The following is a 57671-nucleotide window of genomic DNA, read 5'->3' as shown; positions in this document are numbered from 1 at the left end:
TACGACAGCATCCGCGGCAGCCTTCACTTCGTCTTGCGCGTTGCCCATCGCTACGCCTAAACCAGCTTCACGAATAACAGCTATGTCATTCAAGCTGTCGCCGACTGCTACAACGGACGACATCGAGATGCCTAACATATCGCATACCATCCCTACACCTGTTGCCTTGTTAATTCCAAGAGGGTTTATTTCGATATTATGCAGCGAGGAGTTGGTCAATTCCAATCCGCCTAACGCCTGAAGCTCTTTCAGAATCTTTCCTCGAATATCGTCATCTTCAGTTGTATATCCGAACTTAAGCCAGTCCTCTTTATCGATATCCGCGCTCCATTTAGTTCGATTATACAATTCCTTAGTGGAATATGCCCAGAACCAGCAATCATATTGTTCAGCCAATTCATGCATCTTGCGCACTTTGTCACGATCTAACAAAAAGCGAGCGTGAAGCTCGTTCAGATTACTCCATATCTCGCCGCCATTAACGGTAACGAACGGTCCCTCTAAGCCCAGCTCCTTCGCATAAGGAACCGCATCTACATAATTTCGACCTGTCGATAAGATGACCGTTATTCCTGCTTGTCTCGCCTCATGAATCGCGAGCGCTGTCTCTTTGCTGATCCGATGATCGTCAGTAAGCAGCGTCCCGTCCATATCGAGAGCCAATAATGCATATTTACCCAATGTCAGTTCACTCCCGTCCAGCGGTGTCGTTTGTATGCGTCTATTGTCTCAAGAGATCATATGCTAGGGATACAAACGTCCTGCTGTCTATTTGCATAACGACATTGTATCACATCGTCATGCCGTGACCAACATGGCCTATCATAAGAACAGCACGGTGATGACCAATCGTTTCAAGGCAGCGTTCCATTTCATCGTCTTGATCATGTTCTTCTTCATCGCAAAGACACGCTCCCGTTCACTGAGAATTGTAAAGTCTTGCTTCACGAATCGACATCAATCATCGTATCACGAGCTAAGTTTATCGCATTGCAATAAAGTTTCACAGATGCAACTTTTACCGTAAAAAAAGACTTTGCAGCATCTTATGCAGTTAGTCCCTCTATCGTGACTATCCGCTCTGATGTGCAAAGTCCTAAGAAGCAGCTATTTATTACCGAACCGCCCCTGGCTTCGGTTCCGATTCGACTTGGGTGACTGGCTTGCGCGGTGTCCCTGTCAAACCATATACTTCGTCATAGGCATCGAAGATTTGACGAGCTATCGGCGCCGCACCGTAAGAGCCGTATCCGCCTTCCGGCACAACGACAGCTACAGCAAGCTTTGGCTTCTCCGCTGGCGCATATGCGATAAACACAGCATTCTCTAGAACCTGCCCGCCTACGCTCTGCTGGGATGTCCCGGTCTTGCGATAGAAGTTGTACGGGAAGCCATCGAAGCCTTGAACTCCAACCTTCAGCATCGCTTTCTCAACCACTTCCCAATACTCTTCTTCAAACTTCGTTTCGTTAAGAACTTCGCGCTCAAATTTCTTTAGGACATGCCCGCTGCCATCCTCAATCCGGCTGACTAGCTGCGGCTTCACACGTACGCCGTGATTAGCCAGGGTAGCCGCGTATTGCGCTAATTGAAGCGCCGTATACTTGCCCTGCTGACCGAACGAAGCGTAAACCAATGCGGATTGCGCATTGTTGTTCTCTGCTTCAGTCATATAGTCCTTTAAGCCGGCGGCTTCACGAGGCAGACCGCTTCCTGTCACGACACCGAGACCGAACGCATCCAGATACTCGTCCCAGATCTGCAAGCCGTCCTTGCCATCCTTCTTCGGCATGCTGTACAGCTTCTTGCCAATCATATCAACCATGAAGGCATTCGATGATTTCTCTAACGCTGTGGCTGGATTTATGCGACCCCAGGCACGATTGCTTGCATTCCATACCTTTGTCTCATATCCGCTGCGTCCGAACTCTGCATATCCTCTATCTGAGTATGTCGTGTAGGGGGTAAACAAGCCCTCCTGCAATCCGATCAACACAGACAACGGCTTCATCGTAGAGCCTAGGTATACAAGCGAACTTGCGCGCTTATTGCGGATCTCCTTATCCTCGAACGGTGCGGGATTATCTCGAATAGCGCCATTATTCATATAGAAGCTATATTTCTCGTAATTTTCAGGGGAGATGGAACCATTCTTCCATACATTCGTATCATAGTCCGGCATGCTGGCGATGCTGACTACATTGCCAGTATCTACTTCCATAGCAACGGCAAATCCAGTATAGGCGTTTGGAGCAACCTCGTTCTTATTCGTCGAATGGCGTAGCTTCTCCAGATGTTTCATAATCGCATTTTCTGTTCGGAGCTGTATTTCTTTATGTATCGTCAAATGAAGGTCGTTTCCGCGCTCAGGCTTCGTCACCCGCATGGGTCCGATGATGTTGCCTGCCACGTTAACAGGGAAGTCCTTCACGCCATTTAAGCCGCGAAGCTCATTCTGATACATGAACTCGATGCCGTCCATACCTACATCCTCGAACTCCAAGTACTGTTCCTGCGTCGGCAGCCGATCATTTTCCTCCGAGATCTTCTGATAGAATGGGACAACATTGCGTACGCCCTTGAATTTCTTCAAGTAGCCGACCGTTTGTACCGCTACCGTATCCTTATCATAGTTGCGCACACTGTCATCGATAATCTCAATACCGTTGAATTCCGGCTTATGCTCCAGGAAGTATGCCACTTCCTCCTGCGTCAGTCCTGTCTTAATCAGCCTCGGCACCCAGACAAAGTCCATTTTACCTGATAGATCCATAAGGTCATTATATATCTTCTCAGCTGCAATCGGCTTGGCGTTCGGATCCCCCTTCTCTTCGAACACCGCTGCTAGTCGTTTCGCCAGATCCAATGCTTCCTCACGGTTCTTCTCCTGCGCCTTGGACAGCTTATTCTTCGGATCGCCATACGGCTTCTCAATATTAAAGTAAAGCGACTGCGTTGCAGTTGAGTAAGCAAGCTTCTGCCCGGAAGCATCGTATATCGTTCCTCGAAGCGGTGAGATCGGAGAATTTCTCGACTTCAGCTGATCCAGCTCCTGCTTATAATTGGGTCCCTCCACGAACTGTACAATCGCTAGCTGCACAATAATAATCGTGAATAATAGAAATGTAACAAAGAAGAACATATTCATACGCATGGACATCCGGCGTCTATTTAGAATCTCACGTTTCTGCGGATCATCATGATGTGGATGGCTCAATCGCGCATCACCCTTTCACCAATTCCATATTATTCAATATTCTAGCACATATTGTACAAAACAACTAAGACATATTGATGATTTTTCTTCGTTTACATACGTCAAGATATGCAAAAGAGCCTGCTAAGCGTCGTCAACATCGACAACACTTAACAAGCTCTATATCGCATACCTATTCTTCAACAGTTGGCTTTGCCGCAGGCTTGCGAGGCGTACCGGTTAAACCGTAAACCTCATCGTAGGCGTCAAACATAGCTCGTGCGATCGGCGCCGCACTATAGGAGCCATAGCCGCCTTCCGGTACAACGACCGCAACCGCAAGCTTTGGTTTATCAGCCGGAGCATAAGCGATGAACACACCATTCTCCACCATCTTGCCCGCTACTTGTTGCTGAGAAGTACCTGTCTTCCGATAGAAATCATAAGGGAAGCCTTCGAAGCCATGAACATTAACATTGCTCATGCCTTTCTCCACCATATCCCAATTCTCTTCATCAATCTTTACTTCATTCAGTACCTCTGGCTCGAATTCCTCCACGACCTTGCCGTCACCATCCGTGATCTTGCTGACGAACTGCGGCTTCATCCGCTTGCCGTGGCTAGCCAGTGTAGCTGCATACTGCGCCAGCTGCAGCGTCGTATATTTACCCTGCTGTCCGAACGACGCATACGCCAACGCCGATTGAGCGTTGTTCGTTTCAGCCTCTGTCATATAATCCTTCAAGCCCGCTGATTCATACGGCAATCCGCTGCCTGTCTTAACACCGAGACCGAACATTTCCATATACTTATCCCAAGTTTCCAGCCCGTTTATATTCGTGCTCGAATACAGCGGTTTACCGATCATGTCAACCATGAAGGCATTAGATGACACTTCCAATGCGCGAGCGGCATCCATGTAGCCGAATGATTTATGGTTCGAGTTCCATACCTTCGTCTCGTAGCCCTTGCGGCCAAACTCAGCATATCCTTGGTCAAAGTACGTATCGTTCAAGTCGAACAGATTCTCCTGCAAGCCGATCAGAACAGAGAGCGGCTTCATCGTTGAACCGAGATACACGAGCGAGGTCGGATGCTTCGCCCGCTCCTTATCATCATTATAAGGCGCGTATACCTCGCGAATCGTTCCGTTGCCCATATAGAACTTATACTTGTCATAGTCATCGCCGCTAATCTGACCGTTGCGCCATACATTCGGATCATAGTCTGGGTAGCTGGCCATCGATATAATATTACCCGTGTCTACTTCCATAGCGACAGCGTAGCCCGTAGTTGCATTCTCGGCGCGTTCCAGCGAATTTGACGAGGTGCGAATCTGCTTCAGCGTATCTTCAATCGCCTTCTCCGTCTCCAATTGAACATGTCGGTCAATCGTGAGATGCAGATTGTTCCCGCGTTCCGGCTTCGTCACTTCCATTTCTCCAATGACTCTGCCCGCGACGTTAACCGGGAACTTCTTCAAGCCGTTCTTCCCGCGCAATTCTTCTTGGTACATATACTCCAGACCATCCACACCGACATCCTCATGATCGAGGTAGCGAAGTTCTTCTGGTCGATCAGCACGATTCACATATATATCCTGATAATAATCATATGATTCACGAACGCCTTTGAATTTCTTGAGGTACCCGGTAAGCTGTACGGCTACGCCTTCCTTATCATAATTGCGCACACTGTCTTCTAGTATTTCCAGCCCTGGGAATTCAGGCTTATGCTCCAGGAAGTATGCAACTTCTTCTTTCGTCAGATTTGTCTTAATTAATCGTGGTACGAAAGGATAATTCATCTTGCCTGTGAGGTCCATGCTCTTCAATATCTCTTCTTTAGTCGGCTGTACCTCATTCTTATCGCCGAGTTCCTTGAATATCTGCTCCAGCTGTGCAGCCAAGGCCTCTGCTTCGGCTACGTTTTCTTCCTTGGTATAATTCTTCTCAATATTAAAGTACAAGGACTGAGTAGAAGTCGAGTAAGCGATCGGTTGGCCAGATGCATCAAATATGGTGCCTCTAAGAGGAGGAATAGCTGTTGTCTTGTAACCTAGCTCTGTCTCCTTCTCTTTCAATCCTGGACCTTCTACGAACTGCAATATCGCCAGCTGAACAATCAGCACGGAGAACGCTGCAAAAGTAACAAAGAAAAAAATATTTAAGCGAAATGAAAACTGACGGCGATTCGTCAGCTCGCGCTTCTGCGCATCGTCCGACTTTGGATGACTCAATTCATCATCCTCCTAGCTGTAATTTCTCCGGACAAGTTGTCCATTTGTATAGTTTATCACATTCGACATTAGCACTCAAAGCCTAGTAGATCGTGTCAAATATTGTCATAGATTCATATCAGGCACATGCGACGCATCAAAATTAGGCGGATTGAACCAATCTCCTGAACTCGCCCAGGTTGTGTCGAGCGGAATCCATTCATTCGGTCCGATCTTCACTGTGTTCCAAGCATGCGGCCCGTACCCGCCCTTGCCGACATATCCTGTCCCTGTCACTACCTTCACTTCCAAGCCTACCGAGCGCCCCATCATAGCATATAAGCGGGCATAATCGATGCATACCCCAGTCCGTGATTGAAAAGTATCCTGCGGCGTCTGTTCTTTCCATTCCCCTTTTTCGATGTAGGTGTTCGCTTTATCCCAATCGTATCTCACCCTGCTGCCTACCCAGTCATACAGCATGCGCGCCTTTTCTTCATCCGTCTTCGCATCTTTTGTCACTGCCAATGCAGCTTGTTCAATATCAGCAGGCACAAGGTGGTCAATCACTTCATACTTGCGCTGCATCAGCTCACTAAGCTGCTTCTCAACAGAGGCTGTGAAGATCGGCACTTGTTCCGTGACCCACTCGCCCATCAGCGGCTCTACCAATTGCGCAACTGCATATTGATAGGCATTAGAGGCCTGTACTTCTTGACTGATCTTGCCGTCCGGCTGCAAGGTAACAAATATAAATAGCAGCGCCACTACGAAGACAGCTCGCACCATGCCTGTGACCAGACCGATTATGCCACCGACAAGGCGGCTGAATACGAGCCTGAACCGCTTGCTTACCGCTTCACCTGATATGGTGTTCATGTCGCGCGCTCCGGTTATGCCTGTCCACATATAGATATAGCTTGCGATCCAACCGCTCAAGATACGAATGGGCACATAGCTCACCAGCATCAATGTTGCGAATCGCATTAACGACATGTCACGCAAACTGGTGATGAAGGTATAGTACATATTTTCCCACCAAGCGAGCTCGCGATTCGGAATCGTGATATCAAGCTTATGGAGCCAGTCCGCAAGCGAAGAAGACAGCCCCAGTGCGACCTTAGAGGCAATATACAGGGATAGAATCGTCAAGCCTGCTTCGGCTACAATAAACAAGAGGTGGCGCATTGACCCCGAAGCGCCTCTGCCCACCCCTTGCCACAAGCTGTACAGTACGATCAACGCCAACACAATCGTTACGATGTTCCACTGCACAAACGTTGTCAACGAATCCATCATTGACTCTTGGCCTCGTTAACAAACTTCTTAATCGTATCGTCCATTTCCCACTCGCCTAACGGCACCCCGTGGAAAGAAATGTTTACCTTCGTGCTGTTCTTGGAGCCCTTCACCTCAAGATTAGGCGATTTAATCGTATACGAACCGTCAGACTCCGCTTCGTACGTCGCTTTCTTAGCCTCGCTAATCATGGCGTCCATCGCTTGATCCTTCAACTGTTGTACAGTTTCATCCTTAACCGTGGTAACAGCTTGATCAATATCCGACCACGTAATTCCGCTGTACACCGCTACCGCCGCGACAATCACGATAACGAATGCCCACTTAACCATAGTCTTCACGAAGCTGACAATGATGAACAACACGATGAGTGCGATCAGGAAGACGAGCCAATTCTGCTTAATAAACTCAAACAAAACATCCATATCCATTATTTTCATCACCCTTTCCAAATTGTATTATACAGCATTGACGGATCGGTAGTAAGATCATACATCTTCTCTAAACAGGTCATAAGTTTGTCCGTTATGACGTACAAGTAATAACATAGCAACTAGTGGAGGTGGAGTCATTTGCGTTCGGTCGTGTGGCTGTATTTATTTTTGTTTGTCGCATTTTTCGATTTGCATGCCCAATATCCTATCCTGACCCCGTATGCTGTCTCATTGGGCGCTGCTCCTTCATTTATTGGACTGATGATGGGCATGTACTCCTTCACTCATCTGCCTGGAAATTTGTTGGCAGGCTATGGCGTGGATCGCTTCGGCAGCCGCATCTTCATCGTCCTCAGCTTGATCGGTGCTGGTATTCTGCTCGTGCTGCAAGCCCATGTATCCGATCCGTGGGAACTGTTAATGGTCCGTTCCATCAGCGGCTTCGTGCTTGCATTCCTGTCCCCTGCCTGTCTGGCGCTGCTTGCCCGCTTCGCGCAGAATCATGTACAGCAAGGCAAGCTGATGGCAGGCAATGGACTTGTCCATACGCTCGCATCTGTCGTCTCACCGGCAGCAGGCGCCTTTCTTGTCGCCAAGCTGGGATTCTCAGCTTCCTTTCAGGCGCTTGGCATTGGTCTCATTGCAATTGGCATGCTGTCTGTATTTTTCATCCGTTCTCCCCAACATACCGAGCAGCTGCCGGAAAGCGAGCAGCATTCTATGTCTGTCGGTGTACAAGCAGATAAGCCGCAACGAGTACCTTGGACATTCTATATTCTACCGTTTGCTATCGCTTGCTCGCAAGGCATCCTATTCTTTGAGCTGCCGTTCGTAGGCAACGCCCTGCAATCCATCATGCATTCCGGCATCCTGTTTACTGCCGTCAGCTTAGGCGCTTTAACCACATTGAGCATGTTGTTCCTTCATTACTACCCTGCTAAGACCCGCACTTGGTCAGGCACGATAGCGCTGGCTCTGTTGTTCTTCATTCTATCGGTGAAATGGCCGATTCCGATGCTCGTCGTTCTCTTCGGCATCGGCATGACGAAAGGAATCGTGCTTCCCGCCATGTCCACTCACCTGCTGCAGCTTAGCGGCGGTGTGCGATTTGGGCGCATATTCTCTTACCTATCGATCGCATCCTCGATCGGCTCCTTTATCGGACCGCTGATTGCGGGTCAACTGCGCGATTATATATCGCCGTTCTTTATCGCGTTTATTGTGCTCATGGGCGCAGTTATGCTAATTCCGATGAGCAAACCGCTGATTACGGCTCCACCCCAAAAGCAAACGTTCCATAGAACCGCAGGGTAGCTTCAAAAGGCACATACCTATATTTTAGACGCACTGGGTATTCGCACAGTACACGACCACCCTAAAGACATAGTATACATTGTGTCTTCTGACTTGACATCAGAAAGAGGGGTGAATCGAATGTCACATTGCGTAGAACCTTGTGGCGGCCTTGTGAGTCCTGGCTTTGGCGGTGCCTGTGGCCCCGGGTCTTCTTTAGGAACGATCCTCGTTCTATTTATCCTGTTAGTCATTATCCTGCGTGTATGTATTTTCTAGTAATGTGTCTCGCTCTCTCCTCATGCGGCTTGCTAAGACAGCAAGCCGTTCGTTTCTGACCTCGCATGGACAACCCTGCGCTTCTGTAGTTGTTGAACGAGAACATAATATCCCTCCCGATTGTGGTACACTAAATGAACGATAATATCTATTAAATGACCGCATCAGAGGAGGATGCCACATGGAGCTCGCCATTATTGTTGAAGGCAAAAATGACAAAAGCCGCTTACGCCGCCTGCTCACAGATGATGTTATGCTGTTATGCACTTACGGCACCTTGAATACGAATCGAATGGAAGCTTTGCGCAAGCAAGCCGGTGATCGGCCGGTCTATTTATTTATGGATAATGATGCTTCAGGTAAGAAAATTCGCGGCATACTGCGAGATGTATTTCCTGATGCGGAGCATATATATACACGGCGCGGGTATGCGGGCGTGGAAGGAACTCCAGAAGAATACCTCATCCAGCAGATGGAAAAAGCGGGGCTGGAGGAGTACATCCTGTACCCGGATCCAGCCCCGTTCATGGGGTAGTTATTTTATTAGCGATATGACGTCCTTGGCGATAACTTCTGCAGTGATGTCTAGATCATTCGCATTGTAGAACTTCCGTATCTTGCCTTCTTGGTCAACCAGGATAACCAGATTCGAGTGCGAGAAATTGCCGTCCTTATCCTTGATGACAATGGATTGGAACTGCTTCATCAGCTCTGCGGTACCCGCTTCGTCACCGCGAAGGAAGTACCAGCCGCTCAAGTCAGCCTTGTTCTTAACCGTTGCCCAATTCATCAGCACCTCACGCGTATCCCGCTCCGGATCGAAGCTGATGGACATCAAGTTGGCGTCGGTCCCGAATACTCCCTCGTCCTTCAACAGATCCTGTACTTCATTCAGCATATAAGTCGTCGGCGGACATACATCCGGACAGCTTGCGAAGAAGAAGTATACCAATCTAACCTTGCCATTCGTACCGGACATGCTGACCGTTGACCCGTCCACATTTTCAAGCGTGAAGTCTGGAGCTTGACCTTCAATCGGAAGCTGTTCTCCCTTAGGCCAGTATATCCACGCTGCCGCAATAGCAAATATAAATACGAGTACAAATAAGAAGATTTGAAGTGAATAACGCTTCATCGTTTGAGCCATCGCCAAGCTCCCCCAGTTCTGTTAATCGCAATTAGATACTTCCAACCGTGTCCAAGATCAGTACAATCATATGCAGCATAAGGGCGTTGACCGAAAGAACAAAGCTCTTCTTCGCCCACTTCTCGTCATCCTTGGCCTTGAAGCCAGTTAGATTGATATAGAGCCATGCCAGGTTTACAAGTGTACCTAATACAACATATACGATTCCCGTGTAACCGAAATGGTAAAAGAGATAAGGCAATGGCAGCATTAGCAGCACGTAAGGGATCATCTGCCACTTGGTGCGCTCAATACCTTTCACTACCGGAAGCAGCGGATAGCCCGCTGCGCGATATTCCTCCACACGACGTATGCCGAGCGCCCAGAAATGAGGCGGCTGCCACAGGAACAGAAGCGCAAACATGAGGATAGCTCCCATGTCAAACGTATTCGTAACCGCGACATAGCCGATTACCGGCGGCATTGCGCCAGATATCGCTCCAACCGAAGTGCTCCAAGTCGAAGTGCGCTTTAACCATAACGTATAAATTACCGCATAAATGAACATACCAATGATTCCGAACAACACAGCCAGATTATTTACGAATAAAAACAACGTAGCTAGTCCTGCAACTCCGAGAACGATGGCATACCCCAGAACGAAGCTAGGCTTCAGCCTTCCTGTTGGCAGCGCGCGATTGCGTGTGCGATCCATCTTCATATCGAAGTCACGATCAAAGTAATTGTTGAATACGCAGGAAGATGCCATGACAAGCGCAGTGCCCAAGAGTGTCCACATAAGCGTTAGCCAAGGGATATCCCACTTCGCCGCTACCCAGAAACCAGCAAGTGCCGCCATTAAATTAGAACGGATAATCCCCGGTTTAATTAATAGATATAACTCCTTCCATATTCCAGCCCGCATCGGCTCGGGCGAAAGCACGACTGGTTCGGAAGAAGCGTTATAAGTCATTATTTTTTCCACGCGCGATCCTCCTTGTTGATTCCAACCAAGCAGATATACATATATCGTGCTGTAATTTTTATCATAGCAAAAATGCCCATACCACACAATGTATCCACAAATCGTTCATCAATTTGACATTAGATTGATCGGTATTTTTTACAAACTTTATTTCTTTTGTATAAACTCCCATATATGAAGCTTGCCGCGTCCGCCAATAATACAGTCTGTGACCCCATCCCATTCACTCTGTCCCTCTAACCGCAATTGCTTCATCTGAGCGTACTGCTCTGGCGTTGTATGATGGTACTGTTCAACGAAAACGTTCGGTTGATCTGAGCCTTCATAGAGGATGCAGTCTCGTTGATTCTTTAATAATTGATCCATTAATTTCATATATTGTTCCCGCTTATCCGGGTCGATTCGATATTCCACAAATATGATTCGTTCCACCAACATCCCCCTTTTTCCATAAAGAACCATAAATTCTATTGTGCAACAACATGCACCACAATACAATACCGTTTATTAACCGAATTAGTAACTTCTAGAATCATACCTTCCCGAAGTTCAAACAATTATGATACATTGTACATACAAGAAATAAGCCGCCCCGCGCGCAGGGCAGCTTATCATGTTACGGAATGAGCATGTAATGCCAAGTCAATGATGTTGATTGGTTATTGGCTTCTTCCGCCCAACGATTGTTCAGCCATCTGGACCAGACGCTTCGTCATAAATCCACCGATGGAGCCAGTATCGCGGGAAGTGTAGTTGCCGTAGTAACCATCTTGCGGGATTGGGATACCCAATTCACTCGCAATTTCTAACTTCATTTGTTGCAATGCAGCAGTTGCCTGAGGAACGACCAAGTTGTTTGTTCGAGATTGATTCGACATAATAAAATCTCCTTTCACAATGGCATGTTCTTATGATGCAAGCTTGCAAGCTTATTGTAACCGCTAGAGCAAATGTTATTCCGGACAGCATCAATATTTCGAAAATAGTGTCGTGTTCAGCAGCACAGATGAGTTCTTTCGTAAGATGTCGTTCAAAATGTTGAATAGGAGTGACAGCTATGAATAAAGGTCTCGCTCTCTGGTTCGCATGCTCATCCGTTGCCCTCCTGATGGCTACTGCAATAGCTATCACCAGCAGCGCATGGCTCGCTATCCTGTTCGGTGTGTTATCCGTCCTCAATATGGGACTTGGATTTATCGTGAAGGCTAGATTGCGGCGTCGTGAGGAATCAACGTCTTCCTCTTAAATGCAAACGGGGCTGTCCTCATGTACGAGGACAAGCCCCGTTTTTTTCGGCGTGCCGAGGCCGCGGGGACGGCTGTGACGTCGTTTTTCTGCATCTCAGCCCTCGCGAGAGCTGATTTTGGAGCTGAGATGCAGTTTTTCGACGTCTCAGCCTTGTTTTTCGGCTTGCCGAGGCCGTCGGGATAGCTGAGACGTCATTTTTCTGCATCTCAGCCCTCGCGAGAGCTTATTTTGGGGCTGAGATGCATTTTTTCGACGTCTCAGACATATTTTCGGCTGCCGAGGCCGTCGGGATGGCTGAGACGTCATTTTTCTGCATCTCAGCCCTTGCGGGAGCTTATTTTGGAGCTGAGATGCAGTTTTTCGACGTCTCAGCCTTGTTTTTCGGCTTGCCGATAAGGTCGGGACTGCTGAGACGCAAAGAAGGGGTTGCCTCATAAGTCATGAAAAAAATGACTTATGGGACAACCCCTTTATTCACGCTTACAGCTTAGCTCATTATCTCGGCATTACGAAGCCCATGCGGCGCTTAACCTCATCCAGCGTCTTCTCCGCCGCTTCGTGTGCGCGTTCAGCACCTTGCTTCAGCACATCTTGCAGCTCGCCGGACTGACGAACTTCACGGTAGCGCTGTTGCAGCGGCTCGATGAACGCGGCTACCTGCTCAGCCAAGTCCTTCTTGAATGGACCGTACATTAGCCCCTCATACTTCGCTTCAATCTCAGCAATGCTAAGCCCAGCCGTATGAGAGTAGATACTCATCAGGTTGCTGATCTCCGGCTTGTTCACCGGATCATACTTCACAAGCGCTTCCGAGTCTGTCTTCGCGCGGCTGATCTTCTTGCGAATGACAGCCGGATCGTCAAGCAGTGCTATCAAGCTGCCTGGATTCGGACTGGACTTGCTCATCTTCTTCGACGCATCGTCGAGAGACATGATCCGCGCGCCAACCTCAGGAATATACGGTTCCGGAATTTGGAACGTATCGCCGAAACGAGAGTTGAAGCGATTCGCCAGATCGCGCGTAAGCTCCAGATGCTGCTTCTGATCGTCGCCCACCGGCACGAGATCCGATTGGTACAGCAGAATATCCGCCGCCATCAGCGTAGGGTAGACGAACAATCCCGTACCAATTGATTCTTTGCCTTCCGATTTGTCCTTGAACTGTGTCATACGCTCCAGCTCACCCATATAGCTGATCGTCGTTAACAACCATCCCAGCTCGGCATGCTGCGGCACATGTGATTGCATGAAAATATTTGCTTTATTAGGATCAATTCCTGCAGCCAGGTACAGAGCAGCTACCATCTCTGATTGCTCATGAAGTGCCGCAGGCTCTTGCGGTACGGTGATTGCATGCAGATCCACAACCATGAAGAAGCATTCATGTTCATGCTGCAGCTTGACGAAATTTTGCATCGCCCCAATGTAGTTTCCGATGGTCAGCTGACCGCTCGGCTGAATTCCTGATAATACGCGTTTCATAGTATCGATCTCCTTATATCTGAATTGACGTTTCGTTTTCATGTAAAATAAACAACAAAAAAGGCCTTTCATCTCCCCGTAAGGGACGAAAGACCGTGGTACCACCCTAATTCATTCAGATATGCCCGCAGGCCATCCGAACCTCTACTCCATAACGCTGAGCTGCGGCTTAGCATAATACGATCCTTTCCGCGGTAAACGATCGGTTGCTCCAAGCACTCCAAGGTCCATTCGGCTTATGCTGCGGCACCGGTTCACACCATCCACCGGCTCTCTGCTGACGCGCGCGTAAACTTACTTGTCCTCGTCATCGTGTTCTTACCATATATTATCCACTAGAATAATCAATCTAAACCGGTTTGTCAATGAGCAGTCCAGTAGTGAGCAGGGTATGACTTTATAAGACTGATTTGTTATGATGATTCTCGGACAGGTACTCCCCACATGCTGCGGACTACAGGATAAAGGAGAGATTACTGATGCATCACATTACGACAGGGCAATGGAACAGATATGAAACACTCATTCTGCATAGCGATGAGCTGGAAGCAACATTTCTACCCGGTCTAGGCGGTAATGTCATCCGCTTATGGGATAAGGTCGCAGCTCGCGACGTACTTCGTACCCCACAGGAGAGCGAACTCGACTACTATATGACGAAGCCGTACCATTTCGGCGCGCCAATGCTTATGCCTCCAGGCCGCATTCGCCGTGGACGCTTCTCCTACGCTGGTGTCGACTATCAATTCGATCAGAACACGGCTAATAACAACCATATTCATGGACTTCACCGCACGCAAGCTTGGACCGTTACGGAACATAGCAGCACCGAAGACAACTGCTCCGTAACCGTAGTATTCCGTTCCGTAGACGACCCGAATTGGATTCGTCAATATCCGACCCCGCTTGAATTCAGCATGAAGCTCATATTGACCGGCGGCAAGCTGACGCAGAAGCTGTCGATCACGAACGTCGGCGAACAGGCCGCGCCATTCGGCTTCGGAACACATACTTGGTTCCTCATCGACCAGGAACCAGAGCGCTGGACGCTTAAAGTGCCTGTCAGCGGCGTATATGAGCTGGACTCAGAGCTTATCATGACAGGCCGTACGCTGCCTCTCGGCGATTTCGCAGCGTTAAACGATGGATTGAACGTTAGAGGTACGAACTTCGATACGGTATTCAGCATTGGCGAGCATCGTCCTGAAGCTTGGCTGACTCGCGATGACGGATACGGAATCCGTTATTCCTGCAACGAGCCTTACTTCAAGCATTGGGTGCTCTACACACGAGGCGAGGCTGATGAGATTGTTTGCATCGAGCCTTATACTTGGCTTCCAGACGCGCCTAATCTCCCATTTGATCAGGATACGACTGGGTTGATTGACCTGCAGCCGCAGACACCCGTCGAGCTTGTGCTCGATCTGGACATTACTCGCGCTTAGAGTCCTACAGAGTCCTACATCTTTATAACCAATAATCAGATGCCAGGCGTTCATACGCCTGGCATTATTTACATGAAAGCCTTTTTATCTTCCTCGCATAATTCTATCTATTCATCCCATACTAATCCCACAAGGAGGTGATCAACATGGCGCAACAAGGAAGCCGCTCCAACAATCTAGTAGTACCACAAGCTACAGCAGCTTTGACTCAAATGAAGGCCGAAATCGCTAGTGAGCTTGGTATCCCGCTTTCCCCAGACGGTTACTATGGTAACTATACATCCCGTGATATGGGTTCTATCGGTGGATACATCACAAAACGTCTTGTTCAGATGGCTGAGCAGCAATTGGCAGGCCGTTCCACTCGCTAGGTTATTGAAGAAGATTAATCAATTTATACTTACTGAAATAACGGTGAGAAGGCTTTCAGCTGCAAAGTTGGAAGCCTTAATTGCGTTTCATATCTAACTTTATGTGCCTGATTAACCGATATAATGATAAATAACAATTATCGTACTTATCACCTTTTTGTATATATTTGCATAGACCACTATGTGGCTCAATGCTATAATATATCAATATTGTGAAAAATTTTACTGACGATGATTAAAGGGGCGAGGAAATGGTTTGGTTTAATTCGCTGAATTTCAGACAGAAGTTATTGATCGGGTGTTATGGGATTGTGGGACTGTTTACGCTCTCTACCATTGTTCTTCTGATTACAGGCGCCAATTTACTGTTTGGTCTCATCACTTTATTGGTACTGATCGGCATCAGCTATCCCGTTATTACATTGTTAGAACGATCATTAAGTGACCCTATTAAAGAAATATCCTACGCTGCGATCAAGGTTGCCAAAGGTGATTTCTCCGCTAACGTGCCCGTCCAAACAAAGGACGCGTTGGGTGATCTTGGCGAAGCTTTCAACCGTATGCTGGAGACGCTTCGCGATATCCTGAAGCAGACCTCTGAGCTTTCTAGTCATGTATCAGATGCCGGTCGCGACATGGAGCAGAAGAGTCAGGACATGAAGCTGGTTATGGAGCAGGTTGCCGCTTCATCCAATGAGCTAGCGATTGGCGCTTCCGAGATATCCGAAGATATAGGCGAGATGTCGGATTCTGTTCGTCAGATCGAGCAGAAGATCGTAGCATATGCCCAGTCCACCAAGGAGATGAATACACACTCCTCGATGACTATTGAACTGATCGATAAGGGCCGCGGTGCCGTCGACACTCAGACCGTTGGAATGCAGCGCAATATCGAAGCTACAGAACAATTAGCCAAGACGATTGATCAATTAGCACGTCAGACTGAAGGCATCTCCAAGATGACACGCACGATCTCTGAGATTGCGGAGCAGACGAATCTGTTGTCGCTTAACGCCTCCATAGAAGCAGCTCGAGCAGGTGAACATGGACTTGGCTTCGCCGTCGTCGCTCAAGAAGTTCGCAAGCTTGCTGAAGAATCCTCTACTTCAACGAAAGAGGTATTTGCCCTCGTTAAAGGCATCGAGCAAGCCATCAAGGAAGCTGCCGTGAATATGAAAGCAAACGAAGATATCGTTCGCACGCAGACCGAGATGATTCAAGAAACACAAACTGTATTTCAAGATATTATATCCAGTACCCAATACATAGCAGAAGCTATCTCTACATTTGCTCGTGAGAGCGACGTCATGCTTGAGGGAGCGCAGACCATTTCAACCGCCATTGAAAATATTTCAGCGATCACTCAGCAATCCGCTGCAGGTACAGAGCAGGTATCCGCTTCTATGAATGAACAGATCCACTCAGTTCAAGCAATGGCTGAGTCTACTGCCCAGATGCAGCAGAAAGTAGGTCAATTGCAGCGAACCATTCATGTATTTAAAATGTAGCAAGCAAAAGGCATAACGCAGCGCCGTTCAAGGCTATACGAGGGGTTGTCCTAAAAGTCATGTTTCTTATGTCTTTTAGGGCAACCCTTCTTTTTTTTTACACCAATATGAATCCGCTTAGCTAGTCGATGAAGCTGGATCAGCGGTTTTTTTGTCCGATAGCAAATACGATGGCAGCAAAGCCGTATGACCCACGCTTGAACGGACACAGGCGCCGCTATTTCATGGTTTCGAGGTGTTTTTTGAGATCTTACGGACTCAGATGACGCTATTTGCTCCAAAACTAGCACTAAACTGCTTATTCGGGTCAAATAACAGCTCTACGGTCCGCCAGTATGGTGAATCAGTGGTGTTTGTTGCAAATAGCGGCTCGTGTGTCCGCTCCCAGCCCTTGCAGATAGCAAAGGGCTTTCCCATGTACTTATGGGAAAGCCCCTTCCTCTTCACAATTCGATTAATTGGCCTTGCTATACTCCTGTACAGCAGCCGCACTCCCCGCGCGTCTATTCCATAGAAAGAATCCAATCGCCGCTATTAACGAACAGACTACACCAAATAAATACATGGTCTTGTTGCCATAATTTTCTTGGAGCAGCCCGCCTAATGAACCGCCAATTAGTCCACCTAGACCGATAAAGATCATGTTAAGCAGCGCTTGGCCGGTAGCCAACATCTGCTTAGGCAGTGCACGCGTAACATAATCAATGGATAAGATCCATACTGCCGCGAACGTAAAGGCATGAGATGCTTGCAGTACAACAATAACACTCGGAACAGTCACATATGCATACAGCAGCCAGCGGATAGCATACAACAGCGATGCCGTCGCTAATAACGACAGCAGTTTTTTCTGCTGAACAAATCTGGCGATGAAGATGAAGCCTATAACCTCGCCTGCTCCAGCTGCTGCCCACGCGTATGATATTTGTGCTGCTGATGCGTTCAGATCCTGCAGATGGAGCGACAACATGCCGTCATTCATCCGATGAGGAATGCCAAGCAGCAATATAAGTCCGAAGAACAATAGCAGCGCCGGGCTTGCCAATGTCTTGCGCATCATGGCCATATCCATCTTGGATTCGGCTTTCGCCTGTGGTTCTTCCACAGTCGGTTCTCGCAACAGAAGAAAGATAATGAACACACCAATCCAGATCGGTGCAAACATAATGAGCAATGAATCCAATCCGCCCCATGCTTCAAAACGCTGTCCTATAATCAGGAGCGCCACCATAAACCCGACCGAGCCCCATAAACGTAAAGAACTATACGAGACATTTAACGATCTCGCGCCCTTTATCAATAACGTATCCAACAGGGAAACGGCAGGCTGCATAAATATATAAAATGCCAACAAACTAACAGCAATTACAGCGCGTTGATCAGTCATGAATAAAAACACAGAACTAAGTCCTACCCCTACCCATAGCACAAGCAACAGCGGTTTGGTCGCTCTTAATTTATCACTGATGACGCCGACCAGCGGCTGTAAGAACATGGCCAGAAAGGGTCCCAGCATAATCAAGGTTCCTGTTTCTGCAGGGCTAAAGCCGCGTTTTTGTAAATACAAGGAGAGATATGGAATCAATATCGCATTCGTTGCATAAAACATCATTTGCACAGATCTTAACAGCAGTTTCAAGCTAAGTACTCACCTTTCTAATTGCACCATAATGCCTACTATTATTATTTTGTCATTTCCAAAAATTGTTGGACGTCCTGCAAAGTAACATCGATCGCACTCTGCCAGAAGTCTGGCTTCGTCAAGTCAACTCCTAAGTGCTTCTGCGCCAAGTCCTCAACCGTCATACTGCCTGTATCGCGCAGCAGCGCGTCGTACTTCTCAGCAAAGGCCTCGCCTTCTTGAAGCGCACGAGCGTACAGCCCCGTACTGAACAGGTAACCGAAAGTGTAAGGGTAATTATAGAATGGTACACCTGTCAGATAGAAGTGCAGCTTCGACGCCCAGAAGTGCGGATGATAGGAAGCTAATGAGTCGTTAAATGCTTCCTTCTGAGCTTCCACCATAAGCGTGCATATCTCATCTGCAGATAATAAACCCTGCTTGCGCTTCTCGTAGAAACGAGTCTCAAATAAGAATCGCGCATGGATGTTCATATAGAACGAAATCGACCGTTTGATCTTCTCCTCCAGCAAAGCAAGCTTCTCCTGCTCATCCTGCGCTTGCTTCACAGCACAATCCGCAACGATCATCTCTGCAAAGGTTGAGGCGGTTTCAGCAACGTTCATCGCATACTGCTGAGCCATTCCTGGCAGCCCATCCATCACATGCTGGTGATAGGCGTGACCTAGCTCATGGGCGAGTGTAGAAACATTCGATGGTGTTCCCGCATAGGTCATAAAGATCCGAGTCTGATGGGTTACTGGAAGCGAGGTACAGAACCCCCCGGGGCGCTTGCCCGCGCGGTCTTCCGCTTCAATCCAGTTGTTCTCGAAGGCATGAACTGCAAAGTCAGACATCTTCCGACTGAACTTGCCGAACTGCTCCACTATGGTTGCTGCCCCTTCATCATACGAGGTAATGGATTGCGTACTCGATAGAGGCGCTTCCACGTCACACCATGTAAGCTTATCTACGCCAAGCAGCTTCGCCTTGCGTTCAAAATAAGCGACAAATGCAGGCTTATTCAGCACAATTGTATTCCACATCGCATCAAGTGTAGCTTGAGTCATGCGATTGATCTTTAACGGTTCTTTCAGCACATGATCCCAGCCGCGATGCTCATACAATTTCAAACGGAAGCCTGCAATATGATTCAGTGTATCCGCGCAGAAATCCGCCTTTTCCGCCCAAGCGTCCTCCCATAATTGGAACATATCCTCGCGAACGCCGCGGTCGGGATGAGACAGCTTGTTATAAGCTTGACCTGCGGATAATTGCTGTACCTTACCGTTATCTACAGTATCGATACGGATATGCTTAACGATCGTATTGTAATGCTCTGCCCAGCCGTGGTAGCCATCAGAGGACAGATCCCCGATTAAGGCTTCCTGCTCAGGAGGCAGCTTCTCACGCGCCCATTGGCGACGCTCATTCAATCCGAATGCAATAGCAGCCATATCGGATTGTGCTGTGTACTGCTCCCACAGATCGTCTGCCATCGTGCTTAATTTTTCATCGAATAACGTATTGATCGTTACATATTGTGCAAGAAGCTCTGTCAATCGACCATTCAGCTGTACTGCTTTCTTGTCATTAATGTCCTGAGCCGTCAAGCAGCTTATATAGGCGGCCACTTGGCGAAGCCGCATGGTAGCATCCTCGAGCTCCTTCGTCTTCACAACGAGCTGGTCAATGCCAGCTTCATCAGCCGGTACAGGCAGCGACTTCAACTCTGTATTCAATCGCTGTAAATCATTCTGTAAAGTATGTAAGTAAGTTTGCAGCGCTTCGGATTCCGAACCGCCTGGAAAGATGACATCTAAATCCCAAGTTAATTGCAGGGGTTGCTTCATTCGTAACACACCTCTCACATCTAGAATTGATTGTCATTACTCACTTATGATCAAACTTAATTAGGTCGAACGTGATTTGTCATTTCCGTTCTGACCGTGTATAACTAAACTATATCTCATCATACACTGGCTACGCAGGAGGTTCAATCATGAAACCACTACCAATATCCGCAGACACAGCTGTTAAGCTTTCCAAAGCACTAGGTGTCCCGGTCGAACATTTAATGCATATGCCGCAGCATATCTTACTTAAGAAATTAGCTGAATTAGCTGAACAAGATAAACCCCAATTGGAGGAGTCGGGCGATTCGGAGGCTAAGCAATGATTCCGTTAGAGAATACGATACCTTATGACGAAATGATGGGGGACTTATTCGTTGAAGCCTGTCCCTTCTGCTCAAAGAACCATGTTCTGCTGCCGATTAAGCCTGCGGAGCTGCCGCTAATACGCGATGGAAAGAAGCGGCTGCTCGTCTTTCCATGCTGCCATCATCGAGTTACGATTATTAATGCCGATCAAGACTACCTGCTTGCAGACCGCAGCATGCGTTAGTTATGAATCGGATTAAGTAAGCTTTACTTTGCCATCGTTAAATAACTGATCTGGAGTTTCGAGCTGCTGAGCCTTCATCTCTTCACGCATGATCGTCCATTGTTCACGAGCGGCGCGTATCATCGCAGCATCCATAATCCGCTGATCATGTATGATGTGCGCGAAATTCTTAGCCGCTTCCGAGAACTCACCTAAGCGGCGATGCAGGTCTCCTGTAATGAAGATGAGCCGCGCGTCGTTAAGATCTTGAGACTCCCGTTCATATACGGATAGATAGGCATTCAGCGCGAATCGCAAGTATTTCTGCTCTTGAGCTTCATCTCCTTGGTAGCGGTACAGCCAAGCGATATGATGCAATAGTCCAGCAATCACGCGCTGGCTTTCATTGATCGTCTGCGCGGTAAGCAAGGCCAACTGATACGTCTCCAATGCAACCTTCCAGCTTCGTTCCCCGGCATAGGAACGAGGCTGCCATTGCGAAGATACACGCACGCTGAATTCTTCGTGCTGCCTTTCGCTCCATTGCTTAAGAGCATGCTCTGTTGTTCCGCAGCCGCAGTGCTCGCATATCTGAACGACATAGTAATCCGGGTTCAGGCTGGGGTCTGCGTAGTGAGGACAGAAGTCAGAATCCATACGGATTGCTTTCTTATAACGCGGACGAATCCGCGAAGTTCGAAAGTCCCGTTCACAAGCAGGACAGGTAGCTGTAAGATCGTATAATGGTTCTACGTCACTATTATTAGTTTGCATATGCCGACCTCCTTAGATTAAGTCCAAGTTCAATTGTGTAATGGAGTATGCTTACCATATTCAGTAGTTCAAGATTGATTTACAAAGTGATGTGCTGGTCCTGACAAGCGGTTCATAACCATTTCACGCAGCTCAGGCGGCATCCCAATGTCGACAAGCGCGGCATCCATGCAGCTTAACCAGGCGCGTGCGCGTTCAATGGTTATCGGAAATGGCAGATGGCGCGCTCTCATCATCGGATGTCCATTCTGCTCCGTGTACAGCATCGGCCCTCCGAAGAATTGTGTTAAAAATAAAAACTGCTTCTCCAATACAGGCGTTATATCTTCAGGAAATAACGGGGCTAGCAACGGTTCCTGCTGGACTCTTGGATAGAATGCCTCTACCATGCGTCGAACGGTTTGCTCCCCGCCAATCATGTCATATAAGGTTTCGTTATATTTATTCATAACGCTCTCCTATCTATCGGTAATATTACACATGGACATTATAGCACACAAAAAAGACGCTAAACTCTGTTTAGCGCCGAACCTGGAATATTATGTTTCCCAATCTTCTGGTGGACCCATCAACGACTCTCGAATAACGTAAACGAAAGCGCAAACTAAGAGGCCTGCTATTATACTCATCCGAATCACCCCTAATTATCGGATACCGTTTCATCCTTCTATATAACTATCTTATCATAAGGATTCACGCGATGATACGAAAAAATGCAAACGGTTTCTTTACATTTTGATTACAGTTGAGAATGAGTTGTGATAGGGATATCCCCACTCGTCTCTCATAGTGAGAATGTTCCTCTTCTCCCGCTCATATGATGGTGTTGGACCCTTGTCCAACGCTTCGCAGCTGTCTCCCACTCGGCTGGGCGGACAATCGAGGAGGGAGATTACGATGTATCGGTGGCAACGGCTCAATCTCATATTACTGGCAGCCATCTTCTCTATCAGCCTGCTCCTAATGCTTATCTATCCACAGTCACTGCTAACAGCGGCTGAAAGAGGGTTGACCATATGGTGGGACGTACTATTTCCATCCCTCCTGCCATTCTTCATTATTTCTGAAATGCTCCTTGGCTTCGGCATTGTTCATTTTATTGGAACACTGCTTGATCCGATCATGCGTCCACTGTTTCGCGTACCCGGTGTGGGAGGCTTCGTCATGGCGATGGGGTATGCATCCGGCTATCCAGTCGGCGCAAAGCTTACAACGCGCTTACGGGCACAAAGCTTAATAACGCGCGAGGAAGGAGAACGCCTAGTCGCCTTTACGACGACGTCCGATCCTATATTTCTGATCGGCGCGGTATCTGTCGGTTTCTTCGGCCATGCCAGCCTTGCCCTGACTCTGATTGCCGCGCATTATGGATCTGGCTTGCTCCTAGGCTTACTCATGCGCTTCTACGCTCCGCATGCTGCGCCTACTCCATTGCAGAAAGACCAGATGCAGCCGAAACGGACTGCCATGAGGCATATATTCGTGCAAGCGTTCAACGCTATGCATCAGGCGAGAATCAGCGACGGCCGCTCGATCGGCACCATGCTGCGCGAAGCAGTAGAATCATCCTTGAAGCTGATGATTGTCGTTGGCGGTCTTGTTGTATTCTTTTCAGTCGTCATGGAGCTGCTCACCGCCTCTTCCGTTATGCTTATATGGGATTCCTTCCTCAGTGCGGCCCTCGGTTTGTTCGGCCTTCCAGACATACTCGCTCAAGCTTTCTCCAGCGGCTTATTCGAGGTCACACTCGGCGCTAAGAGCGCAGGTGCCGCAACCCAAGCAGGCACCCACCTGCAGCTCGTCGCAGCAGCATGGGTACTCTCATGGGCTGGTCTATCGGTTCACGCCCAGATTGCCAGCATTCTGAATCAAACGGATTTGCGATATACGCCGTTTGTCATTTCGCGCTTGATTCACAGTTTTCTAGCTGCTATCGCAGCTTATTGGCTATACCCTTGGTTGAAGACAGATACGCTCCATGTCCCGACATGGATGTCAACGGCACTAACGCAAGAATGGAAGGGTTGGCCTGACACGATTCCTTTTATTTCATGGGGAATGGCGGTATTCATTGGCATAACGTCGATAATGGCGGTATTAGGGGTGCTCCTTCGCCTTTTGCGCTCAAATCGATAGGAGATAATGATTGTTTTCCAGTAGCGGAACGATTAATATGAATATGTCATGACTTGCCAATAAAGGAGCCGCTATCTTGAAATACGCCATATTGTCGCGCGGCGATGAACTATCGAATCGGTTAGCCGATCGATTTCAACAGCTTGCATCCGACCATCAACTAACGCATGATTCCATATACCCTGAGATTGTCATTTCCATCGGTGGCGATGGAACGATGCTGCAGGCCTTTCATCGTTATATCAACCAACTGGATTCTCTTGCCTTTGTGGGTATACATACAGGACATTTAGGTTTTTATGCCGATTGGCAAGCTGATGAGATCCAGACACTCGTCGAGCTTATGTCCGACCACGCTTCACTGGAAGATATCGCACCTCGCAAGGTTAAGTACCCGTTGATCGAGCTGACGATCAAGCGCGATGACGGTGGAGTGCAGCAATATATTGCACTTAATGAATTCACGCTCAAAGGTGTCGACGGCACCGTAGTCGCTCAGATTGACATTAATAAACAGCGGTTTGAGATGTTTAGAGGAGATGGCATCTGCATCTCCACACCGTCCGGCAGCACAGCATATAACAAGAGCTTAGGCGGAGCCATGGTGCATCCTTCTATTGAATCTATACAGATGGCAGAGATCGCATCAATCAACAATCGAGTATTCCGTACACTTGGAGCTTCCATTGTCCTGCCGAAGCATCACCATATCGATATTTATTCCCGCAAGCATCAGCGCCTATTATTAACGATCGATCATGTGAACGTACCGCTGGACAACCTAAGCTCAGTAAGCTGTCGAGTGGCAGATCAGAAGGTTACTTTTGTCCGTTATCGCCCATATCCATTTTGGAATCGTGTCCGAGAAGCCTTTATCGGTCAAGACGACTCTCGTTAAATACTTGCTGCAGGCTATCCCTTTATTGATTAATCAACATAGGGATAGCCTGTTGTCGTTTCAACGAGCAATTAAAAAAGGTTGTCTCAACCTTCCCTAATAGGAATGTTGAGACAACCCGATAATTGCTTTAGCCGATGAATTCTTGAACCCATTCGCCGTTGTAATAAGCTACGCCAATCTTCGTGTAGCTGCTATTCAAAATATTTTGACGGTGACCTGTGCTATTCATCCATGCGTCCATTACTTCCTGCGGTGAACGCTGACCCTTAGCAATGTTCTCGCCTGCTGTTCTGTACGTAATTCCATTTGCTTGCATCATATCAAATGGAGAACCATACGTAGGCGATTGATGATCAAAGTAGTTATTGTCATACATGTCCTTGGCTTTAAGCATCGCTACATCAGACAGCTTGCTATCGACTGTCAAAGGAGACAAGCCTGCTGCTGCACGCTCTTGGTTAACAAGCTCTACCACTTGTGCTGCATACTCTGATAGATTGGCTTGACCCTGATCTTCGTTAGCTTGTGAGTTATCGTTTTGACCTTGGTTCTGATCCTGGTTCTGACCTTGGTCCTGACCTTGGTTCTGACCTTGTCCATTATTCGGGTTATGACCTTGGCCTGGTGTTTGATAGATTGGTTTCCAATTTGCCAACCAATTTTGCAATGCCGCATTCCAATTAGACGAGTTAAAGCTATATTGAACGTTAACTGCATCACAGTTCGGCGCTTGTGCTGGCGCTGCTGCAGCGGATCCTGCCGCTAAAAATGGACTGCACGCAAGTACACCTGCTACTGCCAATGTAATCATATGTTTCTTCATCATCAATTCTCTCCCTTTGTAGCCTACGAGGTTAGCTGTCGGGTTCGAGTGAAAGAGTCTCCTCGATCGCATACGCGATTTCACCCCATATGTGGTTCCCCCGCGCTCATGTGAGCTTCAGCTTTGTTTTTGAATTTCTTACAGAATTGTAACATGTATGGCAGCAGCATTCATTTCAAATTTATTGTAATTTAATACATATTATTACACCCGACCCATATCAAAGGAATGCAAAAAAGACCAACCGCATATGTTCACGGTTGGTCACACGATTGGTCTTTCTCTTATTAGGAGTGTACGCCTTCTGGAGCTCGCTGCATCTCATTGTCACGGCCGCTGCCAGCTTGCGGTTTACCGCCTGATTGCTGCCCGCCTTGCTTGCCAGGCTTGAATCGGCTGCGCTGTTGACGGCTCGACTTATTGCGATCTCCACGTTCTGAGCGTTCAGCACGGTCATTACGTTCCGAGCGTTCCGGTCTCTCGCCTCGATCAGCTCGCGGTCCACGATCCTGCTCCCCGCGAGCTTGTCTGTCCTGCCGAGCCGGACGCCCATTACGCTCCTGCTTATCGCTGCGATCTGTGCGGAATTGACGCTCTGCACGTCTATAGCGTTCCGCACGCGAGATTGGTTCGTCTGAGCCCGCTTCTGAAGCATCCTGCTTATCGTCAGTCACTGCATTGCCCGGTGTTAACGATATGCCCTGCTGCATATCTGCGCCGTCTGACATATCCTCAGCTGCAGCTGCACCTTCCATCTCCGCATCAGACTCCCAAGATTCTATCGTTCGTCCGCGTCCGTCCTTAGAAGGCTTTTTCTCCAAGATGAAATATGCACAGCCGAAATTGCAATATTCATTAATATAGTCCATGACCCCGCACATCGTAGTTTCCTTCGTGTTCTTGGGATGATTGTCCTTGAAGAAGCCCTTCAATCGCAATTGATTGTATCCCCAGTCTCCAACAATGTAATCGTACCGATCCAGCACTTCACTATAACGGTCACGAAACATTTCCGGATTCCAGGCGGTCCGATGCTCTTTCACGATCTCATACGTTCTACCACCGATATGAATCACTGTCCTATTCCCTCCTTCCCGTCTCTTCCGCCCCCAACGGACCAACCTACTTCGCCTATCCGCAGCTTTGCGTGTTCACGCCTAACTGATGGCAGTTAATCTAAACTTGAGCAGCCTTGTTCTCATGCGCTGATTTTACTTGTTCATGTGCATGATACGAGCTGCGAACCAACGGACCCGATTCCACATGGCTAAATCCGCGCTTAAGTCCTTCTTCCTTCAGCTTCTCGAATTGTTCCGGGGTATAATATTGCTCCACGTTTAAGTGCTTGGACGTAGGCTGCAGGTACTGTCCGATCGTCAATATATCAACATCAACCGCACGCAAATCGTCCATTGTTCTTAGTATTTCCTCCCATTCCTCGCCAACGCCCAGCATAATGCTTGACTTGGTAGGGATGTTAGGCTTCATAAGCTTAGCTTGACGCAGCAGTTCTAACGTACGCTCATACTTCGCCTTAGCTCGCACTCGGTCTGACAGGCGCTCTACCGTCTCGACATTATGGTTCAAGATGTCTGGTTTAGCGTCCATTACAAGCTTAAGCGCGTCCCAATTGCCCATAAAGTCGGGAATCAGTACTTCTACAGAGCAGAACGGCAATCGACGGCGAATCGCTGCAATCGTTTCAGCAAAGATAGTAGCTCCGCCATCCTTCAAATCATCTCGAGCAACAGAGGTTACGACGCAATGACGCAATCCCATGCGTTCCGCAGCTTCAGCTACACGTTCTGGTTCCTGCAGATCGAGCTCAGTCGGCATTCCAGTGTTAACTGCGCAGAAACGGCACGCCCGTGTACAAATGTCCCCCAAAATCATAAATGTCGCTGTACGATTAGCCCAGCATTCATATATATTCGGACAACGCGCTTCTTCACAGACCGTATGAAGCGTTTTAGAGCGCATCATATCCTTTATCTCGGAGTAATTCTCTCCTGTTGTCAGTTTAATGCGAATCCAGTCGGGTTTTTGCAATTTTGTTTTCATTAGCGGGCAACCTACCTTCTTATATCACTTAACCTCGACCCTTGCTGATATCGTCTTCGTCTCTCGCACAATATTACTTGGATACACAGCAAGAGCTCTTACGAAGTAACTTAAACTATGATTGAGCTTAGCATATTTTAATTATTCAATCAATTTATTGTCCAATTTTTACAGACTATTCAATAGGCATAATACCCTTATATGAAGACAGGCTCTTTGGTGATCAGCGACTATGCGATCTGTGTGCCGACTTTGGATAAGTTCGTTATATCCGTACATCCTAAGCATAACTATTCTGTCACTTGTGAAGGAAGGTAAGAACATGAGACGATTCGTGATCCACTTGACGATATGCAGTGTCATCTGGGGAACCATCAACCTTTCCGCAACTAATGCGTATGCAGATCCCGCCCCTGCGGCATCCGAGTCAGCAGAGCATAAACTGCCAGAAGCAGCATCTGGCGATAATCCATATAAACAGCGGAGAGATATTTATGATAAGCTCAGCGCTCTGACAGGCATCCCCTGGTATCGGCTCGCTGCTGTGGATCAATATGAGCGCACCTTAACGAAGGCCAATGCGAAGAAGCGAGAGCATCCCGATCGTGTAATTGGCGTATTCGTTGAGCAGCCCAAATGGACCGGAATGCTTAACCCTGATCCGGAAGATCAGAATCCAAAGTCCATCTCGATGTTCCACGGATTAGGCAAGGATGGTTCAGGAGATTCTCTTGCTGATCGCAACAATGATATTGATCTGCTGTACAGCGTTTCAGCATTTATCGGATCGTATGGAATTCATGAGGATGACTTCGCTGTTGGCTTGTGGAATTATTACAAAAATAGTCGTGCGGTTCAACGAGTGCTCCAGTTCTCACGATTATATGAGCATTTTGACCGCATACAATTGCATGGCAGTGCTTTTCCGCTTCCCGTCAATGCTACTTACTCTTACCGGAGCACCTGGGGGATGGGTCGACATTACGGCGGATTCCGCATTCACGAAGGAACTGACATCTTTGCGCCGCACGGCGTGCCTGTTAGAAGCACCTGCTTCGGCATCGTTGAGGTGAAGGGCTGGAATCGATATGGCGGTTGGCGAATCGGCATTCGAGATATAAACAATCTGTACCATTATTACGCTCATCTATCGGGGTATAATAAAACTCTAAACCAAGGCGATATCGTCACCCCTGGACAAGTTATCGGATGGGTAGGCAGCTCGGGATATGGTAAGCCTGGAACCTCCGGCAAGTTTCCACCTCATCTCCATTACGGTGTGTATCGCGATCGCGGATTAGTGGAATATGCATTTGACCCCTACCCATTGTTGAAGAAATGGGAAAATGACGAGAAGCGCACTTTGCGTGCTGCACAGCAGAAAAAGTCCAATTGATCCTAAACAAATAATAGCGGAGGGATACAAACGTTAATATCGTTTATACCACTCCGCTATATTGCTGTCTGTTGATAACTTAAGGACTATGCTCTTGCTCTGGTTCATTCTCTCCGGTTTGATTGGACTCGCTCTCCGCACCCTCAGGCTTAATGACAGGCGATTCTTCTTGAGGATCAACACTTATTCCAGGATTAGTTCGTGTTGTCCCCTTGTCTTTCGATAATGGAGGCAGCGAAATCGCAGGCGCCTGATCGCGGTTCGTTCCCACAGGATTGCCCTCTCCATCGTAGTAGTACATTGGCACATCGCCAACAACAAGCAGGTACGAGATCGGAATCTCGGTTTCAACTATTTCAGGCTCAGAGTCAAACGGACTGACGATAGCTACTTCCTCCACCACTTTAACATAGACTTCTACCAGCACCATGTTAATGGCTACATCTCGTGCTCTCGTACTCAGTTCAACCTTGACCGCTCCCTGAGGCTCCATCTTTATCGGAATCCGCGGACCGAAAGAAGCGATAAGCGCACTTCCCAATACCTGCCCCAGCGGGATATGATCCTTGAATTCTTCCATCGCATGAAGCGCGTCTTGTACGACCGTAACGGTCTCAGACGTAATTCGCATATGCTCATTCGAATTGAGAATAAAGCTGGATACTTTCCCTTGATTATCTGTATTCCATTGAACTAGCTGATCCAGCGACCTGTCATTCGTAATCTGTTCACTGATCGCTTTATTAATCGCTTGAGTCGCCATCTGCTTCATTCTAATCTTGGCTAAGTGCATAAGCGGTTCGCGGAGATGCCTATCCACATATATAAACATCTGCACCGACAACAATATAAAGATCAGCAGCGTAATCAGCCACAGCCTTCGTTTACGCTTCGGCTTAGGTACCTGCTGCTTCCAACTCGCATAATTGCGGCTTCCAGACGCTGAACTCGCGCTTGAACCTGTCGGTCGCGAAGCAGATGCTGAATGCCACTTCACCCGCTTCACGTGGGGCGCGCGTCCCCACGCGGGCATACGAAAGCTGCTGCCGCTTCCCCAACGCCGCGGCCTTCTTACACCGGTAAAGGCTTGCATAAGCCGTCTGAGCAAGGAATCATTCCCCCATCGCACACGCTCACCTCCTTTACTTATCACATCAACCTCAATCAGCCTGTACTTTGTATATGTATGCACAAGTGGACAGGAACAGTATGACCTAAGTACAACTATCGCTAAATGAGTAGACAACATAAAACACCCCGCTGAACTGCTTCAGCGGGGTGTTCTCTCATTCGTACAATATATTAACGGAATCCAAGCATGTCAACGAAAGCTTGCTCCAGTCCCGGTGTTCCGTCCTTCTGCCGGAAAGACTCCACCGAACCTTCATTGACAATACGTCCTTCTCTTAAAAATACAACTCGGTCTGCAGCTGCTTCCACAATCTGAAGCTGATGCGTCGAGAATATGATGGCATGACCTTCACTCTTGGCAGCACGCACCAGATTAACAAAGGAATTCATCCAATACGGGTCCAAGCCGTTTGTCGGCTCATCCAGAACGAGCAGCGGAGGCTTGGCAAGCAAGGCTTGAGCAAACAGCAGACGCTGCCTCATTCCTTTGGAGAATGAGGACACCGGCTTGGACTTGACCTCACTCAGACCAACCACCTGCAGCACTTCTTGTACTCGTTCCGCAGGTACTTTCCTTAAGCTGGCCCAGAAGCTCAGTGTCTCTCTCGCGCTTAACCCTTGACCAAACAGATACTCATCCGGCATATACCCGATCTGCTCGGCGTATGGCTTGCGATTTCCCTTCCAACGCAGTCCATTAACCGTAATCTCTCCTAGTGTCGGCTGAAGAATGCCGGTAATCATACGCAGAATGGTACTCTTGCCCGCTCCATTGCCCCCGCACAACGCTACGACTTCTCCTTCGTTAATATGCATGTCCACATCATGAATGATAGGCGTTTTTCGAATCTGCTTGCTGACATGTTCAAGCTTAAGCACGGCTTCAGCCACGAGCACGGCCCCTCTCCCAGAAGAAATACGCAGCACTTACTGCAATCGCAACCCATAAGAAGCTGATCACGATAAAGTAGAACGTGCCGTCAGGAACGTAGATCCATTGTACCCATTTATAATATTCGGGACCCAATATCGAACCGCCGCCTAATTTTACAACGACAAATATGCGAACCAGCTCCGCTGGATTCAAGAACGTAAGCGCAATGAGAACAGGTTTAATCCATAGATAAGGTATGATTCCTAGAATAGCGATTAGCAGTGTCGGCCACCCGATGACGGTGAAGAACCAGACTGCTACGCCAATCGTCAGCGCTTGCCAGCGATTAGCCGCTAATGTTCCAATTCCTAAAGCTATTGCAAGATACAGTACGACAAGGCCTGCAGAGAATACAGCAAACTGCGCAAATGCAACCGTGTCAAAGCCGTTGCCAAAGAGAAACCCCACCATGCCTGTTAAACCGTAGCCAAATGCGATAATCGTCAACAGCACTACAAGCAGTCCCGCGTATTTGCCGAGGATGAACGACAAGGTGCTGATCGGATAGGTTGACAGCAGCTGCCAGCTTCCTTCCTCCTTCTCTGCTGTTAACGAGAATGAGCCAATCAGCAGTGTCATTAACGGCAATAGGTATAGGATAAAGTTAAGCATCGTGCCTGTTATGTTGGAGTATCCCTCAATCGTTTGCTGTGCGTTGATGAATAGTAAGGACAGACTGAATAGGCTGAAGAGCACCATGAACGAGTACGACCATGGATTGCGGAATCCGATTTTTATTTCCCGGTTCGCCACATATAGAGCATCCATCTTATTTCTTGTCCTTATCGTCGCCGTGCATATCGTCGCTCTTTTCAGATTTATCGTGCTTATCATCCTCATGACCGGATTCCTTGCCTTTGTGGTGCATCATCGTGTCCTTATTGCGTTCCCAGCTGTGAGAGTTAAGCTCCTCTGCCTTCATCAATTTGCCGACCTTGTGCTCGTCCACATAAGCTTGGGCAGAAGCCTCATCCTTGAAAGAATAGATACCATATGCCATTGGTGTTTTAAAGGATGCGTCGTATACATACGAAGCATTTGCGAATGGTACCCAATCCTTGCTGTTATAATCACGAACATACTCAGCGCCGATGGCTGCATCTCCGTGCTCCTGCGTCCATTTATGCATACAGCCGATATCATCGAACTTCATCGTCTTGCCATCTGTCGTTGTAAGCTGTACAGCGAAGGCATCATCCTTCACCTGCATACTGCATACGGTACATTTGTCTGTATCTTCATGTATGGCTACTGCTGCATACTTGTCTTTTCCACAACCATTCATTACCCCGATAATGATTATGACCATAGCTAATACAAATAATTTCTTCTTCATTAACGCTTCCTCCTCGATATGAACATGATCATCATTGAACTTATTAGCAGACTTAGACTGATGTAAGCCAGTATCGTATTACTACTCGACCCTCCGCTTGCAGGATCAACGGTCTGTCCTGTTTGATCGGCAGGCTTCATTAGCGGCGCCTTATCACTAGTCCAGTTATCTTGATCTGCTGTGAACATACTCTCTAAAAATTGCATGCCTAGTGATTGAAAGAACAATTGATAGGCAGGCTGAGCCGCGGTTAATCGACTGAAGAACGGGTTAATCACATATGCTGTGTTGCTATATCCGTCGCCATCGGTGTCAATGCCGCGGAATGCATCCCAGTAGTTGCCCGACAGTTCATTCTGATCACTGTCCATCGCTTCCGCATCAATCACATTCGCAACAAATTGATTGGCATGCAGGCGGTTGTCAGCAGATGAAATAAGCTGGATCCCTACAAAGTTCTTGTGCACTTCATTGCTGGATAACTCGTTCATCTTCGACTGCTCCATGTAGATGCCGATTCGATTGCCCTCTATGCGGTTGTCATGGATCTTACTGCTCTTCACTTCAAACAGCAATATCCCCTGTGACATGACGCTCTCGTTCTGCTTATAAAACGTATTACCCGAAAGTTCAACTTCTTGAGCGATCATCACCATAGCGCCGGTAATATTGTAGGAACCCTCATTGTTGTTAATATGCGTGCGATCCGTGTACATACAATGAATACCGTAGCGCGAGTATTGGATGGTATTGCTGTTCACAACCGTATCGTTACTTCTTTCAAGATAGATGCCGTCATTTAAGCGGGAGATCTGATTATTCGAGATGACATTGTGATGTGAATTGTACAGATCAATACCATTGCGCTTATCCGACATCTTCACTCGAGTACCCTTCTTGGCGTTTACCCACTTAACTCGTGTGTCTGTAATTTCGTTACGATCCGCATCACGCAGCATAATTCCGTACCCGCTCGTCTCAATATTGAGCTCCTGCAGCAGTACCTCATCAGCCGAGAGCAGCAGTGCTGGAATCTCCCGATCCGCCTTCTGAGTTATGCTCAGCCCACGAATAGAAGCACGGTCTGCCGTTATAGTTACCGCAGGCTTGTCAGCAACGTTGAGCAGCTGAACTTCCCCCTCCGCCACCAGGAAGATCGGCTTATCGATCGTTAGAGTACCTTCGTATACCCCCGCCGGAATAACCACCGTCTCACCCTGTCGCGCAGCATCAACCAGCTCCTGCACTTCACTGGCATTCCTGCTGATTACATCGTCTTCAGCACTTGCAAGTGAGCTATTCCCTAGCCAAACGGCTGTTAATCCGATGATGACACTCAAGCACATAAGCATATGAAGGAACCAACGGGCAGCAGTCTGAGGTCGATTCTGCTTCTTGAGTCCAGTTGTGCTGATGTACCTCACTCCCCCTTTGGTGCAAGATATACCACCGTTTCCATTATAGTCCTGTCTCTAGGCGTCCCGTATGACTCTTTCGAGCTAGGCGGAGCTCTGGTGTGTGGCAGATTTATGACATTTGTCACATATTACCTTGCATCGCAAAGAGAGACAGGCATCCAATCGCCTGTCCCTCTATTCCTCATTCCTATGTTTGCTGCAGACTTACCAATGCTTCCTAGTGTGAATAAATGCGAATGATCTGCTCAGCAGCCTGTTCCAGCAGCAGCTCTGCCGCTTCCATCGCTTCTTCCAGCTTCATAGGTCGGTTCACAATACTCATGACAGCCAGCACTCCTTGCTCATGCAAGCCTTCATATCCCTCTCCAATCGAGCCTGCCAGCACGATAACAGGCACTTGATACCGTTTAGCGATCTGCGCAACACCTGCTGGTGTCTTGCCTCTCAGTGTCTGACCATCGACTCGGCCTTCTCCTGTAATGACAAGATCCGCATGTCGCACCGCGTCTTCCAATCCGGTCAATCGACTGACAATCGACACACCCGACTCTAATTGCCCATTCATAAAAGCCAGTATTCCACCGGCTAGCCCGCCAGCTGCGCCTGTACCCGGAATATGATGTATCGCCATGCCGTTCACTTGTTCAATCATGTCTGCAAAGTGCTTCAAGTTGTGATCCAACTGATGCACCATCTTGCTCGTTGCACCCTTCTGCGGACCGAATACAGCTGAAGCGCCGCTTGGTCCGATCAGAGGATTATCGACGTCGCATGCGATGATGAACTGGCTGTCCTGAATACGGTTGTCTATATGATCTAAGCGTATCGATGCAATCTTGCTAAGCTCCCCGCCGCCATAGCCTATTGGCTGGTTGTGTTCATCAAGAAGCTCGACTCCAAGCGCTTGCAGCATGCCCGCTCCGCCATCATTCGTGGCACTGCCTCCCAGTCCAAGAATAAACCTGCGGCAACCTTGATCAAGAGCCACTAGAATGAGCTGCCCGAATCCATAGGTTGTCGTAACCATGAGATTGCGTTGAGCCTCATCAATCAGATACAATCCGGATGACATCGCGAGTTCAATGATGCAAGTTACGCCGTCCCCCAATATGCCAAAGCCCGCCTCGATGTCTATTCCGAGGGGATTCTTCACGACTGCCGCGACATAACGTCCATTTGTGGCTGCAATTAAGCAATCCATCGTGCCTTCTCCGCCATCCGCCATCGGTATAACAGCAGTAGCGCTATCAGGATTAAATCGTTTGATCCCTCTTTCAATGGCAAAGCCCACTTTCTGAGCAGACAAGCTTCCTTTAAACGAGTCCGGTGCGATTATAATGTTCACTAATCGTTAGTACCTCTCTTTCAATGATCTCTTCAGCTTGAACCTCGCTCAACGCTTCTTTGCTATAAGGCTTGTTAGTATAGTTTCGTTCTGTATCCTTCACTTAAGCGATCAGCAATAATATCAGCTGACATACCATCAAGTTTTGCGTGTTCTGATAATATTTTTGGAGCAGATGGCAACTTATCCACACTAAGCCAAGAATCCGACTCCCATAGCTGCGAACGGTGAAAAGCTTTGGCACAATGCAAGTAACACTCCACTACTTCAACAATGATACCTACAATAGGAACTCGGTTATTGACTGCCATTATACTTAACAAATCTTCGTCTTTGGTAATAAACGCACGGCCATTTACTCTTAATGTTTCACCTAGTCCAGGAATTAAGAAAAGTAGACCTATCTGTGGATTAGATAAAATGTTGCGTAAGGAGTCGATTCTTTTATTTCCGGGTCGTTCGGGAATGACTAAATGTTTATGATCAACGACATGAACGAAGCCAGGCTTATCTCCTCTAGGGGAAGCATCACAATTACCTAAAGAATCAGAAGTTGACAACATTACAAATGGTGATTTTGAAATAAAGTCTCGGCAATTATGATCAAGTTGGGAAATTACCTTGTGTTGGACAAGCTCACTCGGAAATCCTAAAAGTGAACGAAGTTCTGCTTCAGTGTTTATAAACTGGCTGGGATTTATCTCATTCAAAACCTATCACCCTTCCAATAAAAAGTGTAATATAACCACTACTTTGTTATCACCTAAAAGAATAGAGACATATGCGAAAGGCTGCCGAGAAGTTCGGCAGCCTCTTGTTGTATTATCGAAGGAAAAATAAAAATAACCTCGCACTCAATTAATAGTTTATTTCAGAGAACAAGATAAGTCTATAACTTTTTGGTGATTTCAGGTAAAGTGGTTTGTACCCGGCCGGGAGACACTGAATGTGGAGGTTCTAGCATGGTAACTCCAGAGATTTTGTCCAGAGCTGCAGTATCGTTTGAATTTGATGCAAACACACTTCTGTTTATTTGCAACTCAACTAATGAGGTATATCGTTTTACCAAGAATAATGAAAGCTTCATCTTACGATTATCTGAAAAGCCTCTTGCCTATGCAGAAAAAATAAGAGCAGAAGTTGACTGGGTGGGATACTTGGTACAGAACGGGGTGCGTGCATCACTGCCATTAAGGACTATTGATAACCAATTAACTGCTGTCTATGAAGAGAATGAAAAGTGCTTTATTGCAACAGCCTTTACTATGGCACCAGGGAGGTTTTTTGACAAAGATGATCCACTTTTGTGGGGGTCAGCTATATATAAACAGTGGGGAGAAACCATGGGGAGGATGCACCTGCTCTCTAAATGCTATAAACCCTCAGATGGAGTTGCAAAAAGAGATGACTGGAGCAGAAAGAACATAGAGAACCCGCATCTCCAACAAGGCAAGTATTTTGTACTGCTCGAGAAATTAAGATCCCTCGAAAACAGAATCGATTCCCTTCCTCGCGAAGGAAATTCGTATGGATTGATCCATAATGATTTACATCTCTATAATTTCCATATCGACGAGAATATGATTACGGTATTTGATTTTGACGACAGTATATATGGTTGGTTTTCACTGGACATTGCAATTGCGGCGACACATGCCGTTTGGTGGGGATCACCGAAAGATGATCGAGAATCCAAAAACGAATTTGCTCTAACATTTCTGAATGATTTCCTTGAAGGATACTTCAAACATAATCACCTTGATCATTATTGGATTCAACAGATTCCCATGTTTATGGATTATAGAAATGTGTGTTCATTCTTCTGGTGGCTCCATAGTTGGGATGGCGATGAAAGTAAGTTCAATGACTTTCAGAAAAGCGCAATTGCTAAGGCTGTACATTTAATCGAAAATGGCCGCTCTTTTGACGGCTGTGAGATTCAAATGTAGTTAACTCATTGAACGGGCAGGATAGCATAGCCTGGGTGAAGAAAGATTATCAGGAGGTTTTTTCAATAGGAGGAGATGTAATTGGGATATGTTGAAGAGCTCAGGGCTACTGTCGGAACCAGACCTTTAATTTTTGTGGGGTCAGTCGTAATATTAAAGAACGAATGTAATCAAATTCTGCTCCAAAAAAGAAAATATCCTGTAGGTTCATGGGCAATACCTGGTGGATTAATGGAATTAGGAGAATCAGTTGAGGAAACTGCAAAAAGAGAAATTAAAGAGGAAACCAACTTATCTATCGACAATTTAAAACTTATTAATGTCTACTCAGGTCAAGATCATTACATTAAGCAACCGAATGGTGATGAATTCTATGTTGTTGTCACTGCTTTCTATGCAGAGCATGTCGAAGGGGAATTGATTGTTAACCGTTCAGAATCATTAGATTTCGAGTTCATTGATTTAAATGAAATCCCTGAAAATCTTGCAAAGAGTCATAAGCCTATTATTAGAGACTTTATTAACAGTTTTATAGTAAAATAACATACTTTTGTTGAGCTATCGGGTACGTTAGTTGAATCATTACAGCGGCAGTCTAGGGCTGCCGCTGTTTCTCTAGTCTAAAACTTTATTTTCAACGAACAGCAAGCAGTAACGAAAACATTGGATTGCCCCCAATTGCAACCTTTTCCCCATTTTAAAGGTCAGAAAGTTAGAATGAAAAAGGGGGGAACATATGAAGAGACTTCTTATATTTACCGTCACTTGTATCTTGATTGGACTAGTTGGATGTGAAAGCGCGGGAACCGAGGTTAAAGATGGGCTAGGTCAGATGGATGAAAGAAAAATCGTTTCCATCATGCTAAAGGAAGATGGAAACCAATCTGTCAAATTTACAGAAACTTCGTCATTTGAACGATTCGTTCAAGCAATTTCAGCTGCAGAATATACCACGGCACAACTCGATATCGCAGCCCCAGATTACGGGTCCACAGTGGAAATGAAAGATGGATCAAGCCATAAATTCTCATTCTGGATCATTGGAAGCAACACCGGTTTATTTATTAAATCGGGACAAAATGGACACTATCGGCTACCGGATGCTTCAAAAAAAGATTTGCTAAACTTGTTTCAATTGGCTGAGAAGGAACTTGAAATTGAAAAGTACGCCGGTAAATTAGAAGAAAAAGATATCTATGAGATAACCATCGCGAAGTCCCAGGTTCATGGTTCAGTAAACCCCACTGTAATGGTTGAATATACGGATAAAGAGACTATTGAGAAATTCATTCGTGCCATAAAAACGGCAGAAAAAATTCATGGAATTCTAGACACGACTACTCCTGATTATGACATAGTTATTACTCTGGAAGACAAGAAGCACGCCTTTCACATATGGCTTGGCGAAAAAAGTGAGCGCGGCATGATCATGGACGTGAAAGAAACTCATACCGGCTATACACTCACAAAAGAATCAACAGTTGAGTTGAAAAAAATTATTAACGAGAACGCGCGTCTTATAGATGTGGATGTTTCTGTAAATCGGCCAATCAATACGAATCCAACGACCGATGACCTGCAGGCAGTGCAAGAAGCCGCATGGAACAGTCTTTCTGACCATAACAAGAAAGAAGTGGATATCGATTGGAAAACTGCGAAAGTTGAAACCGCAAAGGTAGAGGATATGCCAGTTGTAAAAGGTGGAGGAAAGCACCCAAAGTCGCTCGTCTTTATAAAGTATCTTTCGAAACAAACGATGAGATTCTAGGACCAATACGTGTTTTTGTTGATGCCGACGCCAAAAAGGCTATTGGTTACCTTGTCAGAAAATAACAAGATATAAGTAACCGTTAATCTATCGAATACGATAGTACAATAATTAAAGCGGCAGTTTAGGACTTTATTTTTATCGTCCAGAGCTACCGCTTTTTTATTTATGGGGTTAGTCTCATTCTTTATCTTATCTATTCAACTCGAACACCAAACTTCGACTCACAGCTTTCATTGCTAAACTAATAGGTTAATTGAACTAAGGGACACCCATTTTTGTTCCAATTAATACCATTTTAAGGTATGCTTTAGATATATCAGTCATAGAGGAGGTAAATGATGAAATACAAAGAACTCGCATTATCCATTATTTTATATGCATTTATAGGATTTTTATGGTTACTGTTCATGAATCATATTCTAAATCTGGATAACGGGTTATTCAAGGTAGTTGGTTTCCTTTTAGGTACCATATTATTTGGGGAAATTGTAAGAAGAATCACTCCTTTCCATGAATATAAGATCACTCACCCCATCAAAATAGCAGGATTTTGTGCATCTCTCTTGGTTGTATTATTGGGTGTATTTGTTTTCGATTTTGTCTAGAAGTACAAATAACCACCGCCTGTCGAGCAGAGCAAGGCGGTGGTGTAGACTTACTTCTGGACGATCATCCAAGTGCCTTCTGCGCAGTTTGGGCTCGTAGGAGAATACAGCACATCATTTTCAATACATTTTTCAATCGTATCATTAATTAATCCAACTGTGGTCTGAAGAACAAATTGATGATATTCAGAGATGAGGTGTCGTGGCACGTATTTATGAATGAAACCATGTATTGCATCCACCATAGGTTCTATCAGATCATCGATATCTTCTGCGAAATCAGTAGATAATGCATAAAATGCCTCTTCATCCTCTGCGTCAATGACAAGAATTTTCGGGTAAAGCTTCGTCGCTTCCTTCTTCAAATACCCTACTTCTATCGCCTTTGCTGCAACTTCTTTCTTTTCCTCTTTAAGCGTGTTCACATCCAAACCGCCAATTGCGTTTATCGTCATTAGCATAAGGGGATCCGTTGAAATATTATGTCCGCATCTAAAATGTTTCTGGATTCGATGCCCGTAAATGTTAAAAGCCGAAATTCTACGATAGCCGCCAATATGGAAAGCACCAATGCCATCACAACCGTAAAACCCTAATTCGAACTTGTCATTTTCTTTGACAGCAAATCCAAATGTATAGAACTCTCTTTGACAAATTTCAATATCCGCAAAATATTTTTCAGTTAATCTTTGCTTGATCTTATTCTCGAAAGCCCAAATCATGCGGGATATTAACGTCCAGGCTATAAATTGCACATCAGATTGGTCACTGAGGAATGGGAAGTCGAGAATTCTCTGTTTATTATGGCTTAGATATTCCTCTACTTTTGTGATCAATTCACTCGTGTATTGGCTGTAGACCTTATCAATATCACTAAAGTCTGCAGCGTCTAGCATAATGAAATTGGAGATGTACTTGTTGTTATCCAGCTTTTTCAACAGCCCGTATCGACCGTTCTCGCCTCGACATTGAATTTCTAACTCTTCTTCGACAAAAGGCATTGGGACATGAAGCAAGTCGGAGAGTTCTTTGGGACTACGAGCAGCGTCTTTACATAGATAAACTAGATTTTGTGAGAACAATCTTTCCGCTTTGACACGAGGATCGTTTCCTACAGGGCTTCCAGTTCCTACAAAAACAATTTTAATAGGCTTTAACGTTAAGTTAGTGCTGTCCATTTTCTCTACCTCTTTTCGGATCGTATTGCGGGCAGAAAATAACCGCTGTTTAACAGTTGTTTCGAGAATGCCAAGAGCTTGAGCGATATCCGATGTTTTCATCTCATCCAGATAATACATGATCATAACGTCACGATACATCTTAGATAAGAAGGCGATTTCACGTTTGATTCGACGGATTGCGTTCGCATCATGATCGCTATTGATAAACTCACCAATAGGATCGATCTGATTGTTCAGTTGGTTGTCCGTAAATGCAGCCATAGCGGTTTGGTTGCTGCGCCGCTTCCGCCTCTCACTGAAATCGGCATACGCTCTATGGGCAATAGTCCAGGCAAAACCGTAGAAATAGTGAATGTCGGTTTGCCTACGAATGCTCTTTAGCAGCGCTACAATAATATCGGAGCACAAATCCTCAGCTTCATGCGAACTGCTGCAGCGCTTATAGGCATAGCCAAACAATGCCTCCAGAAACTCTTTGTTATCCAGGTATTGGATTGCCTCTTCTGCTCTCATTTTATACACCCATCTTTTGTGATCTCATTCGCGAATGATTTCATATATATAGTCGGCACAGATTAGACATGGTTAGGAGAAAAAAAAGTTTGACTACAACTCATTTGTGGAGACTTTAGAAAAAGTGCCTAATAATAAGACTGGAAGACAAACAGGGCGCTCCCCGATCATCTTCCAGTCTATAGCAAGTCTAAGGACAATAATTTAGTTCTCAGTCTAAGACAACTCTACTTCGAATAATACCGCTGCCTCATCGCCTCATACAGCAGCACCGAGGTCGCCATCGCCACATTCAGCGATTCCGCTTGCCCGCGCATCGGAATAATAACCGATGCGTCCACGAGCGCCTGAATCTCGGCGGACACGCCTTGGCCTTCGTTGCCGACCACGAGCCAGGTCGGTTCGCGGAAAGAATGGCTATAGCACGTATCTTCAGCTTGCAGGCTTGTGCTCACGACACGTGCACCGTGACGCTTGGCCTCAGCCAGCAGCTCGTTCAGATCGCCTTCCACAACAGGTAAGTGGAATAAGGAGCCCATCGTCGAGCGAACGGTCTTGCTGTTATACACGTCTACTGTGCCTTTGCCAAGCACGACGCCTGTAGCTCCGACCGCGTCGGCCGTACGGATGATCGTCCCCAGATTCCCCGGATCTTGTACTCCGTCTACCGCTACCACGAGGGCGCTGCGATCCTCGAGCACGCTTCTCCAATCCGAAGAAGACTTCTTCACAACAGCAAATACCGGCTGCGGTGTCTCCGTCTCCGTGCATTTCTTAATAATGGCATCCGTCACTGCTACCCATTCAATCTCATCCGAAGCATGCAGCAGATCCGTCAGTTCAGCAGGAATCCCTTTCTCATCATGAAACACGACGCACTCTACGCCTGCCCCTGAACGAAGCGCTTCCTGCACAAGGTGAACTCCTTCCGCGATAAAGCGCCCTTCGCGATTGCGATGCTTGCGCTCCTGCAGCTGAGCCCATTGCTTAACTCGTATATTATTAACCGATGTAATAACCGAAGGTTTATAACTCATACTATTGAATATGCCAACTCCATCTTCTTCAGATCGTTATTCTGACCAACGATAACGAGAATATCCCCTTCACTTAGCGGACTATTCGGTTTCGGCGAGATATCGATATCGCCGTTGTTCTTGATCGCCATAACGTTGCAGCCGAATTTGGCGCGAATGTCCAGCTCGATTAAGCTCTTGCCGACCATCGGGCCAGCTGCGCGCATTTCAACTATACTATGGTTATCCGACAGCTCAATATAATCCAAGATGTTAGGCGAGATCAGATTGTGTGCAACACGAGTACCCATATCCCGCTCAGGGAATACAACCTTATCCGCACCGATCTTGCTTAATACTTTACCGTGAAGCTCATTCTGTGCCTTTGCTACAATCATTGGCACGCCCAGATCCTTAAGGATCAGAGTCGTTAAGATACTCGCCTGAATATCTTGTCCGATCGCAACTACCACGACATCAAAATTACGCACACCGAGCGCCTTCAAGGCATCTTCATCTGTGCAATCAGCTGATACCGCATGTGTAACTATATTCGCAACATCTTGAATTCGTTGTTCACTTGAATCTATAGCCAGTACCTCGAAGCCGAGCTTGCTAAGGCTCCGGGCAATACTGGAACCGAAACGTCCCATCCCTATGATGGCATACTGCTTTTTGGCCATGGTCCCAACTCCCTCCCGTTACCAATACATAATTAGATTTATTATAACACAAGCGATATTCGCTGTTCCATTTTACAGTGCATGCTTCGCAATTAGTTTGGAAACGCTAAGGGCGATTACCGATGCAGGAGGTTGACAATGGGCGTATTACTCAATTTGCGGCAAGCCGTCATACAGAAAGTATCTAACAAATCCGACGAAGACATACGTGAAATGATTGTTGGTTCTATCGATGGGGAAGAGGCCGCGCTTCCAGGTCTGGGCGTATTGTTTGAGCTGATCTGGAAGAACAGCGATGCAGAACAACAGAAGCATTATATTGATATGGTTCAGCAGCAGCTTAAAGCTAAAGCACAGTCACCCACTTCATAATCGAAGCATACAGGAAGACGCAGAGCGCTTAACTCCGCGTCTTCCTTATTGTTCATTCAATCCATCATATTAATTGATGCTTATGCCACTTGTCACCCTTGAAGCGATACAGAAAGATGGATCCTCGCACAGCCCATTCTGCGATCATAGCCACCCATACGCCAATAATGCCAAACCCTAACGTTATGCCTAAGATGTATCCGACAATTACTCTGAACATCCACATTGTCATTAGAGAAACGATGGATGTAAACTTCGAGTCCCCTGCAGCGCGCAGGGCAGAGGGCGTAATAAAGCTGATGGACCATAGAAACGGCTGAGCCAGTCCTGTCATTAACGTAATGGCGAAGATAGTCGGTATGATCTCTTCAGGCGGAGAGAACAATCGCACGATAAACGGAAACATCGGGAACAGAATTGCCCCAGCCACTACAAATGAGAGCGACGACAACCCCAAAAATGACTTAATAAATTTCCTCGCATCCTTCACATTTCGCTGTCCGATGCACTGGCCGACTACGGTGATAACTGCCAGGCTCAACGCATTCGCTCCAATCTGGAACACCAGCGTTATCGAATTACCGATCGCATTAATCGTCAACGCCATCGTGCCTAATTGGACGATGAACGTCTGCGTTAACAGCTTGCCGCCGTTAAAGAACATTTGTTCAGCAGCAAACGGTATGCCGATAAACATAATCTTTCTCTGGAGCTGCATATCAATCTTAAGCGCATTTTTGAGCTGAAAGCGAAGGGAATGATTGTACTTCAACAGGTAAACGATAGCACAGATCATGCCCAACAACCGAGACGTCAGCATCGAAATGATAAGACCGATCACGCCCATATCCAACAGTGTAATAAACACAATATTTAAGATCAGATAGGTCAGATTCAATATTAACGAGAGACCTAGACAGGCCTTCGTATCCGCTACGCCTCGGAGCACCCCGCTCACCGCTTGAAATATCGCAATAAACGGATACGATACGCAGCTGCCAATTAGAAACATTTTCGCCAATCCAAATACTTCAGCATCCGCTTGACCAAACAGCAGGTTCAGTATAGGCGTGTGCAGTACGATAACGAGAGCACTAATAATCACAGATATTACAGTAACTGCAGATATGGCCTGTGCAGCAGCATTAGACACCATCTTCTGATTTCCGCTGCCTTTGTACTGTGCGACGATGACGGTCCCGCCTGTAGCAATTGCAATGAATACATTGATTAAAAATATATTCAACGAGTCCACCATACTAACTGCGCTAACGGCTGCCACACCGGATGAGCTAATCATGGCGGTATTAAGCAGGCTCATAATAATGATGAAGGCCTGGTCCACCAGCAGCGGCAAAATGATGGCAATAATCTGTTTGTAATCAATGGAATCGCCTGTAAAATACTTTTCGAGCAGCGACACGGTTTTCTTTTTTATTGAAGCTGATACGGTTTGAAGCACATCATCACTTCTTTATCAGTATTCCATACCATGGATATGGTTTCTTCCGAGTTAATTAAATATCAAATATTGAGATATGTATGTGAGACCCGTCATACGCAACAAAACCGACTGCGGCAGCATCACAACGTCTCTATCCTGATCGTTGCAGTAGCTGCCGTAGTCGGCTGTATTAATAATAACTATCGATTGGTTGCCTATAGGCTTAAGGAGCTGTCTCTAAAAACTTAACTTCCGGCATCTTACCCATCGCGGTGCGCATCGCATATTCATTTTCAAACAGAGCAACATAATTGTCGTGCCTATCCTTCACGAGCTGCGAATTGATACGGAACTTGGAAGGGTCGATGTCCGGTCCGACAACCCATCGCGCGAATTGGAACGATAAGCGCTGAAGCAACACATCAACGCCGTATTCCGCCTTCATGCGGTGTTCAAACACCTCGAATTGGAGCTGGCCGACCACACCAAGAATGGTTTCATCAAACACTCCCGCATTGCGGAATACTTGAATCGTACCTTCCTCTGTAAGCTGGTCCACACCCTTCTGATACTGCTTATGCTTCAACGCATTCTTCACGGTTACACGCGCGAATATTTCTGGCGAGAACGTCGGCAATTCATCAAAGTGCACTTCCATCCCTTGGCTCAAGCTGTCTCCGATACGGAATATGCCTGGATCGAATAAGCCGATAATATCGCCTGGGTACGCTTCATCCACGATATCACGGTCTTGCGCTAGAAACTGCTGCGGCTGTGACAGCTTAATATCCTTACCGGCACGCACATGTCGAACACTCATACCACGCTCAAACTTCCCGGAGCATATACGCAGGAACGCGATCCGGTCACGGTGAGCAGGGTTCATATTCGCTTGAATCTTGAACACATAGCCTGAGAATTTCTCGTCCGTTGGCTCGATAACACCTTCCGTCGCCTGACGTGAAGCTGGTTTAGGAGCCAGCTGAAGGAAGTTTTCCAGGAATGTCTGCAGCCCGAAGTTGTTGATCGCCGATCCGAAAAATACGGGCGTCAGTTCGCCGCGCTTTACTTTCTCATAATCGAACTCATCACCGGCAACATCCAGCAGTTCAAGCTCTTCGCACAGCTGATCGTGCAAATAATCGCCCGCCATCTTGCGAATTTCTGGATCATGATAATCTTCTACCTTCTGTACCTTGATCGTCGAGTGGTCATCTCCTTGGAAGAGCTCCACTTGATTCTTCATGCGGTCGTATACGCCGCACAGCTCGCGGCCCATACCGATTGGCCAGTTCATCGGCACCGAACGAATACCGAGCACTTGCTCGATCTCTTCCATCAGATCAAACGGGCTGCGACCTTCACGGTCGAGCTTATTGATGAATGTAAAGATCGGAATGCCCCGCTTCGCGCATACCTGGAACAGCTTAATCGTCTGTGCCTCGACACCTTTAGCTACGTCAATCAACATGACAGCAGCATCAGCCGCTGTTAACGTCCGATACGTATCTTCACTGAAGTCTTGGTGACCTGGCGTATCCAAAATATTAATGCGATGCCCGTTATAATCAAACTGCATCACGGAAGACGTAACGGAGATACCCCGCTGCTTCTCAATTTCCATCCAGTCACTTGTTGCGTGCTTACTAGCCTTTCTCGCCTTTACCGTACCGGCAAGTCGGATGGCTCCTCCGAATAGCAGCAGCTTCTCCGTAAGCGTCGTCTTACCAGCATCCGGGTGAGAAATGATCGCGAACGTGCGGCGCTTATCGACCTCTTCAACTAATAGGTCTGTTAACGATTTGCTCATGATATTAATCCTCTCATCTCAAAATCACATAAGGTCAATTGTAACACAATTGAGGATCGTCATAAACGGGAATTTGCATCGAATATAGCGCGCATCACGAGCGACACAGCCTGCTTATTCGAATCTCCTTCAGCCGCATTCTCAACAACTACCCAGTTGCTTGCAATCGTCTGCTTCAATAACGTGATATCTAGACCGCTTAACAGCATTCCATCCATACGTCCTTCTTCTGAGGTATAATCTTCACCATCAGTGAAACTGAATCGTTCTTTCAGCCATCTCTTTAAGCCGTAAACGGTGTTAAAAGTCATCTGATAGCCTTCTTGAACAGCCTTCTTTAGATCCTCGCCATGTTCCTGCGCGTAGCTAACCCAATCCGCATAATGAAAGTACTCATCATCTGCTTCTTGAAGGGTCGTCATATTATTATGCTCGATCCACTGAAGCAGTTGGTCGTCACTATAACCTAAGTGTCTCGCATGCTCCAGATACACCGCGCTATTTTGCGAAAGTCGTACACGTGTCATCATCATCTATCCCTTCCTCATCACAGTTGCATGTCAATTCCATCTAATCAGCAGTATACCACAACTACAGTAATCACATGACCACTCCTGTAATAACATCCTCACATGGACAACCGGGAGCCTTACAGATTGACCCTATATGATAAAGAGGCTGCTCCACTACAATGGAACAGCCTCTTATATAGGTTAAGCATATAGAACGCTCAGGACTGCGTTAGACGCTTATTTCCACACGACAGTATCTTCTTCCTGACCGTTTACCGGCCACCAATGGAATCCGTCCTTCTCAAGCAGCTCATTCGCGCGCTCTGGTCCCCATGATCCAGCTGGGTACATATTCAGCCCCTCGCTGCTATCACGCCATACCTCTGCGATCTTGTCTACGAATGACCAAGCCGCCGACACTTCATCCCAGCGTGTAAAGTATGTAGAATCCCCGCGAGCCGCATCAAAGATCAAGCGTTCATACGCTTCCGGTGTATTGATACCGACTACACAGCTTTGGCAGAAGTCCATGGCAAGCGGTTGAATGCCGCCTTCTGATCCTGGCGTCTTGCCGTTGATTCGCACATAGATCCCTTCACTAGGGTTAACTCGAATAACGAGCAGATTCGGTTCAAGCTTATGCTTCTGTCCCAGATATACATTGGACGGCATGCTCTTGAATTCAACAACCACTTCTGTCGTCTTCACTGGCAGACGCTTGCCTGTACGAATGTAGAACGGAACACCTGCCCAGCGGAAATTGTCCACGAATACGCGAGCAGCAAAGTACGTTTCCGTTACAGAAGCCGGGTTCACCTTGTCTTCTTCACGGTAGCCTGGGAGTTCCTTGCCATTAGCTGCGCCAGCCGCGTATTGACCGCGCACCACATTCTCGTGTACATCCTCTTGTGTCTGGAATTGACGCAAGGAACGAAGCACCTTTACCTTCTCATCACGAATATCTTCAGGATGCAGACGGCTCGGCGGCTCCATCGCAATCATCGTCAGCATCTGCAGCATATGGTTCTGTGCCATATCGCGCAAAGCGCCCGCATGATCGTAGTAGCCTCCGCGTTCTTCTACACCTACTGTTTCCGATAGTGAAATCTGGATGTTCGCGATATGCTTATTGTTCCACAAAGGCTCGAAGAATGCATTCGCGAATCGAATCACTTCAATATTCTGAACCATCTCTTTACCGAGATAGTGGTCAATACGATAAATCTGCTCCTCATCAAATACAGAACGGAGTTCTTTATTCAATTTCTTCGCAGACTCCAGGTCGTAGCCGAATGGCTTCTCAATAACGAGACGCGCCCAGCCTGGTGTTTCCAGCATGCCGCCTGCACGCAAGTTATGTGATACACTGCCAAACAGTTCAGGAGCCAGCGCCATATAGAACAATCGATTACCAGGAATGCTGAACTCTCTTTCGATCTGTTCCGTTTGAAGCTTGAGCTCGCGGAATCCGTCAACATTATTGATGTCGAGGGGTTTATATTCAAAATGCTTCGCAAATTGATTCCACTCATGATCATCTTGAATCTTATAACGACAGAACTCATTAATCGACGCTTGAACATCTTGACGGAATTCATCGTTATTCCGAGGACGACGCGCCAAACCAATGACAGCAAAACGTTCGCCGAGCTTTCCTTCACGGTATAAGCTATAGATTGCTGGGAATAGCTTACGCCGCGCTAAATCTCCAGTAGCGCCAAATATAAAAAAGACGGCACCTTCGGCCAGTATGGAATCTTGATTTTGCATAACAGTCATCTCTCTCCATCATCTCTAGGTTTTCGTTAATATACCACAATTTTTATTTCGAATTTGATGACATTTTAGCATAAAACGGAGCGAGTTTCCATCTTTGCCGTCAAAATGGATGCTAGTACTCACCCGCGATGAGCGGTGTGCCAAATGAAACTCGCGTCTTATGCATGTCGGTATTCTCATGAACCGCGACCTGCAAATTAGCCCGCTTCCCATTCATCATGATGCCATCACCCATGTAATCTGTTTCAAATGATACGCTGATCGTTCGATCATCCTCATAGCGATCAAGTGGTACTGCCTGGCCCCATTCCTTCACAGCTGCCTCCACTCGCTTCCATGCCTCTAAGCGGTCAGCATCAACCTCCGTCTGTACGGTAGCATTCCAACTAGACACATAGCCAGCGTCATAGAGGGCTGTCTCCAGTCTTTCCACTTCAGCAGCGGCCTGGCGCAGTCCGCCTTCTTCTTGACCTTTCACAGTTATGACGTAGTAACCGCGTCCTGTACGCTCATGAAAGAGCAGAACATCTGCCGTCAAGCCTAACATTTGATAGGATGCTCGATACACTTCTCTCCCACGCTCCTGAACTGCTTGCAGCGGCGCACTTATTGCAGCGGCTTCATGCCAGCGTTCACGCTCAGACTTCCATGTTGCTCCATCAGCAGGGAAATTCCCCTGCAGCATCACTTGCGTATGAAGCCTGCTTCCTTTCGTTAGATCAGCTAGTACCCGGAGCATGTTAACTCGCTCAGACAAGTGCTCTTGCTTCTTATTATGGTCAACACTTTCGGTGGAGTATGTTTTATTCCAGTATGCCCCTCCACCGATACAGGCCAGCATGATCAGGCATAAGCCTGCTGATATTGCTCCCTTATTCCATTGCAGCATCACGTCTTCTTCCCCCATTCATTTCAATAGGTTCCAAGCTCTACGTATTATGCCGGCTTAATCCTGATGACAATTTAGGCCTTTCCTTAATGTCCTACTATAGGTTTCTGACTATACACTCCCGCCCCTCGGCGAATACACTGCTGTCAGATATATTCAGAGAAGGAGGTATTCCCATGATTAATATCCCCTTGCATGAAGATTACATTTCACAATGTTTCGGAAGCGATGTTTGCGTCGTCATGATGGATGGTACAAGACATTACGGAACTTTGAGCGCGTTCCAAAACGGGAGATTGTTTCTCAATGGTGGAGAAAAGAATTCTGTACAGCAAGAATCAAGTGCTCCTAACTCTTCAAAGAAGAAAAAAGGCAAGCGTTCGAAGAAGACTTCAGCAGCGAAATCCATATCTGCATTGGGACCAGAAGGTCGTGACGATACATTCGGCGCTTCTTTTTACGGCTCGCCAATCGGGTTGGATCTGGGTCAAGTCGATTTACTCTTTCTGTACTTTTTTTAATTATCCTGCTTCCCCGATACAACTTCCCCTTATACGACACAACCCGGCAAACTGTGCGACCAGTTGCCGGGTTGTCGTTTCTTGTTTATTTACTTAATCCGTTCCTGTAAGCATATATCGCCGCTTGAGTGCGGTCTTCTACACCAAGCTTAGCCAATATATTGGTGACATGGAACTTGACTGTCTTAATACCGATAAACAGATCATCCGCGATATCTTGATTCGATTTGCCCTGAGCCAGCAGCCGCAAGACATCCATCTCACGTTCTGTCAATTGCTCGTGCGCCGCCTGTGCCGGCTTAGGTTGTCTAAAGCGATTCATCATCTTAGAGGCAACCTGAGATTCCAATACCGATTGTCCTCTTGCCGCGGCACGGATCGCATCGGCAATTTCTGTCGCGCGAGATGTTTTCAACAGATAGCTGAACGCCCCCGCTTCAATGACCGGATACATCTTCTCATCATCCAAGTAACTGGTTAGTACGATGACTTTGCAGTCCGGATACAATTGCAGCAGCTTGCGCGTCGACTCGATACCGTCCATACCATCCATGACCAGATCCATCAATACGACATCCGGCTTATACTCCTGTGCAAGTCGGATACCATCTTCTCCATTGCTTGCTTCTCCAATCACCTCGATACCATCCTCAGTGCTCAGCACAGCAGCCAAACCGATACGCACCATCTCGTGATCATCGACGAGCAGCACCTTTATCTCATTTTCCATCTCCAGACTCAGATCCATCTCCATTGATCCCATCTCCAACTTCATCCTCCCCCCACATCGAATCATTTTTCACTAGCGGTACCCGGATTTCGATACGTGTTCCTTTATCAGGCGCAGTGATGATCTGAATAGAGCCTCCAATTTCATTCACGCGCTCTTGCATTGTACGCAGACCATAACTGGCTTGCTTCTGAACATCCCAGTTAAAGCCAACCCCATTATCTCGAATCATAAGCCGCACCGAATCATTACGGTTCTGAAGCTTAATCTCCATTCGTTCCGCCTTCGAATGGCGAAGAGCATTGGACAGCGCTTCTTGTACGATACGGAACAAGTGGTTCTCTACACCCTTCAATAGATGAATCTCCTCATCTACCTCACAATGAATCTCAATCGGAACTTTGGTTTGCAGCTCTTGCACAAGTTCACGCAATCCTTGTACCAGTCCCTTTCCTTCCAGATGAACTGGACGCAGATGCAGCAGCAGCGCCCTCATCTCAGACTGCGCGACGGAGGCCATCTCTTCAATCAGCTCGACCTGCCGTTCAGCTCGATCAAAGTCGCGACCCAACGTTCGCTTAACAGCTGTAGCTGTCATCGATATCGCAAATAGCTGCTGGCTGACGGCATCGTGCAGTTCTCGCGCCAATCGTTGCCGCTCTTCAATGATCGCGGTTACACGTGCTTGCTCCGCTAATTGTGCATTGTTAGTGGACAAGCGCTGCAGGGAAGTTACTTGCTCTTCCCAACGCTTGCTTACTCGCTCCAATTGTTCAGCAAGCTGTCCAAGCTCATCATTGCCGATATCCGGCATCGGTCGGGACAGATTCCCCTTCTCCAAGAGCAGCATCGATTCGCGCAAGACTTCAATTCTACGCTTCATTCGGTAGCCTTGAATGAAACCGAACAGCAGAGCAATGAAACCGACGACAATAAGTGTCGACAGTGTCGCCCATACACCTTCTCTCCATGTTTCATACGGCTGCACAAATCCCGAAGACTGCAGCATATAGGAAATGGCAAAGAAGAGTACGAATGCCAGCAACATGGACTCTCCAATTGTACGCAACACCATATTCGCAGGTTTCTTCGAATTCATCCGGTTCGTCTCCTTTATCAATGCAGTCTTATATCTATATCTCCTACGATATAGGATAAATTCAGTTTGACTCGCTGGTCGGCAGAATCATAATTAGGAGAACGCCACTTCCATCGATTGAAGAAGCCTGTTTCTCGTTCAAGACCAAGATCAATCTGTCCAAATAGAACGGTTGCTTCTATCTCAACTCCTACATCATCTGGAATCATAATATCCATATCTCCCAGCACGCCTTGGAATAGCAGAGACGTCTCTTTCTCTCCAAGAATAGCCAGCGATAAGTCAATATCACTCTCCCCTACGATATGCCATAAGCTTTGTGAGGATAATTGGTACGGCTCGCGGTCCCACTTCAGCATGGTTGTGAGGCTGTGCCGCTTCATCACATGCTGATCCTTCTGAATCTTTTGCGAACGATAATAGAAGAACACTAAGGACAATATGAAGAGGCCGATAAATAAGGCAAGGTGCTCAAGCAGGATTATCGATGCGCCGACTCCTATCAAGATATATCCAAGCTTACCTTCCGCCTCTTGAACTTTACGAATACCTAACACGATCATGATCAGCGCGACGATTGTCCCGAAGGTTAGCCATTTGCTAATTATGATCAATAGCCCAATCGCGATGAGTACATAGGCAAGTATTCGGTTATTCATATCTTAGCCGCACCTCCCTGTCTGTCAACTTTCATAGATGTAAGTTCAAGCGTTTATGATATAGATGCAACAGCGGCGATGCTAGTCGCATCGCCGCATGCCTTATTGATAAGAATACCATAATTCGATCGGATTCCCCAATAGTTTATTCCGTTTTGCCAAGCTTTTGCTTCATAGCAGCAAGCTGCTCTTCTACTTTAAGCTGCTTCTCTACATCAACTGGCGGCTGATAAGTTGTCATGCCTGCAGAATAAGGAACACGCATAACTTCTGCTTCTGCCTCCATCTGCATGATCTTCTCTTCCATACGGTGGAAGCCACGGGATGCGCCGCCGCTTTCGATGGTATGGACCGTACTGATGGAAGACATTTGCTTGCGAGCCTCAGCCATTTGAGCACGAGCTACCAGTTCATTGCGCTTGTTGCGCAGCTTGTAGAATTCATCCTTCATCGAGTGCATTTGCTGCATCAGCTCTTGAGCTTGTGCATGCGCTTGAGCATGGAGATCGCCATACTCTTGAATCTTTTGATCGAAGTACAATTTCTCTTCCAGCAATTTGCGAGCCATCTCTTCATGTCCTGCAACAATTGCGCGCTCTGCTTGTGCTTCACGCTCAGCACCCATGCGGATTGCTTCGTCGTAGCGCTGCTTCATGCGGCGCTCATTTGCCATTTGCTTCGCGACTGTAACCTCTGCCTCGTGGATTTCAGCCTCCATGTCGCGCAGATATTGGTTCAACATAACAACTGGGTTCTCCACTTTATCAAGCATGTCATGCATCGATGCCTTTGTCATATCTTTAATTCGTTTGAATACTCCCATTTTATTATTCCCCTTTCTCGAGTTTCGCGAGCTTTTCGCGAAGTTGTTGGATTTCATTCTTCATAGCCTTCTTCTCGATATCATCCATCATGGAATCAATCGATGAGGTTTGATTGTTCGACTGGTTGTACTCTTTAGAGTAGTAGTCACGATTACGGTGCTGATCACGGTCTTGGTTATAGCCATTGTAGCTATTGGGATTATATCCGTTTGGTCCATACCCGTTCGAATTATTTCTGTTCGGATCATAATATCCTTGACCACCATAATAGTTCATTGGTCCATATGGTGAACGCGGCTCCTTCGGAACTACCAAAGCGATGATGAAGTAAGCGATCAATAGTGTGAATCCAGAGAAGACGACACCAATGACGAACAGGATCCGAACTAATGTAGCATCAATATTCAACCAATCTGCGATACCGGCACATAAACCGGTAAGCTTAGAATCGCGTGTAGAGCGATACAATTTCTTATTCATGCGTTACCTCACTCCTTAGGTCGGTTCAACTTCTGCTTCAAGCGCTCCATCTCTTGCTGCAGTTGGGATTCCTTCTCATAGGACGAGCGGTAACTTCCTTCGTTCATACGGCGAACATCTCGTAAACTCTGAGATTCCCACTCCATGTCCGTTACACGGTCGTCTAGACGTCGGAACATATTATCTACCTGCTGCCCACCGTAGAATCCAGCGCGTTCATTCATGCGCTGCTGCAGACGCAATGTTTGCATGCGGGCGATGTACATCTGACGCTTGTCATATACCGTTTGGAACTCGCTCTTCAGCGTGTGAATTTGCTCTTCCAATTCAAGAATCGCTTGCTTGCTCTTATCGTACAGCTCTCCGTAATTCTTCGCCTTTTCCTCGTGCATTAATTTCTCTTGAAGAGCCAGCTTAGCTGCATATTCTTCGTTTGCTTTAAGGGCAACCATCGCTTGCTGCTCCCGACGGTCGCGCAATTCAATCGCTTGCTTCAATTGCTGCTTCATCTGGTTAGCGTGCATCACATACTGCTGATACAAACGCTCTGCTTCGCCAATCTCCTGCTGAGTTTGCATCAGGAACTGATCGATCAAGCGAACAGGATCTTCTGACTTTTCCAGGTGTTCGTTCAAGGTAGCAACTGTGATGTCACGAACGCGTCTTATAATATTATTACTCATGCATCGTTAACCTCCTTAACCCATCATTCATTTCACTCAATAGCGATATCGCTTATTTCCTTTATGTGTTAGCAGCGCTATACCCCATACAACTAACCCTATCCCGATGATAATTCCGATCAACCAAGAGAACTTGCCGATCAGTGAAATGGCACCTATGATGATGAACACCCAGCCGAAGAATGAATTTCCAGCCTTTACACCATAGTAGCCCAGTGCTATAATCGCGATTGGTATAAGATATCCCATCAATCCGCCGAGCAGAAAGCTCATCTTGCTCAAAAGGATGAAAGCGCCTAATCCGATAAGTAGTAATGCCAGTGTATTTCCTTTCCTTTGCATCGTACCGTCACCACCTTTCGATATCGTTTGCTTATGTCTTTATTTTAGGCTGTTTGTCGTTTCATCAAAACAGGCTCCGGACGGTTTTTGTACCTAGACCGAAGTCGGGGAACGAGACAGACCGCAGCCAGAACACATCCTTACACTTCACGAAACCAATGCCTTCCATGTTACGTATACAATTCCATATAAGCCCATTGCATAGCAGTCGTCTCGATTGCTTCACGATGGAGCCTGTCAACCAGGAGTGATGCTATGGAAACCTTGTACTGGGGGCTGATTATATTCGGCATCCTATATGCCTTAGTCACCCTCATATTCAGCGACGTCATCGAGCATTCGATCGAAGTCTTGTTCGGCGAGACTGACCTCCCCTTCTTCAACCCAACAGTGCTCGTTAGCGGATTAACATCAATCGGAGCTGCCGGCATCCTGCTGACTCGATACACGGCACTTGCCGCAGGCTGGATCATCGCAATAGCGATTCTGATTGCAATCGTAGTTTCTATTGGTGTCTTCTTTCTATATATAAAGCCAATGGAGAATCGAGAAAACTCAGTAGGATACTCTATGCGAGACCTTGAAGGCACTATAGGCGAAGTCAGCATCCCTATTCCGGCCAAAGGCTACGGAGAGGTGATCATCAGAATTGGGATCGGCAATACGAATCATATAGCCGCATCCTGGGATGGAATTGATATCCCGCGGGACACACGTGTTGTTATAGTAGAAGCGAAAGATAACACAGTCTATGTCTCACCGCTTGAAACCGATGTATTGTCCTAATGAATCCACACCATGGCTGCACACATAATCAAACTTTTCGCACGGATGATACGCTATATGTAAATATGGTTTTAGCCAGAATGTCTATCGCATTCTGAAACTTTATATGATGGGAGTGTCATGCTATGCAAGATTTTTTGATTATTCCACTCATCGTTGTAGGGGTAATCGTCGTGCTTGGCCTTGCCTTCTGGGCACGCTACAAGACGGTTAGCCCTGATGAGGCCATGATCGTAACAGGTACATATCTAGGTACGAAAAATGTTTCAACAGACGAATCAGGCCGTAAAATGAAGATCGTTCGCGGCGGCGGCGCATTTATCGTGCCGATATTCCAGCAATCACAGTTCTTATCTCTATTGTCGCACAAGTTGGATGTTATGACCCCAGAGGTTTATACCGAACAAGGCGTACCTGTCATGACAGATGCAGTAGCCATTATTAAGATTGGTGGTACTGTAGAGGACATCGCTACTGCAGCGGAGCAATTCCTTGGCAAGCCTACAGAGGGCTTGAAGTCAGAGGCTCAAGAAGTATTGGAAGGTCACTTGCGTTCAATCCTGGGTTCTATGACCGTCGAGGAAATGTACCGCAACCGAGACCGTTTCGCGCAAGAGGTTCAAGCTATTGCTGCGAAGGATCTGAAGAAGATGGGTCTGCAGATCGTCTCCTTTACGATCAAGGATGTACGCGATAAGCATGGATATCTCGACGCTCTCGGTAAACCTCGGATCGCAGCAGTTAAGCGTGACGCAGACATTGCTGAAGCGGAAGCAGTTCGTGACTCTCGAATTCAGAAGGCGAAGGCTGAAGAAGAAGGTCAGAAAGCAGAATTGCTGCGTGACACGAATGTGGCCGAAGCCAGCAAGGATAAGGAACTGAAGGTCGCATCATTCAAACGTGAACAAGATATGGCTCGAGCAGAAGCTGACCAGGCTTATCACATTCAAGAAGCGCGCTCCAAGCAGAGTGTGGTCGAAGAGCAGATGCGAGTTGAATTGGTTCGTAAGGAACGTGAGATTGATCTCGAAACAAAAGAAATTCTGCGTCGTGAGAAACAGTACGATTCCGAAGTGAAGAAGAAAGCCGATGCTGAGCGTTATGCAGTAGTTCAATCGGCTGAAGCTGAAAAATCACGGAAAGTGCTAGAAGCTGATGCCTTGCAGTATCGTATCGAAGCTGAAGCGAAAGCGTTGGCTGAACAGAAGCGTCTCGAAGGCTTTGCGATTGCCGATGCTGATCGCGCTCGTGGTACGGCAGACGCGGATATTATCCGCTTGCGCGGTATTGCGGAAGCGGAAGCGAAGCAGAAGCTTGCTGAAGCATTTAATGTATTCGGAGAGGCTGCGGTTCTTGATATCGTCGTTAAGATGCTTCCAGAGCTGGCATCTAAGATCGCAGAGCCGCTCAAATCGATTGATAATATAACTGTGGTAGATACCGGCAATGGTGAAGGGGCTAATCGAATCAGCAATTATGTAACCCAATTGATGGCGACAGCACCTCAGATGATTAAACAAGTATCCGGTCTTGACATTGTAGATATGATTCAGAACTTAACAGAGCCGAAACCAGCGCCAGTTGAGCCTAAGACTGTCATTGCTGCTGATGCAATGACTCCTACGCAAGAATAAGCTCAAGCACTCATTATTAATACTGTGCCCCTATTGGATTAGTCATCGACTATTGTCCAATAGGGGCATTTTATACAGCTCATAAATAAGGCATCTGATATGCTGCTGCAACAAAAAAAAAAGCACTCCATCAGTCGACTGACTGTGAAATACTTATCTGTAATAAGTGGTGCCGGTGAGAGGACTCGAACCTCCACGGTTTCCCTCACGATTTTGAGTCGCGCGCGTCTGCCATTCCGCCACA

Annotated in this window: 59 protein-coding genes, 1 riboswitch and 1 other annotated feature (1 of these 61 running past the window's edge); of the genes, 19 read left to right on the top strand and 40 right to left on the bottom strand. The window is 46.9% G+C overall.

Features of this window, described 5'->3' with window-relative positions; all coding sequences use genetic code 11:
- From AC3WTP_RS06220 to AC3WTP_RS06195, 6 genes are all read right to left on the bottom strand, one after another.
- Window positions 1–681, bottom strand: the 5' portion of a protein-coding gene (locus AC3WTP_RS06220; protein ID WP_492393727.1) for a Cof-type HAD-IIB family hydrolase. Its footprint begins 54 nt before the window's first position; 681 of the gene's 735 nt are visible here — the first part of the coding sequence; the start codon lies at window positions 679–681; the stop codon falls past the left edge of the window.
- Between the two features lie 141 nt (window positions 682–822).
- On the bottom strand, window positions 823–948 hold the full coding sequence (locus AC3WTP_RS06215) for a hypothetical protein (protein ID WP_492393726.1): 126 nt from the start codon (window positions 946–948) through the stop codon (window positions 823–825).
- A gap of 166 nt (window positions 949–1114) precedes the next feature.
- Window positions 1115–3217, bottom strand: a complete 2103-nt coding sequence (locus AC3WTP_RS06210; RefSeq protein WP_492393725.1) for a peptidoglycan D,D-transpeptidase FtsI family protein — start codon at window positions 3215–3217, stop codon at window positions 1115–1117.
- Window positions 3218–3389: 172 nt separating this feature from the next.
- Window positions 3390–5435 carry a peptidoglycan D,D-transpeptidase FtsI family protein gene (locus AC3WTP_RS06205; protein WP_492393724.1) on the bottom strand — a complete coding sequence of 682 codons (2046 nt, stop codon included), beginning with the start codon at window positions 5433–5435 and terminating at the stop codon, window positions 3390–3392.
- A gap of 105 nt (window positions 5436–5540) precedes the next feature.
- Window positions 5541–6713: a transglutaminase domain-containing protein gene (locus tag AC3WTP_RS06200; RefSeq protein WP_492393723.1), complete on the bottom strand. Its 1173-nt coding sequence runs from the start codon at window positions 6711–6713 to the stop codon at window positions 5541–5543.
- Entirely contained in the window at window positions 6710–7144 is a 435-nt protein-coding gene (locus AC3WTP_RS06195) for an ATPase (protein WP_492393722.1), read from the bottom strand. Before AC3WTP_RS06195 ends, AC3WTP_RS06200 begins: the two co-directional genes overlap by 4 nt.
- 141 nt (window positions 7145–7285) lie before the next feature.
- Here AC3WTP_RS06195 and AC3WTP_RS06190 point away from each other — a divergent pair, with 141 nt between their 5' ends.
- Entirely contained in the window at window positions 7286–8461 is a 1176-nt protein-coding gene (locus tag AC3WTP_RS06190) for an MFS transporter (protein WP_492393721.1), read from the top strand.
- A 439-nt stretch (window positions 8462–8900) separates the two neighbouring features.
- The gene (locus AC3WTP_RS06185; protein WP_492393720.1) at window positions 8901–9254 is read left to right on the top strand and encodes a toprim domain-containing protein; all 354 of its coding nucleotides are present in this window, start codon (window positions 8901–8903) and stop codon (window positions 9252–9254) included.
- On the opposite strand, the gene AC3WTP_RS06180 is transcribed toward AC3WTP_RS06185, so the two are convergent.
- The 4 genes from AC3WTP_RS06180 to AC3WTP_RS06165 form a co-directional block, all read right to left on the bottom strand.
- A complete protein-coding gene (locus AC3WTP_RS06180) occupies window positions 9255–9866 on the bottom strand; it encodes an SCO family protein (protein WP_492393719.1) in 612 nt (203 codons plus the stop codon). It abuts the gene before it with no gap.
- 31 nt (window positions 9867–9897) lie between these two features.
- Window positions 9898–10830: a heme o synthase gene (cyoE, locus tag AC3WTP_RS06175; RefSeq protein WP_492393718.1), complete on the bottom strand. Its 933-nt coding sequence runs from the start codon at window positions 10828–10830 to the stop codon at window positions 9898–9900.
- A 147-nt stretch (window positions 10831–10977) separates the two neighbouring features.
- A complete protein-coding gene (locus AC3WTP_RS06170) occupies window positions 10978–11262 on the bottom strand; it encodes a hypothetical protein (protein ID WP_492393717.1) in 285 nt (94 codons plus the stop codon).
- Window positions 11263–11489: 227 nt separating this feature from the next.
- A complete protein-coding gene (locus tag AC3WTP_RS06165) occupies window positions 11490–11708 on the bottom strand; it encodes an alpha/beta-type small acid-soluble spore protein (RefSeq protein ID WP_492393716.1) in 219 nt (72 codons plus the stop codon).
- A gap of 179 nt (window positions 11709–11887) precedes the next feature.
- On the opposite strand from AC3WTP_RS06165, the gene AC3WTP_RS06160 reads away from it, so the two are divergent.
- Window positions 11888–12076 carry a hypothetical protein gene (locus AC3WTP_RS06160; RefSeq protein ID WP_492393715.1) on the top strand — a complete coding sequence of 63 codons (189 nt, stop codon included), beginning with the start codon at window positions 11888–11890 and terminating at the stop codon, window positions 12074–12076.
- Between the two features lie 497 nt (window positions 12077–12573).
- Here AC3WTP_RS06160 and trpS read toward each other — a convergent pair whose 3' ends face one another.
- Window positions 12574–13560 carry a tryptophan--tRNA ligase gene (gene trpS / locus AC3WTP_RS06155; RefSeq protein WP_492393714.1) on the bottom strand — a complete coding sequence of 329 codons (987 nt, stop codon included), beginning with the start codon at window positions 13558–13560 and terminating at the stop codon, window positions 12574–12576.
- Between the two features lie 78 nt (window positions 13561–13638).
- Window positions 13639–13880 (bottom strand) — a binding site (T-box leader).
- Window positions 13881–14039: 159 nt separating this feature from the next.
- On the opposite strand from trpS, the gene AC3WTP_RS06150 reads away from it, so the two are divergent.
- From AC3WTP_RS06150 to AC3WTP_RS06140, 3 genes are all read left to right on the top strand, one after another.
- Window positions 14040–15005: an aldose 1-epimerase gene (locus tag AC3WTP_RS06150; RefSeq protein WP_492393713.1), complete on the top strand. Its 966-nt coding sequence runs from the start codon at window positions 14040–14042 to the stop codon at window positions 15003–15005.
- A 146-nt stretch (window positions 15006–15151) separates the two neighbouring features.
- A complete protein-coding gene (locus tag AC3WTP_RS06145; protein WP_492393712.1) occupies window positions 15152–15376 on the top strand; it encodes an alpha/beta-type small acid-soluble spore protein in 225 nt (74 codons plus the stop codon).
- A 251-nt stretch (window positions 15377–15627) separates the two neighbouring features.
- Window positions 15628–16884: a methyl-accepting chemotaxis protein gene (locus tag AC3WTP_RS06140; RefSeq protein WP_492393711.1), complete on the top strand. Its 1257-nt coding sequence runs from the start codon at window positions 15628–15630 to the stop codon at window positions 16882–16884.
- 454 nt (window positions 16885–17338) lie between these two features.
- On the opposite strand, the gene AC3WTP_RS06135 is transcribed toward AC3WTP_RS06140, so the two are convergent.
- Together AC3WTP_RS06135 and AC3WTP_RS06130 are read right to left on the bottom strand one after the other, a co-directional pair.
- Window positions 17339–18523 (bottom strand): MFS transporter, encoded by a 1185-nt coding sequence (locus AC3WTP_RS06135; protein ID WP_492393710.1) that lies wholly within the window; start codon window positions 18521–18523, stop codon window positions 17339–17341.
- 44 nt (window positions 18524–18567) lie between these two features.
- The gene (locus AC3WTP_RS06130; protein WP_492393709.1) at window positions 18568–20358 is read right to left on the bottom strand and encodes a M3 family oligoendopeptidase; all 1791 of its coding nucleotides are present in this window, start codon (window positions 20356–20358) and stop codon (window positions 18568–18570) included.
- Between the two features lie 149 nt (window positions 20359–20507).
- Between AC3WTP_RS06130 and AC3WTP_RS06125 the strand changes: the two genes are divergently transcribed.
- Both AC3WTP_RS06125 and AC3WTP_RS06120 read left to right on the top strand, forming a co-directional pair.
- Entirely contained in the window at window positions 20508–20684 is a 177-nt protein-coding gene (locus tag AC3WTP_RS06125) for a YycC family protein (protein WP_492393708.1), read from the top strand.
- Complete coding sequence (locus tag AC3WTP_RS06120) at window positions 20681–20911, top strand: hypothetical protein (protein WP_492393707.1); 231 nt, start codon at window positions 20681–20683, stop codon at window positions 20909–20911. The genes AC3WTP_RS06125 and AC3WTP_RS06120 overlap by 4 nt, the downstream gene beginning before the upstream one ends.
- Window positions 20912–20923: 12 nt before the next feature.
- On the opposite strand, the gene AC3WTP_RS06115 is transcribed toward AC3WTP_RS06120, so the two are convergent.
- Window positions 20924–21664 carry a DUF2225 domain-containing protein gene (locus AC3WTP_RS06115; RefSeq protein WP_492393706.1) on the bottom strand — a complete coding sequence of 247 codons (741 nt, stop codon included), beginning with the start codon at window positions 21662–21664 and terminating at the stop codon, window positions 20924–20926.
- 68 nt (window positions 21665–21732) lie between these two features.
- The gene (locus tag AC3WTP_RS06110; RefSeq protein WP_492393705.1) at window positions 21733–22113 is read right to left on the bottom strand and encodes a globin domain-containing protein; all 381 of its coding nucleotides are present in this window, start codon (window positions 22111–22113) and stop codon (window positions 21733–21735) included.
- Window positions 22114–22561: 448 nt separating this feature from the next.
- Between AC3WTP_RS06110 and ylbJ the strand changes: the two genes are divergently transcribed.
- Together ylbJ and AC3WTP_RS06100 are read left to right on the top strand one after the other, a co-directional pair.
- Window positions 22562–23800 carry a sporulation integral membrane protein YlbJ gene (gene ylbJ, locus AC3WTP_RS06105; protein WP_492393704.1) on the top strand — a complete coding sequence of 413 codons (1239 nt, stop codon included), beginning with the start codon at window positions 22562–22564 and terminating at the stop codon, window positions 23798–23800.
- 76 nt (window positions 23801–23876) lie between these two features.
- Window positions 23877–24698, top strand: a complete 822-nt coding sequence (locus tag AC3WTP_RS06100; protein WP_492393703.1) for an NAD kinase — start codon at window positions 23877–23879, stop codon at window positions 24696–24698.
- Between the two features lie 130 nt (window positions 24699–24828).
- Here AC3WTP_RS06100 and AC3WTP_RS06095 read toward each other — a convergent pair whose 3' ends face one another.
- The 3 genes from AC3WTP_RS06095 to lipA form a co-directional block, all read right to left on the bottom strand.
- A complete protein-coding gene (locus AC3WTP_RS06095; RefSeq protein ID WP_492393702.1) occupies window positions 24829–25527 on the bottom strand; it encodes a CAP domain-containing protein in 699 nt (232 codons plus the stop codon).
- 2 nt (window positions 25528–25529) lie between these two features.
- Window positions 25530–25657: riboswitch (cyclic di-AMP (ydaO/yuaA leader) on the bottom strand.
- Between the two features lie 154 nt (window positions 25658–25811).
- Window positions 25812–26600, bottom strand: coding sequence for a YutD family protein (locus tag AC3WTP_RS06090; RefSeq protein WP_492393701.1), 789 nt, complete (start codon window positions 26598–26600; stop codon window positions 25812–25814).
- Window positions 26601–26700: 100 nt separating this feature from the next.
- Window positions 26701–27585, bottom strand: coding sequence for a lipoyl synthase (lipA, locus tag AC3WTP_RS06085; protein WP_492393700.1), 885 nt, complete (start codon window positions 27583–27585; stop codon window positions 26701–26703).
- A 322-nt stretch (window positions 27586–27907) separates the two neighbouring features.
- Here lipA and AC3WTP_RS06080 point away from each other — a divergent pair, with 322 nt between their 5' ends.
- Window positions 27908–28981 (top strand): M23 family metallopeptidase, encoded by a 1074-nt coding sequence (locus AC3WTP_RS06080; protein WP_492393699.1) that lies wholly within the window; start codon window positions 27908–27910, stop codon window positions 28979–28981.
- A 79-nt stretch (window positions 28982–29060) separates the two neighbouring features.
- Here the strand turns inward: AC3WTP_RS06080 and yunB are convergent, their stop codons facing one another.
- The 7 genes from yunB to AC3WTP_RS06045 all read right to left on the bottom strand — a co-directional run bounded on the left by yunB (window position 29061) and on the right by AC3WTP_RS06045 (window position 35846).
- Window positions 29061–30110, bottom strand: coding sequence for a sporulation protein YunB (gene yunB, locus AC3WTP_RS06075; RefSeq protein WP_492393698.1), 1050 nt, complete (start codon window positions 30108–30110; stop codon window positions 29061–29063).
- A gap of 173 nt (window positions 30111–30283) precedes the next feature.
- On the bottom strand, window positions 30284–31003 hold the full coding sequence (locus tag AC3WTP_RS06070) for an ABC transporter ATP-binding protein (protein WP_492393697.1): 720 nt from the start codon (window positions 31001–31003) through the stop codon (window positions 30284–30286).
- A complete protein-coding gene (locus AC3WTP_RS06065; protein WP_492393696.1) occupies window positions 30996–31814 on the bottom strand; it encodes an ABC transporter permease in 819 nt (272 codons plus the stop codon). The genes AC3WTP_RS06070 and AC3WTP_RS06065 overlap by 8 nt, the downstream gene beginning before the upstream one ends.
- Window position 31815: 1 nt before the next feature.
- Window positions 31816–32382 carry a nitrous oxide reductase accessory protein NosL gene (locus AC3WTP_RS06060; RefSeq protein ID WP_492393695.1) on the bottom strand — a complete coding sequence of 189 codons (567 nt, stop codon included), beginning with the start codon at window positions 32380–32382 and terminating at the stop codon, window positions 31816–31818.
- Window positions 32382–33806: a right-handed parallel beta-helix repeat-containing protein gene (locus AC3WTP_RS06055; RefSeq protein WP_492393694.1), complete on the bottom strand. Its 1425-nt coding sequence runs from the start codon at window positions 33804–33806 to the stop codon at window positions 32382–32384. Before AC3WTP_RS06055 ends, AC3WTP_RS06060 begins: the two co-directional genes overlap by 1 nt.
- Before the next feature lie 211 nt (window positions 33807–34017).
- Window positions 34018–35145 carry a glycerate kinase family protein gene (locus AC3WTP_RS06050; RefSeq protein ID WP_492393693.1) on the bottom strand — a complete coding sequence of 376 codons (1128 nt, stop codon included), beginning with the start codon at window positions 35143–35145 and terminating at the stop codon, window positions 34018–34020.
- 74 nt (window positions 35146–35219) lie between these two features.
- The gene (locus AC3WTP_RS06045; protein WP_492393961.1) at window positions 35220–35846 is read right to left on the bottom strand and encodes a pyridoxamine 5'-phosphate oxidase family protein; all 627 of its coding nucleotides are present in this window, start codon (window positions 35844–35846) and stop codon (window positions 35220–35222) included.
- 261 nt (window positions 35847–36107) lie between these two features.
- Here AC3WTP_RS06045 and AC3WTP_RS06040 point away from each other — a divergent pair, with 261 nt between their 5' ends.
- From AC3WTP_RS06040 to AC3WTP_RS06025, 4 genes are all read left to right on the top strand, one after another.
- The gene (locus AC3WTP_RS06040) at window positions 36108–37094 is read left to right on the top strand and encodes a phosphotransferase enzyme family protein (RefSeq protein WP_492393692.1); all 987 of its coding nucleotides are present in this window, start codon (window positions 36108–36110) and stop codon (window positions 37092–37094) included.
- A gap of 81 nt (window positions 37095–37175) precedes the next feature.
- Entirely contained in the window at window positions 37176–37637 is a 462-nt protein-coding gene (locus tag AC3WTP_RS06035) for an NUDIX hydrolase (RefSeq protein ID WP_492393691.1), read from the top strand.
- 193 nt (window positions 37638–37830) lie between these two features.
- Window positions 37831–38862, top strand: a complete 1032-nt coding sequence (locus AC3WTP_RS06030; protein ID WP_492393690.1) for a YhfM domain-containing protein — start codon at window positions 37831–37833, stop codon at window positions 38860–38862.
- 341 nt (window positions 38863–39203) lie between these two features.
- On the top strand, window positions 39204–39470 hold the full coding sequence (locus tag AC3WTP_RS06025) for a hypothetical protein (RefSeq protein WP_492393689.1): 267 nt from the start codon (window positions 39204–39206) through the stop codon (window positions 39468–39470).
- Between the two features lie 50 nt (window positions 39471–39520).
- Here the strand turns inward: AC3WTP_RS06025 and AC3WTP_RS06020 are convergent, their stop codons facing one another.
- The 3 genes from AC3WTP_RS06020 to AC3WTP_RS06010 all read right to left on the bottom strand — a co-directional run bounded on the left by AC3WTP_RS06020 (window position 39521) and on the right by AC3WTP_RS06010 (window position 42863).
- The gene (locus AC3WTP_RS06020; RefSeq protein ID WP_492393688.1) at window positions 39521–41164 is read right to left on the bottom strand and encodes an RNA polymerase sigma factor; all 1644 of its coding nucleotides are present in this window, start codon (window positions 41162–41164) and stop codon (window positions 39521–39523) included.
- A 227-nt stretch (window positions 41165–41391) separates the two neighbouring features.
- Complete coding sequence (locus AC3WTP_RS06015; RefSeq protein ID WP_492393687.1) at window positions 41392–42201, bottom strand: TrmH family RNA methyltransferase; 810 nt, start codon at window positions 42199–42201, stop codon at window positions 41392–41394.
- A complete protein-coding gene (locus AC3WTP_RS06010) occupies window positions 42198–42863 on the bottom strand; it encodes a potassium channel family protein (RefSeq protein ID WP_492393686.1) in 666 nt (221 codons plus the stop codon). The genes AC3WTP_RS06015 and AC3WTP_RS06010 overlap by 4 nt, the downstream gene beginning before the upstream one ends.
- Before the next feature lie 138 nt (window positions 42864–43001).
- Here AC3WTP_RS06010 and sspI point away from each other — a divergent pair, with 138 nt between their 5' ends.
- The gene (sspI, locus tag AC3WTP_RS06005; protein WP_492393685.1) at window positions 43002–43235 is read left to right on the top strand and encodes a small acid-soluble spore protein SspI; all 234 of its coding nucleotides are present in this window, start codon (window positions 43002–43004) and stop codon (window positions 43233–43235) included.
- A 64-nt stretch (window positions 43236–43299) separates the two neighbouring features.
- On the opposite strand, the gene AC3WTP_RS06000 is transcribed toward sspI, so the two are convergent.
- From AC3WTP_RS06000 to AC3WTP_RS05980, 5 genes are all read right to left on the bottom strand, one after another.
- Window positions 43300–44697, bottom strand: a complete 1398-nt coding sequence (locus tag AC3WTP_RS06000; RefSeq protein ID WP_492393684.1) for an MATE family efflux transporter — start codon at window positions 44695–44697, stop codon at window positions 43300–43302.
- A 205-nt stretch (window positions 44698–44902) separates the two neighbouring features.
- Window positions 44903–46489: a peptide chain release factor 3 gene (locus tag AC3WTP_RS05995; protein ID WP_492393683.1), complete on the bottom strand. Its 1587-nt coding sequence runs from the start codon at window positions 46487–46489 to the stop codon at window positions 44903–44905.
- A 59-nt stretch (window positions 46490–46548) separates the two neighbouring features.
- Window positions 46549–47022 (bottom strand): hypothetical protein, encoded by a 474-nt coding sequence (locus tag AC3WTP_RS05990; RefSeq protein WP_492393682.1) that lies wholly within the window; start codon window positions 47020–47022, stop codon window positions 46549–46551.
- A gap of 216 nt (window positions 47023–47238) precedes the next feature.
- Window positions 47239–48780, bottom strand: a complete 1542-nt coding sequence (zwf, locus tag AC3WTP_RS05985; protein ID WP_492393681.1) for a glucose-6-phosphate dehydrogenase — start codon at window positions 48778–48780, stop codon at window positions 47239–47241.
- Window positions 48781–48892: 112 nt separating this feature from the next.
- On the bottom strand, window positions 48893–49669 hold the full coding sequence (locus tag AC3WTP_RS05980) for a YwmB family TATA-box binding protein (protein ID WP_492393960.1): 777 nt from the start codon (window positions 49667–49669) through the stop codon (window positions 48893–48895).
- 176 nt (window positions 49670–49845) lie between these two features.
- Here AC3WTP_RS05980 and AC3WTP_RS05975 point away from each other — a divergent pair, with 176 nt between their 5' ends.
- Window positions 49846–50190, top strand: coding sequence for a hypothetical protein (locus AC3WTP_RS05975; RefSeq protein ID WP_492393680.1), 345 nt, complete (start codon window positions 49846–49848; stop codon window positions 50188–50190).
- Between the two features lie 85 nt (window positions 50191–50275).
- On the opposite strand, the gene AC3WTP_RS05970 is transcribed toward AC3WTP_RS05975, so the two are convergent.
- The 7 genes from AC3WTP_RS05970 to AC3WTP_RS05940 form a co-directional block, all read right to left on the bottom strand.
- A complete protein-coding gene (locus AC3WTP_RS05970) occupies window positions 50276–50920 on the bottom strand; it encodes a response regulator (protein ID WP_492393959.1) in 645 nt (214 codons plus the stop codon).
- Window positions 50910–52019, bottom strand: coding sequence for a sensor histidine kinase (locus tag AC3WTP_RS05965; protein WP_492393679.1), 1110 nt, complete (start codon window positions 52017–52019; stop codon window positions 50910–50912). The genes AC3WTP_RS05970 and AC3WTP_RS05965 overlap by 11 nt, the downstream gene beginning before the upstream one ends.
- Before the next feature lie 17 nt (window positions 52020–52036).
- Window positions 52037–52678: a cell wall-active antibiotics response protein LiaF gene (gene liaF / locus AC3WTP_RS05960; protein WP_492393678.1), complete on the bottom strand. Its 642-nt coding sequence runs from the start codon at window positions 52676–52678 to the stop codon at window positions 52037–52039.
- 145 nt (window positions 52679–52823) lie between these two features.
- On the bottom strand, window positions 52824–53501 hold the full coding sequence (locus AC3WTP_RS05955; protein WP_492393677.1) for a PspA/IM30 family protein: 678 nt from the start codon (window positions 53499–53501) through the stop codon (window positions 52824–52826).
- 4 nt (window positions 53502–53505) lie between these two features.
- Entirely contained in the window at window positions 53506–53982 is a 477-nt protein-coding gene (locus AC3WTP_RS05950; RefSeq protein WP_492393676.1) for a PspC domain-containing protein, read from the bottom strand.
- Window positions 53983–53990: 8 nt separating this feature from the next.
- Window positions 53991–54665, bottom strand: a complete 675-nt coding sequence (locus AC3WTP_RS05945) for a PspA/IM30 family protein (RefSeq protein WP_492393675.1) — start codon at window positions 54663–54665, stop codon at window positions 53991–53993.
- Between the two features lie 36 nt (window positions 54666–54701).
- On the bottom strand, window positions 54702–55007 hold the full coding sequence (locus AC3WTP_RS05940; protein WP_492393674.1) for a hypothetical protein: 306 nt from the start codon (window positions 55005–55007) through the stop codon (window positions 54702–54704).
- Window positions 55008–55262: 255 nt separating this feature from the next.
- Between AC3WTP_RS05940 and AC3WTP_RS05935 the strand changes: the two genes are divergently transcribed.
- Complete coding sequence (locus AC3WTP_RS05935; protein WP_492393673.1) at window positions 55263–55793, top strand: NfeD family membrane protein; 531 nt, start codon at window positions 55263–55265, stop codon at window positions 55791–55793.
- Between the two features lie 125 nt (window positions 55794–55918).
- Entirely contained in the window at window positions 55919–57427 is a 1509-nt protein-coding gene (gene floT / locus AC3WTP_RS05930; protein WP_492393672.1) for a flotillin lipid rafts scaffold protein FloT, read from the top strand.
- The last annotated feature ends 244 nt before the right edge of the window (window positions 57428–57671 follow it).

Source organism: Paenibacillus sp. EB106-04-04-XG159 (assembly GCF_058791835.1).
This window is presented reverse-complemented; position numbering and strand designations above follow the sequence as displayed.

Excerpts from the sequence above, each read along its gene's own strand:
- AC3WTP_RS06185 (WP_492393720.1), top strand. The coding sequence starts at position 8,901 with ATGGAGCTCGCCATTATTGTTGAAGGCAAAAATGACAAAAGCCGCTTA.
- AC3WTP_RS06195 (WP_492393722.1), bottom strand. The coding sequence starts at position 7,144 with ATGGATATGGATGTTTTGTTTGAGTTTATTAAGCAGAATTGGCTCGTC.
- AC3WTP_RS06095 (WP_492393702.1), bottom strand. The coding sequence starts at position 25,527 with ATGATGAAGAAACATATGATTACATTGGCAGTAGCAGGTGTACTTGCG.
- AC3WTP_RS06015 (WP_492393687.1), bottom strand. The coding sequence starts at position 42,201 with ATGAGTTATAAACCTTCGGTTATTACATCGGTTAATAATATACGAGTT.
- AC3WTP_RS06065 (WP_492393696.1), bottom strand. The coding sequence starts at position 31,814 with ATGGATGCTCTATATGTGGCGAACCGGGAAATAAAAATCGGATTCCGC.
- AC3WTP_RS05950 (WP_492393676.1), bottom strand. The coding sequence starts at position 53,982 with ATGAATAAGAAATTGTATCGCTCTACACGCGATTCTAAGCTTACCGGT.
- AC3WTP_RS05955 (WP_492393677.1), bottom strand. The coding sequence starts at position 53,501 with ATGGGAGTATTCAAACGAATTAAAGATATGACAAAGGCATCGATGCAT.
- AC3WTP_RS06080 (WP_492393699.1), top strand. The coding sequence starts at position 27,908 with ATGAGACGATTCGTGATCCACTTGACGATATGCAGTGTCATCTGGGGA.
- lipA (WP_492393700.1), bottom strand. The coding sequence starts at position 27,585 with ATGAAAACAAAATTGCAAAAACCCGACTGGATTCGCATTAAACTGACA.
- AC3WTP_RS06160 (WP_492393715.1), top strand. The coding sequence starts at position 11,888 with ATGAATAAAGGTCTCGCTCTCTGGTTCGCATGCTCATCCGTTGCCCTC.
- AC3WTP_RS06010 (WP_492393686.1), bottom strand. The coding sequence starts at position 42,863 with ATGGCCAAAAAGCAGTATGCCATCATAGGGATGGGACGTTTCGGTTCC.
- AC3WTP_RS06130 (WP_492393709.1), bottom strand. The coding sequence starts at position 20,358 with ATGAAGCAACCCCTGCAATTAACTTGGGATTTAGATGTCATCTTTCCA.
- sspI (WP_492393685.1), top strand. The coding sequence starts at position 43,002 with ATGGGCGTATTACTCAATTTGCGGCAAGCCGTCATACAGAAAGTATCT.
- AC3WTP_RS06025 (WP_492393689.1), top strand. The coding sequence starts at position 39,204 with ATGAAATACAAAGAACTCGCATTATCCATTATTTTATATGCATTTATA.
- AC3WTP_RS06040 (WP_492393692.1), top strand. The coding sequence starts at position 36,108 with ATGGTAACTCCAGAGATTTTGTCCAGAGCTGCAGTATCGTTTGAATTT.
- floT (WP_492393672.1), top strand. The coding sequence starts at position 55,919 with ATGCAAGATTTTTTGATTATTCCACTCATCGTTGTAGGGGTAATCGTC.
- AC3WTP_RS05945 (WP_492393675.1), bottom strand. The coding sequence starts at position 54,665 with ATGAGTAATAATATTATAAGACGCGTTCGTGACATCACAGTTGCTACC.
- AC3WTP_RS06165 (WP_492393716.1), bottom strand. The coding sequence starts at position 11,708 with ATGTCGAATCAATCTCGAACAAACAACTTGGTCGTTCCTCAGGCAACT.
- AC3WTP_RS06200 (WP_492393723.1), bottom strand. The coding sequence starts at position 6,713 with ATGATGGATTCGTTGACAACGTTTGTGCAGTGGAACATCGTAACGATT.
- AC3WTP_RS06180 (WP_492393719.1), bottom strand. The coding sequence starts at position 9,866 with ATGGCTCAAACGATGAAGCGTTATTCACTTCAAATCTTCTTATTTGTA.
- AC3WTP_RS06120 (WP_492393707.1), top strand. The coding sequence starts at position 20,681 with ATGATTCCGTTAGAGAATACGATACCTTATGACGAAATGATGGGGGAC.
- AC3WTP_RS06150 (WP_492393713.1), top strand. The coding sequence starts at position 14,040 with ATGCATCACATTACGACAGGGCAATGGAACAGATATGAAACACTCATT.
- AC3WTP_RS06125 (WP_492393708.1), top strand. The coding sequence starts at position 20,508 with ATGAAACCACTACCAATATCCGCAGACACAGCTGTTAAGCTTTCCAAA.
- AC3WTP_RS05975 (WP_492393680.1), top strand. The coding sequence starts at position 49,846 with ATGATTAATATCCCCTTGCATGAAGATTACATTTCACAATGTTTCGGA.
- AC3WTP_RS05990 (WP_492393682.1), bottom strand. The coding sequence starts at position 47,022 with ATGATGATGACACGTGTACGACTTTCGCAAAATAGCGCGGTGTATCTG.
- AC3WTP_RS06140 (WP_492393711.1), top strand. The coding sequence starts at position 15,628 with ATGGTTTGGTTTAATTCGCTGAATTTCAGACAGAAGTTATTGATCGGG.
- AC3WTP_RS05980 (WP_492393960.1), bottom strand. The coding sequence starts at position 49,669 with ATGCTGCAATGGAATAAGGGAGCAATATCAGCAGGCTTATGCCTGATC.
- AC3WTP_RS05970 (WP_492393959.1), bottom strand. The coding sequence starts at position 50,920 with ATGGAAAATGAGATAAAGGTGCTGCTCGTCGATGATCACGAGATGGTG.
- AC3WTP_RS06030 (WP_492393690.1), top strand. The coding sequence starts at position 37,831 with ATGAAGAGACTTCTTATATTTACCGTCACTTGTATCTTGATTGGACTA.
- AC3WTP_RS05935 (WP_492393673.1), top strand. The coding sequence starts at position 55,263 with ATGGAAACCTTGTACTGGGGGCTGATTATATTCGGCATCCTATATGCC.
- AC3WTP_RS06110 (WP_492393705.1), bottom strand. The coding sequence starts at position 22,113 with ATGAATAAATATAACGAAACCTTATATGACATGATTGGCGGGGAGCAA.
- ylbJ (WP_492393704.1), top strand. The coding sequence starts at position 22,562 with ATGTATCGGTGGCAACGGCTCAATCTCATATTACTGGCAGCCATCTTC.
- AC3WTP_RS05995 (WP_492393683.1), bottom strand. The coding sequence starts at position 46,489 with ATGAGCAAATCGTTAACAGACCTATTAGTTGAAGAGGTCGATAAGCGC.
- AC3WTP_RS05940 (WP_492393674.1), bottom strand. The coding sequence starts at position 55,007 with ATGCAAAGGAAAGGAAATACACTGGCATTACTACTTATCGGATTAGGC.
- zwf (WP_492393681.1), bottom strand. The coding sequence starts at position 48,780 with ATGACTGTTATGCAAAATCAAGATTCCATACTGGCCGAAGGTGCCGTC.
- trpS (WP_492393714.1), bottom strand. The coding sequence starts at position 13,560 with ATGAAACGCGTATTATCAGGAATTCAGCCGAGCGGTCAGCTGACCATC.
- AC3WTP_RS05965 (WP_492393679.1), bottom strand. The coding sequence starts at position 52,019 with ATGAATTCGAAGAAACCTGCGAATATGGTGTTGCGTACAATTGGAGAG.
- AC3WTP_RS06145 (WP_492393712.1), top strand. The coding sequence starts at position 15,152 with ATGGCGCAACAAGGAAGCCGCTCCAACAATCTAGTAGTACCACAAGCT.
- liaF (WP_492393678.1), bottom strand. The coding sequence starts at position 52,678 with ATGAATAACCGAATACTTGCCTATGTACTCATCGCGATTGGGCTATTG.
- AC3WTP_RS06115 (WP_492393706.1), bottom strand. The coding sequence starts at position 21,664 with ATGCAAACTAATAATAGTGACGTAGAACCATTATACGATCTTACAGCT.
- AC3WTP_RS06060 (WP_492393695.1), bottom strand. The coding sequence starts at position 32,382 with ATGAAGAAGAAATTATTTGTATTAGCTATGGTCATAATCATTATCGGG.
- AC3WTP_RS06020 (WP_492393688.1), bottom strand. The coding sequence starts at position 41,164 with ATGAGAGCAGAAGAGGCAATCCAATACCTGGATAACAAAGAGTTTCTG.